Raw genomic sequence first — 57,671 nt, 5'->3', positions numbered from 1 at the left:
ACTTTTGTGTCTTAAGAGAGAAAAATTTGTTTACAATATGGAAAATACCCAAAATATAATCCTTTATACCACCCCTAATGGAGATGTCAGATTAGATGTTTTGCTTCAGAATGAAACTTTATGGCTTACACAAAAAGCTATTGCAGAACTTTTTGGAGTGCAAAGACCCGCTATTACCAAACATTTGAATAACATCTTCGAAAGTGGAGAACTAGAGGAAAATTCAGTTAGTTCCATTTTGGAACATACTGCAAATGACGGAAAAAAGTACAATACCAAATTTTATAACCTAGATGCCATAATATCTGTAGGTTATAGGGTTAATTCATCAAAAGCTACACAATTTAGGATATGGGCAACCAACACTTTGAAAGAATATATTGTTAAAGGCTTTGTTTTAGATAATGAAAGATTAAAACAAGGACAAAAGGTTTTCGGCAAAGATTACTTTAGAGAGCTTTTACAAAGAATTCGTTCCATAAGAGCCAGTGAAAGAAGGATTTATCAACAAGTTACGGATATTTTTGCAGAATGTAGTATTGATTACGACTCCAATTCCGAAATCACGAAGAATTTTTATGCAATGGTTCAGAATAAATTTCACTACGCCATTACAGGGAAAACAGCCCCAGAGATTATATATTCTCAAGCAGATAAGACCAAAGAGAATATGGGGTTAAGTACTTGGAAAAATGCTCCTGACGGTAGGATTTTAAAACAAGATGTAGTTATTGCTAAAAATTATCTTCAAGAAAAAGAAATTCAGCAATTAGAAAGAACTGTTACAGGCTACTTTGATTATATTGAAGGACTTATAGAAAGGAAAAACACATTTACGATGGAGCAATTAGCCGAGAGTGTAAATAGGTTTTTGAGCTTTAATGAATATAAAATTTTGGAAGGAAAGGGTAAAATTTCCAAAGTTCAAGCCGACAGAAAAGCTATTGCAGAATATGAGGAGTTTAACAAAACCCAAAAAATAATCTCTGATTTTGATAAAGAAATTAAAAAATTGAAAGAATGACTTTTTTGTCAAATAATAATCAATAAATACCTATTCATTTTTACAAATGAAATAAAAAATCCCCCTACCTTACTTGGCAGGGGAATTTAACTAACTCAAAAACCAATGGTACTTATCACCATTTAGTGCCGATTGCAACGTTTTTGAAAAATCAAAAGCATTGAGTGTTCTGTCTAAAAAAGTGTCGATATAACTACTTTTATTCGCCTGAGTAAAAAGATTATACACCTTCCATAAACTAATGGAGCCATCTTCATTTCTGCAAAAATTATCATCTTCATAATAATCTTTAACTATAGTATTGATGTGACTATCATTAAAGTTTAATGATGGAATGTCTTGCTTTTCAGTTTTCGGCAAATGTTGATATAATCTTGTCCTTCCTATGAGTTGAGCAAACTGATGTTCCGTAAGATGATAATTTTCAAATTCTTGCATTGCTTCTAAATGCTGAACTGCATTGTAATTTTGGAGGGTTTCAATAATCCTTTGTTGTAAATCCTGAGCATTAGAAACCCGTAAATCTTCCAAAAATCCATCTGTAGAAACACACATATTGCAGCACACTTTATTCTGAAAACCAATAAAAAACTTGAACTTTTCTAAAGATTTCCTGCTGTAAAGATTTTCCAAATTATAACTTCTTACCCCACCTATCGTCAAAGTGAGTTCATTACCACCTATCATCTCTTTAATTGCAGGAATTTTAACGATAAAAGCCATTCTTTCATAATAAATGGTCTTTTCGTGGTCTAGTAGCTCTTTAACACTTTTATGAATAGCTTCTGGAGTTCTGCCTTTAATCTGGTGAGAAACCCGAATTTCAGGATTTGAAATAGCGTGATGTGGAAACCGACATAATTAAATCTTTGTCTTTTTTCTGCGTTGTAGTAGCACGATTATTTTGCTCATAAAGTTTCTTCAACTCTCTGTAATCTAATTGAATATCTGTTACATCCAAACTTTTTAGCAAAAATACTATATAGCCTGCCAACTTCTTAAAAAAATTAAAGATGTAAGGATACTCAACAAGGAAAGGGGCTCTATTATTGATTATAAGTTGAATAAAAGAAAACTGAATTTTTAAATATTTAATTGCTTTTTCAGTGGAGTTTTCTAACGTATAAGTCTGAATGAAATCTCTACTTTTTGTAAGTTCGTTATTCAGTTTATTCTCTACAAAAAAACTGATGTGAACGTCTTCTTCTTCCCATATGCCGTCCTCTTCATAAGTAATTCGCAAAGTGGTAGAGTTCACAAAGGAATAAGGAATTCTATTATATTCAAGAGTCTCCAGCAAAAGATTTTTGAAAACTCCTTCCTTAGTAATAGAAATAAAAAAATTTAAGGGGTTATGTAAGTTACCTTCTTTTACCATAATGCAAATGTATCAAATGTTTCAGTTATGTTTCAGTCGATAAATAAAAAAAGCACCTACATTTCTGTAAGTGCTTGATTTTCTTTGCTCCCCCTACTGGACTTGAACCAGTGACCCTCTGATTAACAGTCAGATGCTCTAACCAACTGAGCTAAGGAGGAATGTTTTATTCTCTTTTGCGATTGCAAATATACCACTTTTTTTTATCCTAACAACAATTTAAGGTAAAATATATATGTTAAATAAAGTTAATAATTGTTTTTAACTGAATAACAATACATTACATTCTATTTGAAAGTACAAAATTTAGAAATTTCTCTGTAGCTCCGCTGCTTTTTTGGATAAAATCCTTGTTGATTCCACCCATTTCTGATCTTTTATTAGGGTTTTGAATAAGTAAATGTAGTTTCTCTTGCAACTCTTTTTCGGTCGAAACAGAGATTACCCCTCCCCTTTCCACCAATGCTTTGGCTTCGGCAAACTTATCATAATTCTTACCAATCATCACAGGAATTCCAAAAACAGCTGGTTCCAACACATTGTGTAACCCACTGTTGCCCATTCCACCGCCTACATAAGCAATATCAGCATAGCTGTACACCTTGGTTAAAATCCCGATTGTATCCAACATCAGAACATCGTATTCGGATAAGTTCTTTCCTTCTTTTTGTGAAAAAAATACGGTTTTCAAAGCTATTTTTCGTCGGAAACTCTCAATTTTCTCGGGTTTTATATCGTGAGGAGCAATAACAAACTTTACATTTTGACTATTGGAATAATTTATCGCTTTCAAATAAATTTCCTCGTCGCTTTCCCAAGAGCTTCCGAAAACCACACAAAGCGAATCTCCTTTGAATGCCTCCATAAAATCCAAAACATTATCTCGTTTTACAATCTCGGAAACGCGGTCAAAACGCGTATCACCACTCACCGTTACATTTTCAAAACCAATGGATTGAAGTAATTTTTTAGACGTTTCATTCTGAACAAAAAAATGATTAAAACATCGTAGTGCATCGCGCATCATTACTCCGTAAGGTTTGAAAAAAATCTGATTTTCTCGAAAAATACCAGATAGTAAATAGGTTTTTATTCCTCTATTTTTAAGCTGATTAAGGTAATGATACCAAAATTCATACTTTACAAAAACTGCCATTTCGGGCTGAACGATTTCCAGAAATTTTCGGGCATTTTTCGGAGTATCCAAAGGCAGATAAACCACCATATCAGCATCGGGGCTATTCTTACGAACCTCGTACCCCGAAGGCGAAAAAAATGTAACCAAGATCTTTTTCCCTTTGTTTTTCAAAGCTTTAATCACAGGAAGACCTTGCTCAAACTCGCCTAGCGAAGCCGTATGTACCCAAACATATCGCTCTCCTTTTTGAATGTTTTCCTTTAAATAAGGAAATACATTCTTGCGCCCCTGAACAAAAAGCTTGATTTTTTTATTGAATAAAGCTATGATTTTCAGTATAAAACCAACCACATAAATAGACAATGTATACAGCGTTTTCATCAAGGAATTATTTTTTTGCTAAGGTACAGTTTTTGCGTAAAAGTATATCAAACTCTAAATTTGATTTTGTAAAAAGAATATCTGTTCACCTAATCTTTCCAAAATAAAAAACAGTACAAATTTAAAAACTTGTACTGCTTAATAGAATCTATTATTTTCAAAAATATTAGTCCATACTCACGATAATAAACTCGCTTCTTCGGTTGGCTTGATGTTCCTCCTTGCTACAATCCACCCCATTGCTGCAATGGTTAGTAAGCTGACTCTCCCCATAGCCTCTTCCTGTTAATCGATCCGCACTGACGCCATTGGCAATCAACCATTTAATCGTAGATTTAACACGTCTGTCCGAAAGCGCCATATTGTAACTGTCCGAACCACGGCTATCCGTATGCGAGCGTACATCTATCTTCATCTTAGGATACTCCTGCATCACCTCCAATATCTTAGCTAACTGTACCGAAGCATCGTAACGAATATTCGACTTGTCAAAATCAAAATAAATGTTCTCTATCTTGAATACCTTAGCCAAATCATCCCCTTGCGTTACCTGAATCACCCGCGGTGTAAGCAATACCTCACAATAAAAATCCTTGTCCGTCTGCGATAACACCTTAACCTCTGCCGTTTCATAGCCCTCCTTAGCCCCTTTCACGTAGTAGTAAGGTTTGTAGCAATCCACTTCCTTAGCAAAGGCGAATGTTCCGTCTTGAGCACTTTGGATGCTGTCCAATGCCTCAAAATCAACCCCTGAAAGCGTCAATGAAGCATCCGACAATACCGCCTGTGTATGCGCATCCTTAACCACACCACGCATCAACTTCGTACAAGAAAAATATAACGGTACACGCTCATAAAAACTATAAATATCATCTTTACCCACACCTCCCGAACGATTCGAGGTTAAAAAGCCCACACGCGTGTCGCTGTCTATCACATAACAAAAATCGTCATCCGGACTGTTGGCAGGGCGACCAACATTCACCGCCTTACCTAAACTTCCGTCAGGGTGTATCTGTGCCGCAAAAATGTCCAAACCGCCCAAGCCCGGAAATCCATCCGAGGCAAAATAAAGGACATTATTCTTCGAGATAAATGGAAAAGACTCTCTACCATCCGTATTTACATTCTCACCTAAATTCTCCGGTTTACCATATCCTCCGCCTGATAAAATCTCCACACGGAAAATATCAGAAGCCCCACGGCTGCCTCGCATATTCGATGCAAAATACAAATACTTCTCATCCGGACTCAAAGCAGGGTGTGCCACACTATACACATTGCTGTTAAATGGCAATTCCACCGGTTTGCTCCAACGACCATTAGCGTCCTTGGTAGATTTCAATATCTTTAAAAGAATGGCATTATCACTATCCATTCCTACCTTCTTGTTGATGTAGTTATTACGCGTAAAATAAACCGTATTGCCATCAGCGGTAAAAACCGCCGTCGATTCGTTAAACTTCGTGCTTAACACCGAAGAAAACTCTGATTTTTTACTCAAAGCGATGCTATCGCGACGTGCCTCATACAAGTTGTAAAACGTCTCTCCCGTCCAATACGAAGTCGGTTTGAAAAGACTGTTGTTACTCGCAGCAAAAACCACCTTATCCCCATAAAATGCCGTACCATATTCCGAGTACTCCGTATTGATATCCACCAAATGCAAATCCATACGACCCGAATTCTTAGCAATCACCTGCTGATAATTGCGGTTCTCCTCGAATATCGTTCCGCGATTGTCTTCCTCCGTAAGGGCAATAAAGCGGTTCATCATCGCATCCGATTCCTCATAACGCTCTGCCGATTTAAGCGATTGCGCATAACGATAATAATACTCCGGCTTACTAATCTCATACTGCGAATTACCAAAAAGCTTTTCATACCAAACCAAAGCATTGCGATAATCCGCATTGAAATAATACGAGTTGCCCAAACGTTCCAACAACTCCTGATTCTCAAAACCCTTACGTGCTATACGCTCATAAATGCTAATGGCATCAACATAAGCAAAACTGTTGTAAAGCTTGTTGGCCTTTTCCAAATCCTTGTTCTGGGCATAAGAACCACTAAAGCACAACAGCCCAAAAAACAATACACTATATAATCTGTAACTTAATTTCATATCCTAACCTTTTATTACCCTTAGAAGAAACGAGGTGATACCACCTTCTTGTACGTCTTTATAAATTCATATCTTAAGAAGATTTCGTGAGAACCCGAATTATACTTCGACAATTCCGTAGTCTCAAAATCATAGCCATAACCAATAAACCAGCGGTCACTAATCTGAAAACCTGCCATAGCACTCACCGCTGCCGACCAGCGCCAAGCAGCGCCCAAGACAAATCTTTCATTAAACATAAAGTTCGCCGACAAATCCAACTGCAAAGGAGTACCATAAGCCAATTTAGACAAAGCCGCAGGCTTGAACTTTACAGAATCTGACAAATCAAAGACATAACCCCCTATCAAATAATAATGCTGTGTGTTCTTAAGTACAGAAATCGAACGATCATTACGAGAGTAAACATCCGTCTCCAATAGCGTCGGAACAGACAATCCCAAATACCAATTGTCCGAGTACCAGTACAATCCCGCCCCCACATTCGGAGAAAAAATACGATTATCACCTCCCGTGAATATATAATCCCCAGAATCCTGCAAACGCAACTTATTGTAATCAATATGGAAAAAACCTGCCGTACCCTTTATCCCAAAAGCCAACTTGCTGTTCTCCAAATTCAACGTGTACGAAAAATCAACCATCAAATTCGTGTCCGTCTGAGGACCTATCGTCTCGTGGTGAATCGACAAACCCAAACCAACATTCTTGTTCTTTATCGGCGTATGAAAACTCAAATTACTCGTCTTAGGAGCTCCGTCCAAACCTACCCATTGCGTACGATAAAGTCCAAACAAACTACCCACACCACGAGAACCCGTATAACCCGGATTAAACTGCATCGTGTTGTACATATACTGCGTGTATTGCGACTCCTGTTGTGAATATCCAAATACACTAAACATAAGCATTAAAATGAGTACAAATCTATTACTTCCCTTCATAACTGAATCTTTATTTCTTTTTTCCTTGTTCGATTTTTTTTCCTTTTCGTTTAGTTAAGCAAAGCCGAATGAAAAAACATCCGGCTTATGCTTATATATAAAAACTATCGCTTAATGTACAACCAACCCGCCTCACTATGCGTTTGATTTGAAGCATCGGTGTATTCCAATACATAGTAGTACGTGCCTTGCGGAAGTTTTTTATCCACATCTACCGTTACTCGTCCGTTAGAAATCCCTCTAAACAAGCGTTCCTTGTTGTTGTAACCTTCCGTTTCGAAGACTTTAACCCCCCAACGATTATAAATACGTACCTTATTTTTAGGATAACACTCAATACCGTCTATTACAAAACCGTCGTTAGTACCGTCTTCATTATTAGATAATCCGTTGTAGAAGTTCAGCGGACAACCCTTTATGATACGTACATAAATCTCAGCCGTAGCACAGCTACCCTTGCTCTTTTCACAGACCTCATAAGTTAGCGTATAAGTACCTTCCGTAGCTCCTTGTGGAATCGTCAAATGACCCGAACCATCTAAAGTCACTCCCGTAAGACCTCCATCAGATAACAGCGTAACACCACTCACCTGTCCTGAACTAATCGGTACTCCCAAATACGTATCATTGGTAAGTACACTACCCAATACACCTCCCACCATATTGCGAATTGGGGTGTTTGTAAAGTCATCATTATTAGCCACAATGCTCTCCGATTCATTTACCGTCAAATACACTGTAGCAACAGCGCAAGCCTCTGGTGTGCCATCATCACACAACTTATAAGTGAAACTATCTGGACCTACATAACCCATATTAGGCTTATAGCTAAAGGTTCCGTCGGCATTTAACACTACCACTCCTTTAGTAGCGCCCGACAATAATGTTGTCGTTTGACCATTTCCTTCAAGATCCACATCATTACTCAATACATTACCAGAAATCACTCTGTTTTTATCTCCGTTATAAGCATCATCATTAGCAAAGGTCGTATTGCTTGACGTATCGGATAAAATCAATACCCTTACCGTAGCTGTAGAACAAGCCTTATCCGTAGTGCGATTATCACATATCGTGTAAGTGAAACTATCTACCCCTACATAACCCGCATTAGGCGTGTAAATAAATTTACCATTGGACAACGACAAGCTACCATAAGACGTATGGCTCGGATGGCTCGTAATCTCAAAGGTATCCCCTTCCACGTCAATATCATTTGCCAATACCGAAATCAACACAGGAGTTCCTACCTTAGTGCGTACCGCATCATCATTGGCAAATACCGTATTAGCACTCGCATTAAGTTGCGCAAATACCCCTATCGTTAACGTTGCCGTAGCACAAGCTCGAGGCATCCCCTTATCGCAAACCTCATACTCATAAACCACAACTCCCGTAAAACCTTCCTTAGGCGTGAACACGTATGTACCATCCGAATTAAACACCAAACTATGACCCTGATGATTCGAAGCCGTTAGCAAACTAAATTCCAATGCATCCCCTTGAGGATCTTCATCATTAGTAGATACATTACCACTCACAGAAGTATTCAAATACGTATTGTTAATGTCAGAAATCGCCAATACCGTGTTTGATGATAATACCGTGATTGTTACCGTAGCTGCATCACAGTTCAACGGATTAGAGCCGTTCTCACAAATAGTATACGTCAATGTATATTCACCACTCGGTACATTATTAGCAACACTAACTTTACCATTCGTAGTATCTATGGTAATGCCCGTTGGGGTAATAAGCGGAGTAAGCGTTACCTGACCTACTCCTGTACCTATAACCACAGGCGTACCGTTGAGCTTGTCATTACTAATAACCGTCTGCGTAGTCGTGCCTCCCGATACTACCGGTCCTAAATCATCGTTATCAGCTACGATGCTGTTTTCAACCGTGATCGTTACCGTAGCTTCATCACAATTATCAGGGGTCGCTCCATTCTCACAAATCTTATACGTCAACGTATAAACTCCACTCGAAACATTCGTTCCTACCGTTACTTTCCCGTTAGTAGCATCTATCGTAATGCCCGTTGGGGTAACTATTGGAGTAAGCGTTACCTCACCCGTACCTGTGCCTATAACCACAGGCGTACCGTTGAGCTTGTCATTACTAATAACCGTCTGCGTAGTCGTGCCTCCCGATACTACCGGTCCTAAATCATCGTTATCAGCTACGATGCTGTTTTGAACCGTTACCGTTACCGTAGCATCATCACAATTATCAGGGGTCGCTCCATTCTCACAAATTTTATAGGTCAACGTATAAACTCCACTCGAAACATTCGTTCCTACCGTTACTTTTCCGTCGCCATTGAACGTAATGCCCGTTGGGGTAATGATTGGTGTAAGGGTCACCTCACCCGTACCTGTGCCTATAACCACAGGCGTACCATTAAGCTTATCATTACTAATAACCGTTTGTGTAGTCGTACCACCCGATACTACCGGTCCTAAATCATCATCTTCGGCGACTATGCCGTTTTGAACCGTGATCGTTACCGTAGCTTCATCACAATTATCAGGGGTCGCTCCATTCTCACAAATCTTATAGGTCAACGTATAAACTCCACTCGAAACATTCGTTCCTACCGTTACTTTTCCGTCGCCATTCAACGTAATACCCGTTGGGGTAATAAGCGGTGTAAGTGTTACCTGACCTACTCCTGTGCCTATAACCACAGACGTACCATTAAGCTTATCATTACTAATAACCGTTTGCGTAGTCGTACCTCCCGATACTACCGGTCCTAAATCATCATCATCAGCTACGATGCCGTTTTCAACCGTTACCGTTACCGTAGCATCATCACAATTCAACGGATTCGAGCCGTTCTCACAAATCTTATACGTCAACGTATAAACTCCGCTCGAAACATTCGTTCCTACCGTTACTTTTCCGTTAGTAGCATCTATCGTAATGCCCGTTGGGGTAATGATTGGTGTAAGGGTTACCTGACCTACTCCTGTGCCTATAACCACAGGCGTACCATTAAGCTTATCGTTACTAATAACCGTTTGCGTAGTCGTACCTCCCGATACTACCGTTCCTAAATCATCATCATCAGCTACGATGCCGTTTTCAACCGTTACCGTTACCGTAGCATCATCACAATTCAACGGATTCGAGCCGTTCTCACAAATTTTATAGGTCAACGTATAAACTCCGCTCGAAACATTCGTTCCTACCGTTACTTTTCCGTTAGTAGCATCTATCGTAATGCCTGTTGGGGTAATGATTGGTGTAAGGGTTACCTGACCTACTCCTGTGCCTATAACCACAGGCGTACCATTAAGCTTATCGTTACTAATAACCGTTTGCGTAGTGGTACCTCCCGATACTACCGGTCCTAAATCATCATCTTCGGCGACTATGCCGTTTTCAACCGTTACCGTTACCGTAGCTTCATCGCAAGGGGTACCATTTACTCTTGCACAAATGGTATACGTCAGCGTATAGGTTCCTGATGGGACATCATTAGCAATACTCACTTTACCATCTGTTGTAGCAATGGTTATTCCGGCGTGCGGACTAACCACATTTTTAATCTCTACATTGGCAGTGGTTGCCGAAGCTGTTCCTAATTTATCATTATCCAAAACGCTTCCCGTAGTGGTTGTATTTGCTTGTACTACCCCGAAATTGTCATTAACAGCATCTATAGTTACCAATTTAATAAACACTGTTTTAGTAGCCGTATTGCCAAAAGTGTCTGTTGATGTAACGGTTACTGTTACCGTATTACCCGATACATTACACCAATCAGTCGGTTTAACCGCCTGGTAATTATTTGTCGTAGTAGCTACCGATCCACAAGCATCTGTAATAGCAATTGTTGACAACCAATTATTTACCTGATTATCAATATCAGTAGCTTGACAACTAATGGTCAAATCTGCTAAATTATCAATTACAGGATCTTGGGTATCATCAATAGTGATGGTTACAGGTACTTTATCACTTTCACAACCCTCTGCATTTACCTGACTTACATATTTGGTAAACGTTGTTTTGGTAGTCACGCTTAACGAAACATTTGGTGCAGTGGTTTCAAAAGTAGTTGAAGTTACCGTATCGTACCAACGTAAGGTATGACCTGCCGTTGGCGTAGCTATAAAGGTTGCCATTGCTGTTGACGGGCAGAACATTTGGTCTGTAACTGTTGGAGATACAGATGCGGGCAATGCTGCTTTGGCGCTAAAATTCGCAGAAGTTGCCAAGCAGTTACCTCTTTTAACCGTCAGCGTATAATCGATGCCAATTTGCAAACCTGTTATCTGGTTACCACTTACAGTTGCCGTATTAGGAGTTAATTCATATGTTAAACTTGCGTCATAATTGGTTATAGTAGCAGTTGTTACGGCTACTCCACATTTTTCAACAACCTGAACAACAGGAATACTTGGTGTAGATAAAACATTTACCTGTACGTTAGCTTTAGTACTTTCGCATTGCCCTGCGGGAGTTTGGGTAACCTGATAGGTTGTGGCGTGTGTCAAGGTCGTGGCATTGTCTAACAACAAACTTCCATTATATACTTTTACAACATTCGGATTTGATGGGTTGATACGTGATTTCAAATCCAACACTGTAGCCGTATCACAAAAGTCCTGTGGACTTGTAACAGTTATAGCTGATGAAGGCTTAATGGTTACTGTTACCGATTGGGTAGATTCGCAGCCATTGGTTCGTGTTACTTTCAATCCATAAGTAATGGTTCTTGTATTTGTACTTGACACTCCTGTATAGGTAAACACAGGGTCTTTTATATTTGATGAAGACAAATACGCCAAATCAGCAATGTTGGTAGCCGTCCATTGATAGCTTTGATAGTTAGGTGCTGTTGCTACATAGACAAACGAAACCTGTTCTCCTACACAAGCAGTTAAATCCGTTACCAAGCCCGAAATCGGGTTGGGTATAGGTGCTTGTAAAACAGGGGAATCACACAAACAATGGTTCGATTGCCCTGAAATTTTTACATACAATCGACAAATCTGATTTTCAGGGAATGAAACCGTACCGGTTAAATTTTGAACAACATCGTTGGCATTAAATGTTTTTCCAGAAATAACAATTTCTTTACCGACAATTTTTTCAGGCTCTTCAATGATTCCATTATTATCGGTATCATCATAAAACGAAATTTTTAAATCACCGGTATAACCAATCGTTGCACTATTATTTCTTATATCAAAAGCGAAGTTCAACTGTTCCTGACCGCCAGTAACCGCTGAATTTATACTCAGATTTTCAATGCTAAGTTTAGCCCTATCGGTTTCAATAGCAACAGTTTTCTCTGGCGAAGTTAATGCTATGATAGATGGACAAGCTGTTCCATTACACGACACATTATTAGCCACATCAACCGTATAATAATCTATTTTGGCTAATTGTGCACAATCCACCGCAGGAGAATTTTCTTGTTTAATGGTTATTTCATATTTAAAATAGTTAAGGTTTTGCATACCCGAAGGTATTTTTATAACCAATTCCTGATGGTCAGTATTTTGTGTTGTTGATTCCAAAACAGGATCAGCAAAAGTTCCGTTCTTTCCGGTAACGGTAAACGTTCCTGTAACGTACTGGAATCCATCAGGTATTTTAACGATTACTTTTCCGTCAGCTCCACTAGAATTTCCTCCAGAGGCTTGAATTTGATGCATACCTTCGTATACAGCTCCGACTCCAGTTGCACAATAATTAGCATTACCCGATTTTCTGACAAGGGTATTATTTACCGTATAGTTCGCAGAATTCACCCCATCAACTCCCGCAGTAATAGCGTTATCACGCGTACCTTCAAGAGCTCCGCCACAAACGTTTTTACCTAAAACCTCAACACTGAACGTTGATCCTACACGGAAATCACACTTTGGTTTCACATTTACGCGAACACGTATTTTACGTTCAGGCGAATTAGTTCCTGATGCAGCTGCCGTACCTTTAAGGATTTCACCAGCATTCAATAAGTTGTATTCCAAATTATTCCCCACTGTAACGGCTGTAAGGGTACGAGTTACTGTGCTGTTTGACGGATAAAACGCCTGTACCTCGTGGATGTCGATACCCGTTGCTTTGGCAATAGACATTTTAATATCTACCACGTTACCCGGTTTTCCGTTATTAATTTCGTACTCATACCAGTTGTCTTCACACATATGCAAACGACCTATTTGGCTTCCAGGTGTTTCTGGATAAGGCGTTACGGTACGTTCAAGTTGTGTTTCACTAGCTGCGGATTTCAGTGTAAACGAAGTTTTTGCATTATCCAATCCTGTCGTATTAGCACTGCTACACGTTTCAGGATCATTATATCCTTTTGAGAACGAAGTACAATTCCAACCTGCATACAAACTTAATGTCGCATCTTGGCAATTCGTCAAGCGAACCAAAACCCGGTATTCTTTTGAGGTATTAGGGGCTAACCCTTGCTTTGAAAGATGATACATTTTTTGTCCTGTAATAGTAGGTGAATGCGTAATGGCGTCCGCCCCATCATAAAACCCTAAGATTTCAACTCCTTGCACATCGGGGATAGAAATCCAAGTGTAAGGCGCTTTTGATATCGTACCTAAATTTGTGAGTTTTACTTTTAGTTCTGTTACTGCCTCTGTAAGTACTACTTCATTGTTACCCGATGATTCTAATTTTATGGTAGGCTTGTTAATCATATCCAAATCATACGAGATCGTTTTTAGTTGATCCACAGGTGGATTAGAAACCGAGGGGTCAAGATTAATTCCTGCATAATGGTAAAAATCATCATAATAAGTAGGATATATTATTACATCATCAGGGGTGTTGTTTTTACCTGTGGTAAACCCTGACTGGGTAGAACGACACGAACCAATAACTGTTACCCTTATGTAGGTAGCATAGTCATTCGTTTTTGAAATTAAACCTGGTGGCAATTTATAGGTTTTGGTTACAGGATCGTATTCATTATGAATTTCGTAAGTAACAAAATCAGCCGTTTCACTTTTAATAAAGTCAGAATACTCAAAATATTTAGTTATGAATTTTTCCCCGCTATCACTGGGTTGTGCTATTCTATATTGATAGCGTACCCTTTCGGTTACTGAATAAGTTTTGGGTAGGGTAAATTTAAAACTCTTTATCAAACGATCAGGACGAAACTCGTGTTTAGTAAGCGATATATTCGACCCCTTATGACGTTTACCTATATGTAATAGATTCCCATCAACATCCTTAGGAATACAAGCATTGGTTCTTTGGTTCCCATTAGTGCCATCAAAGGGATACAACAAAATAATTTTCATATTTTCAGGCGTACGAGGTGCTCCACAATACAATTCGGTTCCTGCTCTTTTCATATAAAAATGAGAAGACTCTCCTACGTAACGTTGTGTTGTATAATTGTCAAAAGATATATCATAACCTACGACCCAATCGTATTTAGTTACTTGATAGGTAGCCGTTACCTCAAAGGTTTCGCCTTGTAACAAAGGTTGCCCACCTAACGCTTGGGTCAAATTCCAATCAAAGGTCATTTGCCGATTAATTCCTGAACCACTGTTTATTTGAGTTAGCGTAGATGGATCGGCATTAATGGTGTACTGAGTACCTGCACGAGTTCCGTTTGTGAATTTTACTAAAACCGATTTAGGCTTCAGCGCTACGTTTTTACCCGTTTTAAAACGATAATATAGATTGTCGGCGTTGCCCCGATTTTGCTTTCCTTTAGCAAACACCTCTACATCATCGTGTTCAAGGGCATATTCCAATAGCTCTGGAGCTATAGGTCGTAAGGTTGCTTTGGTATGTCGAATTTGCATCGTATGGTCAGTCCACCCTAATGAATTTTCAGCCCTTTCAGCATATGTTGCATCTATTTGAGGTCCATCATTATCACAATCATCTCCACAAATAATTCTTATAGGCTTGCTATCGCATATCAACCTGACGGCACATTGTTGGGGCTTACCATAATGATCCAAGTGCGAAATTTCATAATCGATAGTAGTATTAGAACTTGCTCCGCAATTGGCAGCAAGATCCATCGTTATATATCCTCTGACATTATCTTCAAGAGCCTCAAAGGTATATACATTCCCTGAAATAGTGGGTATTACGGTCTGCCCCGATGTAGGGGGAAGAACTTCATATCCATTGGATTTATACCATTTAAAATTGGAAGCCGTTACGTTAGAAGGCAGGGTGATTTTGTAGCGTATGCGCCATCTAGCTTCTTCCTGACCCGTAGAGCCTACCTCTCTTATCCAATAATTGGGAGCCTGTCCTATGGCAAAATGCACCTGTTTTGCGGCTTCTCCTTCAAACAAAGTAGGCACCACAAACGAGGCGTCTGGGGCTTGGTAATTTCTATAAAAAGTCCAATCTCGTAAGTAACGTGCTCCTTGAAGTGGATCAGCCCCTTGCCCACCCATCTTATTACCACACAAGGTTTGATAGGTTATGTACGGATCATATCGGTAATATAAATATGAATAATAATTAGTGGAGCCACATTTATTGGACGAGTCTTCAACTTTTATTAAGTCGTATTCCAAAACAAAAGTCGCCATTGATGGTAAATCGTCATAAACGCCGTCACCATCAAGGTCATCTAAACCTCCCGATCCATCGGGGTCGGCATTCAACGAACTGAAATCTACTTTATTGGTAAGCCCCGAAGTGTCTACTGGGGTTGTGGTAAGTACTTTTGTTCCTACCTTCACGTTATCTGGTTTAAAAAGGACTGGAAAGTAACTCGAACTCTCTTGTTTTATGTAAATAGCTACCTTATATATTGCAGAGCTCAAAGAGGTATTTGATCCGTAGTTGGTAAATGAAAGCCTTACCTTTCCTACCGATTCCCCCACAGTAGCACAAAGCCCTTTATCTATGATGAAATAGGTCTTGGTATAATCTATATTATCATAACCATTATTTACATTAGGACTTGTCGGATCTTTTCGTGTGTATTCAAGTCTGGGTTCTCCCTCAGGGGTAGCTACACGACGTAATTTTCTATTTGCAGTGTCATCCGCTTGATACCAATCGTTTACATCACCAGTTTTTCCCCAATTGGCTGTATAGGTGATATTTTTATCTAAACAGTTAACCGTAACGGTATATTTATCAAAAACCGTAACAGAAGTAGCAGGAACCAAGCCGTTAGCTCCAGCAAACTGCGTTTTTGCTATCTTGAAAAATTTTTTGTTGCCTTCTGTACGGTAAGATGTGAGTATCGTCCCCGTTGCTGAATTTAGGCGTACCTCCCCTCCACTAATGCCTTCGGGATACTCAATAGTAAAATACACATCTTCTGCGGTTGCAGTACCTCCGTTGAGTATAACGAAACTACCTGTGTACTCCGTATTTTTTACAACAGTAGTATTAGCGTCCATTTGTTGTAAATTCATAATGGGGTACTTATAGAAGTAATGGTCGTTAGAGACTTTTTCATCAGAGGTTGTTCCGTTCTGAATTTTTACCTTATCTTTCAACTGTTGCCCGTTGCGAACAGCAAAATGTGCTTGCGGAGACATTTCCTTAACGATGGAAAATTTAACAGCACCAGCAGAAGTTACTCCAAGATTAAAGGTAAGTTGATTGCCCGAAGCACTTACCGATGAAGCCGTAGGATTACCAGCCGCCCCTGATATGGAAGTATCAAAAACAAGCGAATTATTTTTGTAAGTTACCCCATCAGGTAAGGTAATGGTCACCAGCGAAGTACCATTAGGTATATTGGCCTCCACAGTGAGCTTCCCCGCCTCGAAGTTATTCGTACCCAAAGAATAGTCCGTTTCAATAGAAACATTAATAATTGATTGTGCAGTTGCCAACCCAACAAACAACACAAAAACAAATAAAAAAATTAATCTTCTCATCGTGAATAAAGTTTTTTTGAAAGTAATCTGCACATAAAATGCATGCCGCAAAATTACTCTTTTTAAACTCCTTTTCTATACACATTTAAAATTTTATGATTTTATTAAAACTAACACATCTTTCAAAAATCTAAAATATATATTTAAAAAATTGAAAATCAATAATAAAATACATAAAATAGAATTATTCGGTATTTTTTAATTAACATAAAAGATACTGAAATACACATTATATTTGTTAAAAATAGTATAAAAAAACAAAGCCTAAAAAACAAAATTTGATGTTTTTTAGGCTTACCACACAAGATGTTTTTGATTTTTTACTCTATAGACGGTTTTTTATCAACAATTTTATCAACAATCACTTGAGCTAATTTAGTTTTGCTTTGAATAGTCCAACCAGCAATGTGAGGTGTTAAAATAACATTTTGGGCTTGCAATAAATATTGAAAATCGAGAGGTAATTCTGTTGTGAAAAAATCTTCAAAGGAGCTTTTTTCGTACTCCAACACGTCCAGACCAGCTCCTAAAACTTTATTTTGTTTTAGGGCTTCAACCAAATCGGCAGTAACTACGCTTTTGCCCCGCGCTGTGTTTAAAAACCAAAAAGGCTTTTGAAATTTGGAAATAAACTCCGCATTAACCATTCGGGTGGTTTGAGGAGTTTGTGGGGTATGCAGACTCACCACATCTACAATTTTAAAAAATTCTTCCAAAGAAACTTGCTTTGCATTAGCATCTGCTACATCAGGTAAGATGTCGTAACAAACCACCTTGCAATCAAATCCGCGAAGTTTCTTAGCAAAAGATTTTCCCATATTTCCGTATCCGATAATCCCTACGGTCATATCATCAAGTTCCAATCCGCGATTTTCCTCACGAAGCCACTTGCCGTTTTTAATTTCATTGTCCGATTTCTTCAATTTATTTAAAAGAGCCAACAGCATCGCCAAAGTATGCTCCCCCACAGCATTACGATTCCCTTCTGGAGAAGAAATTAGGCAAATACCTTTATTTTGTGCATATTCCACATCAATGTTTTCAAGCCCTGCACCTACTCGGGCAATAAATTTCAAACGTGTGGCTTTATCAATGAAATGTTTATCAATAGTAAACCGGCTTCTTAGTACAATACCTTCGTATTGGTGTATTTTTTGCTCGATTTCAGATTTAGAGCTGTGATAATCTTCATCATTTTGAAATCCGTGCTGATTTAGTTGAGTTATCATCAGCGGATGGTTGGTATCCAGATGTAATATTTTCATTTTATTTATTTTCAGATTTTTCATCAATTACCTTAACCCTTACCTCATCACCCGATTTGAGGATTCGGCTTACCAAATTGTAAGGACCTACGATGATTTGCTCTCCAGCCTCTACCCCTGAGAGGATTTCAATATCAGTATTATCCTGTATTCCAGTAGAAACCGCTTTAAGCAGTGCTTTTCCGTCTTTTACCACAAAGACCGCTTCTTGGCGTTTGTCATCCTTTTCTTTGATTAAACTATCTTTACTGATTTCTTTTATTGATTTCATTACAATGGCACTTACTGGAACCGTTACCACATCATCACGCTCGGTAGTTAAAATATCCACCGTTGCTGTCATTCCAGGGCGAAAGGGAGAATATCCTTGTTTCTTACCCGTTAGAAGTGCCTGATAAGATGCCTCATCAATATGTATTTTTACTTTGAAATTGGTTACTTGCTCAACACTTGCTGTGGCATTTGCCGTATTGGCAATGTTAGTTACCCTTCCTTCAAAATTCTTTTTCGGATAAGCATCTACTTCAATGGTAGCTCTGTCATTTATGTTTACCTTTACAATATCGCTTTCATTAACATCTACCTCAACTTCCATACTACTCAAATTGGCAACACGCATAATTTCGGTTCCTGTCATTTGTACCGTACCTACCACGCGCTCACCAAGTTCCACATTTAATTTGGATATCGTTCCCGATGCAGGAGCATAAATACTAGTACGCTTAAGGTTATCTTGAGCTTCGGAAACACTCGCCATAGCACTTTGTACGCTATATTTGGCAGACTCTTTATTGGCTTTAGCTATATCGTAAGCCGATACGGCTTTGTCCCATTCAGCTCTGGAAATAACTCCCTTTTCAAACAATTTTTGGTTTCGCTCAAAACTAGCTTCATTTTCTTTGAAATTAGCTTCGGCTTGGCGTAATGACGATTTTATGTTTTCAAGACTAGCGACACTTCGGTTCAATACCGACTGATAAATATCGGGGTTGATACGCACCAACAAATCGCCTTTTTTTACCATTTGCCCTTCAACTACAGGCAGTTCTATAATTTCCCCCGAAACCTCCGAAGAAATTTTGATTTCCAATTCCGGTTGAATTTTTCCAGTAGCCGATACTTTTTGTGTTAGAGAATTACGTGTAATTTGCTTGACTTCTACTTCTTTGCCCTTGGGCTGATTGCCCCACCAACCTGACTTTTTACCCACGATGAGCAGTATCAATACCAAAACTATACCTACGATGATAATTACTTTCTTTTTCATATTGCCTTTCTCTATTTTTTGACTTTGATGTTTTTTATGAAAAATTATCTTGTGTTAAATCTATCCCAAAATAATATTGGAGTACTTTGAGCTTAAATATATACTGATATTTTGTCCTGATATATTCATTCTGAGCATTTTCATACTGATTTTTTACTTGATTGAAATCAAAAATACTCATCAACCCTACCTCATAGCGCTCTTGTGCATAACGAAAAGCTTGTTCTTTGGATTCAGCCGTTTTTTGGGTAGCCTCATACAATTTACGAGCATTCACAGCATCATTATATGCCTGATAAACTGTTCGCTCGGCAGTAAGTTCCGTTTGCTCTCTGCTCAATTGAGCTTTCAACAGATTCATTTTTTGTCGTTTAACATTTGCCGATGTGGAAAACCCATTAAAAATAGGTATAGAAAGCGACAAGCCCGATGACAAGCCCTTGTTAGCATTAACTTGCGACCAAAAATCATCAGGGAAATTCTTCGACCATTGAGAGTTATATCCCATAAAAGCTGATAAGCGAGGAGCTTGTGCCGAACGAGCCAATTGGTAATTGGTTTGTGCCAACTCCACTTGGGCTTGTGCCAACTTCAAGTCTTGTATTACCTCTTTTGATTTGTTAAAAATTTCAGCAGGTGATTTTGATAAGATGTCGGTATTGGGCACTTCAAAAGAGCTATCTGCCACTTCAAAATTATGATAATCCTTGAGTAAAAGCAGTTGTGCGAGTCCCATTTTGGAGATAAATAACGCATTTTCAGCAAGAATGATTTGTTGTTCGTTAAGCATCAGCTGGGCTTCTACTTCAAAAATATCGCCTTTGGGTAACGCCCCAGCTTCAATCAAATCAGAAGTGCGCTGGAAATTTTGCTTGGTAATTTCGTGTTGAGCTCGTAAGGTTTTGATTTGCTCTTTATTAGAGATGATTTCCAGATATGAATTGACAATCATCAACAAAATATCGTCTTTCATTTTATCTAAACTATATTGAGCAGCCAACGCATTTATTTGAGCAAGACGCAACCTACGCCAATTCTGCAAACCCGAAAACAAGTTTACACTAAGATTTACACCCCCCGAAGCCGATTGAAAAAACGCATTCTGAAACTGATTGGTTACCGGATTGATGTTTTTCCCCTCGTTAAGCTGATACGATAAGTTACTATTTACTGAAGGGAAAAAGGCTCCTCGTGCTTGTAACTGCTCAATATCACTCATTTTCAAATCCACTTCCGATTGTTTTACGGAAATATTGTTTTTCAGTGCATAATCAATACACTGCTCCAAACTCCATCGGTTTTGTGCCTGAGTAAAACTCACTACTACAAAGGCAATGAGTAAAGTAATTTTTATTGGCATAACAATCCTTTTGCTTTGATTGGTTAAAAAATATCGGTCAATGTATGATTTTTTTTTCATAAAAAACACACAAAAACCGATTTTTTATTTTTTATTAAAATAAAATCTTGTAAATTAACGATTTGTACTTTACTATCGTTTCAATTTCTTACCTAAATAGCTTCCGAAACGATACGCAAAATACACCCCAAAAACCAATAATAATACGTTGAAGTAAACGAATAATACATAAACCCACCGATTATCATACGAATTGAAGCAAATATCTTGGGTAAAACAAATGGCTACTTTTTTTTGTGTAAAAAAAGTAAGCAAATAACTCATTAGCAAAAGTATCAAAAGTACCGAAAGCACATACCTCCAATCATTTTTTTTGACAGTTTTACCCGTAGGCTGAAACATACTTCGCTGACTTTCCGTGCGCTTGTCTTGCTGTAATGACCACGTTTTTTTACTCTTACAGTCCATAAATAAAGGATAAAGTTTAAAGGATAAAGAATAAGGTTTAAGCTGAACAAGAACCAAGTAACAAAAGTCAAGTAGGGAAGGATTTTCTTCCTAACTCATCTCTACCGCCTATTGCCTAACCTCTATTGCCTAATCCTTATATTTTTTAACGACATCAAGCCAAGTGAATTTTAATATGACTGTGGTCAGTGCAAAAACAGCCAATGTCCACCACATTTTAGGATAATCACGCACCATCAAATAGATAGGCAACAGAATCATACTTGATTGCCATACAATCCCTATGGCACAATTTCCCATATCTTTCCAAAAATCGTGATTTTTACGAGCAGTAGGCTCTTTTTCACGCAACTGCATATATACAGGATGCCACCAACCCCACGGACGTATGTTTTTGTAAAACTGAACCAGTACATTCATATCGGTAGGTTTGGTCAAATAAGTTCCTAAAAAACAACCCAAAAGCGAAAAGCCAAAAATTAGTGGAAACAAATAAATCGCAGGAATGTGAGCCAGTTCATACAACCAACTTCCAGGGGTGAAATGCTCTTTATAGCTATCCATCAAAAATTGAAGAGTTGCAATGACCAATCCGGCAAGCATTCCCCAGAAATATCCCCAACCGTTAAAACGCCACCAAACCCATTTCAAATAATTTGCCGCTACATATCCACCGTAAAGGGCACTGGTAATCCAAAGGGTAATGGCATTGATAGATTCGGCAAAGAAGCCCATAATCACCCCAAGGGTAACTACCCCAAAAGAAGCCAAATGCGAAGCGCGTATGTAATGACTAACGGAGGCTTCGGGTTTGAAGTATTTTTTATAAATATCATTAACTATATAAGCAGGACCCGAATTTACAAAAGCCGAAAATGTGGACATAAATGCTGCCAACAACCCTGCAAGTAACAAGCCTTTTATCCCTACCGGAACGTGAAAATTCACCACCTTGGGCAAAATCACCTCCAAATCATTATTACTTAATTGTGTCAGAGTTCCCATTTGAGGAGCAATTGCCACCAAAGCAATTACCACAATACCACCAATGAGTAAATATCTAGGGATAAACAAAATCAAATTCGTAAAACCACTCATATAAGCAGCTTCCTTCACGTTGCGTGTGGAAAGAATGCGTTGCATATCATAACTTGGAGTAGGTCCAGCAATGCTGGCAAAAAAACCTTTCATTAGCGTCATACCAATAAAAGCTCCGAACATTTTATACCCTTCCGAATCTATAAAATCATTAAATACCTTATATTTTTCGTCCCAAAAAGGAGTCAATTCTGTACCAAAAAATACATTTTTCCATTCCTGAGGAATAATACTTTGAATTTGGGCATCGCTGATAGTAAAAAAAGCATATCCTGCCACTAAAATACCTGCCAAAACCATAATTCCGTATTGAAGCACTTCGGTAGCTACCACCGAAAACATCCCCCCTTTAATGGTATAAATAGTGGTTAGGAAAATCACCAATAAGGCATAGGATTGCTTTGAGGTGAGTAAAAGCGTATCACCAACGGAAAGAGTCATATCCCAAGGGAGAATAATTTCCATAAATTTACCAACACCCTCAAAGAAATAAGCAATGAAACCTACCGAAGCAATCACGGCGAAAATAGCAACGATTAAGTGCGATGCGCGTCCGGCTCGGTCATCACCAAATCGGGTAAGAATCCACTCCGAACCCGTCATAATATTCGAGCGCCGAATCCAAGCTGCCAAAAACACCATCACGAAAATTTGGTTCCAAATAGGCCACATCCACATAAACATAAAGCTCTTTACCCCATAAAGAAACAGAATGCCCACCATCCAAGCCGTTCCAGAAACGTCAAACATTCCTGAACCATTACTCAGCCCCAGATAGTACCATTTGATGCTATTGCCTCCTAAAAAGTAAGAGTCCAATCCTTTAGATGCACGTTTGGAAATCCAAACCCCTACAGCTACAGTTAATACAATATAAAGTACAATAATTAGAATATCTATTTTACTCATAGGTGTACGTTTTGGTTGTTAATTTATTTGCATTGCCAAAATTTGTTGCGTGGGCAAAGGTACTATTTTTTTAGTATTTTAAGATGTTTAAGTATTTTGTTTTTTAGGTGAGCGACACAAAATTATTTTTTAGCTCAGTCTATACAAAAAATTATATTTTCTCATCACTTCGAATGCTTTATGCCTTGCCATAAAACAACTCGTGTGTTTGTTCTAATTTTATTTTAAAGAAAGTAGAAACGTAAAAATCTGCTTTTAGAGCTGTTACTTATTTTTAGAACAAGAATTGATTTATAACTATTTGTACAGATGTTTCATAGCTACTTCCTCCTGATAAATACGTACCGACAAAATAATCATATAAATAGGAAAAAGAAAACAAAAGGTGTAATATGCTTTACATAAAAGTGCCATACCCACAAGTTCAGGCAGAATATTTAAAAAATAGTTCGGATGTTTTATCCATTTGAATAAAAAGGACGTATTTACTTTATGCTCAGGAAGAATATATATTTTAAGGGTCCAAACTTCTCGCAATTGGTAGATGACGTAAAACAGCATTGCATAGGCAAAAACAAGCAACGCCACACCCAGTTTTGAGGTATTGTCCAACAACAGATTATCATTTTTAATGGCTTCGTACAAGCACAAAAAGTAAAATGAAATATGAGCCAACGTAAGCAACATTGAATTTATTTTTCCGTATTGAACACCGCCTAAGGCTTGGATTCGCTTTTCATTTTTTAAGGAAATTGCCAGTGAAATAAGTCGTAATCCGAAAAAACAAACGAATAAAATAATTACTTCTTGCATCTGATTATAATTTTAAAAATGAATATTCCAATTTTCTGCCTTATTAAAAAATGATAATTTCTTAAAACCAAAAACACATCTTTTTCAAAATAAGGGCGACAAAATTAACAAAACACAAGCGTTTTACATAATAAATTTTCATTTTAAAAATATTTTTTTGCTTACTTACACATTTATAACCCTAATCCTGATGATAATTTGACACTAAAATCATTTAGTTATTAACTCCTTTGTAATAATTTGACTAAAATCTATTTAGTCATTGCTTCTTTTACGATAATTGAAATGAAAAGTATTTAGTCATTTGTTCCTTATAGTGATTTGATGAAAAATCATTTAGTCATTGGTTTAGTGATGATGATTGAAGTAAAAAGTGTTTAGTTATTAGTTTCTTTATGGAGATTTCATTAAAAATTATTTAATTGTTACTTTCTTAAAATAATTACAAAAAATATTTAATCATTATCTGTTTTATAATGACTTAACTTTTATTAAATGCTATTCCTTTCGGTAAGGCAAACTAGCGTTGATTGGCAATGAAGAATGCGAAATTTTAATATGAGTAAAATCTTTCATCTGGTATCTGAATATTTCTACTTTTCTTTTCTGGTTAGTTTTTTCGTAGTTTGTTCCTAAAATTACCTCATCTACCATATTAGTTATATCTGAATAAGGCACATAAATAGAATTCGATTCTTTGCAATATTTTATTTTGTCAGAATCCATTTTTTCTATTTGCATTAATCGGAATTCCTCTTCATCACGAAAGGCAAAATCTTTAAACAAATAACGAATGTACTCCAATTTATTTCTATCTTCTTCTGATACACTTTCTGCTTTGAAATATTCCATTAGGTTAACTAAGGCTTTCTCCAATTTTTTCTTGCGTACCTCGTGCCATTTTTTATTATCACTAATGTTATTCAATAGTACTCCAAACTTTGGATTGTCAATGGGTAATTTAATCTCACATTTACTCTCTTTAATGTATTCATCTAAATACGCAATATAAGCTACTTGATAAAGAGGCTTCTTTTTGAGAGACTCATCTGATTTGTCTTCCTCATTTGGTGTAGGTAATTCTTTTTCTCCATTTACCAACGGTCGGTAGGAGGAAGCAATATCCGTATCTTGTAACCAATTTCCTTTCTTGTTAAATACTAAACAACAACCTGATGCTTCCACACCATCTTCCTTGCCATACAATCGGAATTGATTCAAATCATTAATTCTTATAGATAAACAAGTAAAGAAAGCATTGTAAGGGGATAATTCACGTTTATTATCTAACTCTAAATCTTGCTGGTTTAACAATTCTAATAAAACACCACCCTCCGTCGGGTCATTCATATAAGTGGAACTTCCCATACGCATATTGCTTCTTTCTTTGCCTTTCAAACCAAACAAATTTTCACAAACAACTGGACTTGTGTAATGTGCTAAGGGAGTATTTCTTAATTCTACCTGATGAATGTTTAGCACAGCAAGAATAGTAGCTATCTGCTCTTCTAATTCATTACTTTGAGTATTGTGTTCAAACAAATTATTAAAAATAGATTTCTTTTTTCTCTCAAAATACTCGAAGTATAAATCGTAAATAAATAAAAGTCTTTTTAGCTCCTTTCCTAAAAATTCTTTTGTTTCTTTTTCTAATGTACTAAATAGACTTTCAAGTTTATTACATTCTTCTTCGTATTTATCTTTATTTTCTTTTTTTTGTGTTGATATTCTTTTCATTTCTTTTAAAAAACGACAAATACCAAGCCAGCACTGAGGAATTAATTCTGTACCAAGATTTCGTTCTTCCTCTTTTAATTTTAGTTGTTCGTAAAAGTGAATAGCGTTGTCAATTCTCTTATCCTCAAGATGGCAAATTCCAAGCCAGAATAAAGAATTTAGTTGTTCCATATGGTCCCTCCCTTCTGAGAGAGCCTGTTGTTTCGAAAAAAAACTAATTGCCTTATCAAAATTTTTCTGTTCAAAATAACATCGCCCAAGCCAATAAAGAGAGTCTAATTGTACATCTATGATTTTCTTTTCCTTTGTAAGACGTAATCGTTTCGAAAAAAAATCAATACTTTTGTTAAAGTCTTTTAGTTCAAAATAACATCGTCCAAGCCAACATAGAGGGGTTAATTGTTTTTCCACACTATCTGTAAAATCCAATTGCTTCGAAAAAAATTTAATTGCCTTGTTAAAATCTTTTTCTTCAAAAAAATATTCTCCAAGTAAATCTAATACCTCTAACGTTTTTGCCTGATTCATTCCTTGGTCTAATGCTTTATGAAAGTTATCAATAGCCTCTCGAACTTTTTTATGTTCAAGTAGGTTAATCCCCTCTCCTATTAGTTTGTCTATTTCCTCCTCATTCATAAAATTATAAATTATTTAAAAAGCTAAGGGCGAAAAAATCTTTTCGCCCTTACATTGTCAATTAGTTGTTTGTTGGTGCTACCGACCCCATTATGAATTTCAACTCTCCGCCGTTTTTAAGTTCTTCATCAGTGATAAAAGTGCGGTCGAGTGGTTTGCCGTTAAGCGTTGCCGACTGAATGTACATATTTTCCGCAGACACATTTTCAGCAATGATGGTAAAGGTTTCTCCGTTAGGCAGATTTATTTTCGCTTTCGGGAACAACGGACGCCCAATTTCGTACTCACCCGAAACAGGATTCATCGGATACAAACCAATGGAACTCCACACATACCAAGCCGACATTTGTCCGCAGTCTTCATTCCCTGAATATCCGTTCGGCGTGGTGTTATATTGCGTTTTCAAAATTTCATTTACCCAATATTGTGTGCGATGTGGCTCTCCCGCTTTGTTAAACAGATACGCAATATGGTGGCTCGGTTCGTTGCCGTGAGCGTACTGCCCAATCAGTCCCGTAATGTCCGCCGAAACGTTATCGCCCGTAATTTCAGAACTTTCGGTAAATAGTTTTTCCAAATGTGTTGTGAATTTCTCTTTTCCGCCGAAAGCCTCAATAAGTCCTTGCGGATTTTGCGGAACAAACCACGAATGTTGCCAAGCATTTCCTTCGGTGTAATCGGTAGCTTCGCGGTGGTTGGAGTGTTTCGGGTCGAAAGGCTCACGCCATTTACCACTTGCCGATTTGCCTCGCATAAAGCCCGTTGTGGGGTCAAACAAATGTTTGTACGCCTCACTTCGCTTCATAAAGAACTCGTAATCATCGGTTTTTCCTAAGGCTTTTGCCATTTGTGCTACACACCAATCATCGTAAGCATATTCCAACGTAATGGTTACCGATTCGTCCCATTTGTCGTACGGAATGTAGCCATATTGTTTGTAGAATTTCAGTCCGCGTTCGTCTCCCATCATCGTTTTTTTCATCATTTCGAAGGCTTTTTCAGCATCGAACGAACGAACTCCTTTCAAATACGCCTCAACAATCACAGGAATAGAATGATAGCCCGTCATACAATCGGTTTCGTTTCCGTAGAGCGTCCAAACGGGAAGTTTATTGATAACGTCGGAATACGCTAACATTGAGCTAATAATATCCGAAGATTTTTTAGGTTGAAGCAAAGTAATTAGCGGATTTTCAGCACGGAATGTGTCCCACAATGACAAAGTAGAATAGGCTGTAAAATCCTTGGTGGAATAAATTTCATCGTTTTGCTGACGGAATTGTCCGTTCTTGTCAGAAAACGTCACGGGAGCTACTTGCGTGTGATACAAAGCCGTATAGAAAATCGTTTTAAGCGAATCGACAGGCGTTTCAATTTCGATAGAAGAAAGATGTTTTTCCCAAGTGTCGTGAGCTTTTTGGCGTACTTCGGCAAAGGTGCGTTTGTTGTACAAATCCAAATTCGCCAACGCATTCTCTTCACTTACAGAAGAAACCGCTACACGCACGACCAATTCCTCCCCTGTGGAATTATCAAAGAAGAATTGCCCTGATGAGATTTGTTTTCCACTATTTTGAAGTTGTAAATCTTTAATAGGTTTGGAAAATGCAATAGCGAAGAACACTTTTTGATTTTTCGCCCATCCCGTACTGAATCGATGTCCTGTGATGATGTTTCCGTCGTTTTGTCCGTCCAATTTTCGATTGGATTGTTGGATAAACATTTCCGTAGGGCTATCCCAATTGATGGCAAATCCTAAATTCAAAATAACGGATTGTGTATCGCCTTTTTGGTAGGTATATTTGTGGTAAGCAACGTATTGGTCTGCTGTAAGTTCTGCATTTACTTTGGGGTCTTCAAGGAAAACTTGATAGTAACCAGGTTCCGCTTTTTCGTTTTGGTGCGAATAACGCGATTTGTACGAAACTTGATTGCGGAAATCCAAAGCAGCCTTCGGATATTGGTCTTTTTTTCCAGTAGAAAGCTGTGATAAATCGTACTCTTTATTGACAGGCATCAGTAAAATATCGTTCAAATCACCAATACCTGTTCCACTGAGCGACAAATGCCCAAAACCGATGAGCAACGTATCGCTGTGGTGGTAACCCGAACACCAATCCCAACCGCTGATGCCATTCACAGGACTCACTTGCAACATTCCGAACGGAACGGTAGCTCCGGGGTAGGTATGTCCGTGTCCGCCCGTACCGATGAAAGAGTCAACGTACGTGGTGAGTGGTTTTTGCTGTGTTTCTTGCTCTGTTATAGGATGTTTTACTTCTTGGCACGAAGTCACCATCAGCCCTAAAAGCGCCAATGATGAAATGTATTTTCTTATCATTGTTTAAAATTTTTATAGACTCTTTTTTAATCCGTCGAAAATACGAAAAAAATAAGAATAAAATACAAATTGTAGAAATAAAGTCAAGAGACAAAAATACAAATTGCCAAGTCTATTCATCTAAAACTTTCTTTTTGTAACTCTATTCACTTCCGAATTGTAAAAATTGTATTATTTATGCCCCCAATGAGCTAAAAGATATCCGCCAAAACAAGCTACTACTCCTAAAAAAACACTTCCTAAAACGTAAATAATGGCTTTGTAACATTCTTTCTGTTCAATCAATTGCAGTGTTTCCAGAGAAAAAGCTGAAAACGTAGTAAATCCGCCGAGCACTCCCGTAAGTAGAAATATTTGTAAATCGGCACTAAAATTTCGCTTATGAAAAAAAGCAAACAAAAAACCAATCAGAAAACTTCCTATCCCATTGATTATAAAGGTTCCTATCGGAAAATTTTTCCCAAATTTCAATGTGATTAGAAAATAACACAAAAACCGAAATACACCGCCAAGGGCACTGCCTAAACCTACATACAATAAAAATTTTAACATCTGTCATTTTTTAAAATAAAGCCTTCAAAAATACCAATTTTATAATAGATTATCATCTACCTAAAAAATGAATAGTTTTAGATGTTGTTAAAATTGTTACACACTCTTTATTTGGCATAATTTTAGCTTATTTTTGTAGAAAAATCATTTTAATTATGAGGACAATTCTATTATTTTTTCTGACTTTAGTAGTTGCCTATGGGCAAGAATACGAATTGAGCGGTATCGTAACCGATGAATCAAAAACTCCTTTGGTAGGTGCTTTTGTGATAGTTAAAGGAACAACTAAGGGCACACAAACGGATTTCGAGGGAAAGTATCTTATCCGTGTAAAGCCTAATGATGTACTGATTTTTAGCTATATTGGTTTTGAAAGCCAAGAAATCACCATCAAAAAACAAAAAACACTCAATGTAGTTTTAAAAGAAGACCAACAAATACTTCAAGATGTAGTTATAGTTGGGTATGGCAATCCAAATAAATCGTATAAAGCAGGAGCAACCATACGAGGAATAGCGTCTTATCAAGAGAGAGAAACCTACAAAAACATTCAGGAAAACAAGTTCAAGAAGACAACTACCGACCCTGTTTCTACGTTTTCAGCAGATGTGGACAGAGCCTCGTACAGCAACATTCGGCGTATGATCAATAATGGTAGTTTGCCCGACAGAGATGCAGTTCGCATTGAGGAAATGATTAACTACTTTGACTATGACTATCCACAACCCGATGCAAATAGCAAAACTCCTTTTAAAGTTACTACCGAACTAAGTGAAGCTCCTTGGAATTCAAAAAATTACTTACTTCAAATTGGAGTACAAGCTGAAAAAATCAATTTGGAAAAAACACCTCCTTCCAACATCGTTTTCTTGATAGATGTTTCGGGGTCAATGGATTATCCTAACAAATTACCACTACTGAAATCGTCTTTCAAATTGCTTCTTAACTCATTAAAATCTACTGATAAAGTGGCGATTGTGGTTTATGCAGGTAGGTCTGGATTGGTCTTGCCTTCCACCTCAGCAAAAGAAAAAGCAAAAATCGAAGCTGCTTTAGACAATTTAAATGCAGGTGGAAGCACCGCAGGTGGAGAAGGCTTGAAATTAGCCTACAAAGTAGCCCGTGAGAACTTTATTCCAAGCGGAAACAATCGCATCATTTTGGCTACCGATGGCGATTTTAACGTCGGTATAAATAACTATGGCGATTTGCAACGATTGGTGGAAGAGGAACGAAAAAGCGGTATATATATCAGTGTTTTAGGATTCGGAATGGGAAATTATCGTGATGATATGACCGAAACTATCGCCAATAAAGGCAACGGAAACTATGCTTATATTGACAATATTATTGAAGCTAAAAAAGTGTTGGTAAACGAGTTTGGTGGAACATTTTACACAGTGGCTAAAGATGTGAAATTTCAATTGGAATTTAATCCCAAACACGTTAAAGAGTACCGATTGGTAGGCTACGAAAACCGAATGTTAAACACGGAAGATTTTGAAGATGACCAAAAAGATGCTGGTGAAGTAGGTTCAGGGCATACCGTAACTGTTTTCTACGAAATTGTTCCTACCAAAGGCAAAAATGAAAATACCCTACGCTATCAAAAACAAGAACTCAACGAAAAAGGAAAAAAAGGAAATGAAATTGCTTTCTTGAAAATTCGATATAAAAATCCGGATTCCAAAACCAATAAAAGCATTGAAGTTTCACAGCCTATTGATTTTCAGTTAAAAGAACTTTTAAAAACCTCTGACAATTTCCGATTTGCTGCCGCCGTTGCAGAGTTTGGTATGTTACTACGTAATTCTGAATTTAAAGCCAATTCTTCTTACGAACAAGTCATCAACCTTGCCCAAAACGCATTGGCAGATGACAAAGAAGGCTATCGAAAAGAATTTATCCGATTGGTGGAGAGTGCAAAGCTATTAAAAAACGAATAATTTGATTATCTTTTAAAAAAAACGGAACGTTGATAATTTTTTATCAACGTTCCGTTTTTTATATCTTCTTGGTTGAAATAATTTTAACGGGACACGCTTTTTGGGCGGCTTCACAAGGCTCTAAAATGTTATCATCGTGCGATTTGAGTGTGAAAAAACCCTTCTTCTCTGTAGAGCGAAGCAAAACACTTTTTCCGTCTTTCTTCGACATTTGGAACTGCTCCGGAGCTACTTCCACACAATAATTACACCCAATGCATTTATCACGCTGTAAGGTTACTACTACCATTTCTTCATCTTTTGTTTCTTTATTTTATAAATTCTTTTTATGTTTTAGTGTCTCCCGTTGTTATTTTAATACTTCGGAGGGCTTTTTAGTTGTACATTTGTTTATTTTAGTCCGCATCGACTTATTAAAATGCTTCGGAATGTTTTTTAGTGGTGCATTAGCTCATTTAAACGCTCCGAAGGGTGTTTTTGATGTTTATTATCTATTCGGTTATGATTTTGCAAACTCCGTAGCTACAATCTTATATAATTTATCTGACAGACGAATTCTGAAATCGGTTTTAATGGTGCAAGAATCGCCTTTCGTTGCTGTTTGTGCAGGAGCGTCATTTACCATCATATTTTCCAAAACGAACTCCTGTACGCCTGTGGTAGGTCCTGTAATGAGGAGTTTGTCGCCCACTTTAATATCGTAGGCTTCGATGAGAAATTCCGCAATCCCCGATTTTGGAAAATAGTGCTTTCCTTGCCCCACGTACACCTTTTTCTGTGTAGCGTTCGACCCCGGATTCTCGCTCCATTCTCCCAATTTCTGTCCCAAATAATATCCACTCCAAAATCCTCTGTTGTAAACAGTTGAAAGGGCTTCCATCCATTTTTCAACCTTTTCTTTTGAATATGTCCCCTCGTAATACGCATCAATGGCTTCACGATAGGTTTTTATGACAGTCGCCACGTATTCGGGAGCTCTTCCGCGTCCTTCAATTTTGAGTACTTTGGCTCCTGCGTCAATCACTTGGTCGAGAAAGTCAATCGTACACAAATCTTTGGGCGACATCATATATTCATTATCGATTTCGATTTCAAAACCGCTTTCTTGGTCGATTACGGTGTATTTTTTTCGGCAATTTTGCTTACACGCCCCTCGATTTGCCGACGAATTATGCGAATGCAAACTCAGATAGCATTTTCCTGAAACTGCCATACACAACGCTCCGTGACCGAAGATTTCTATCTCGACCAAATTCCCTGACGGACCTTTAATCTGCTCCCTTTGGATTTGCTCAGCGATTTTCTTTACCTGCCTAAGGCTCAATTCACGACTCATTACCATTGTATCGGCAAACATTGCATAAAAACGCACCGTTTCGATGTTTGTAATATTGATTTGGGTGGAAATATGCACTTCCATACCAATTTGACGAGCATAGGCAATAACTGCTTGATCCATAGCAATAACTGCGGTTAAGTTTGCCTTCTTTGCAGCGTCGAGCAAGGTTTTTATGATGGATAAATCGTGGTCGTATATGATTGTATTTAAGGTAAGATAGGTACGGATACCTTTTGGGTGGCAACGTTTTGCGATTTCGTCCAAATCGTCAATGGTGAAATTGATACTTGCTCTTGCCCTCATATTCAGCTGGTCAACTCCAAAATATACCGAATCAGCACCATTGTCAATAGCTGCTTGTAACGATTCGAAGTTTCCTGCGGGAGCCATCAGCTCTATTTTTCCTGAATTTGTCATAAATGTGATTGAAAGTTAGCGGGTGCAAAGATATGAAAAAAGACAACGATATTCGTAAATGATTATGTATTAGCAAGTCAAATGTACGAAAAATTATCGTATCTGTCTTTAATAAACTAAAAAGTTGGGATAATCATATCCCAACTTCTACATGTTTTCAAAATCGTTAAGTGTTACCTATACGATTTTTAGCTTATATGTCTGTTTTTACAGAAAGTATATTTTGAAAAACTACTCTTTAATCAATCTTACATACATTCTGAATTTATCCCCTTTTTGGTCTCGTTCAATGGCTTTTCTTCTGTAAGAAAAGGCACGATACCAATACACTTCTTTGTTGAGCAAATCGGTTTGTTTTGTTCCCGTCCAAACATAAACATATTCATTAGCCCCTTTAAAACTAAATGAAGTTTCTCTTGACGATTTTCCAAAATATCCACCGTATGTGAATCCGGTTTTCATTTCATTGGTAGGTTTTATAGCTGGGGAAGAAAATCTTTGAGTTAAACTGATAAATTTGTGCATCATTTCTCCACGATTTCTGTATCCGGTTGTATTGATTTCAGTTTGTGCCATTCCGCTGAGCAATTCTATGGTTTTCCAATCCTCATCGGTGGCAACACGCCAACCTTGTGGGGCAATGGTGGGTAACATCTCCATAGCATATAAAACACCATATTTGTTGTAATTTTCAGTTGTTTTTAGCTCATTGGCTGTTTTACCTTCGCCCTGAACTCCGTAAACTGAACAAAATTCAACCTGATTTTCAGGAATGTATGCGTAATTTTCAGCCAACCAAGTAACTCCGTTGATGGTTACTGTTTTGTAGGTTTTTCCGTCTCTTGAATCAGTCCAAGTGCCTTCAACAATGGTAAGTTCATCTTTTATAGGAGCTTGTTGGGTAGTTTTTGAAACGATATTACTACTAACAACGCCTCCGTTTTCGTCTTTGGTAACCACCTTAGCCCAGTATGTTTTGGAGAAATCAAGCCCTATGACAGTATATGAAAGTTCACTTTCCGAGGTCATTTTAATTTCATCTTGGGTGAAGTTTTCATCTTCACTTAAATAAAACTCATAAGTAAGCACCTCGGGGCGGAGCTTTCCGTTTTCAAAAATTCGGTCTTCATCGGTAGATTTTTCCCATTTGAATTTTAAAGCTACGCTATTTTTATCATCGGCAAGTAATTCTTCTACACGATTGCTCAATCGGGCTGGAGTTGGCAAAGTATTGGGAGTGGTAAAGGTGAAAACATCACTACGTAACACTTCTGTGCCTTTAGCGTTTACAGCTGCAATTGCCCAATAATATGTAGCATTTCCCTTTAAGTCATTCAATGTGATTTCTTCTTCTTTAATTCCCTTTTTGAAAGGAGTTGAAAAAGAAGCTGAACCATTTCTTAAATAAACCGAAAAAGTCAAATCTTCGTTGTAAACTTCATTTCTAAGGGCTTTCCATTTTATTGTGGTTTGATTTGTAGTGAGTGCCGTTTTATCCTTAGGTTCTAACAAATTCACTCTTAAATCAACATCAATTGTTGTAAAAGAAAATATTTCGGATTCGGACAAATTATTTTTGTCGTCAGAAGCAATTACTTTCCAAAAATATTTAGACAAAGGCTGGAGTTGTTTGCTTTCAAAAGTATAAAAAGTATCCTCAATATCAATGGCTTTGAAAGTTTTTTCTGAAGTAAAATGCTCATCGGAAGAAACCCAAACTTGATAGAAAATCTCAGGACGAGTTGCCTGTACTTTATTCCAACGGAAAGTAGGAATACGCGATATGGCTTTTGCTTCCTTTTGAGGAGAGGTAAGCTCTGCTTTGCTGATAGTATCTGCAACTAGCTTACTTTCTCCATCTTGCTTTTCGCACGATAGCAAAACCGACAGACACAAAATACTTGTTATTAGGTATTGTATTTTTTTCATTAGATGTTTTTTTATTTAATTCGGGTATAGAAATAATCCTCTGTAGGATTGGCAATGGATACAAAATCCCAGTCAATTTGCCCAGACTCAACAGTTCGTTTAATGTACCACCCCGTTGGATTACATAGATAATCAATTAAATCATTAAAAGCAGGATTATCCTTAATTTCATTGGCTATAGCAACAGCATCTTCTCCTTCTTTAGGCAAACACAATTCTTCGGATTTGGGTTTACGTTTGAAACGAAGACGATCTTCTTGCAATTTTTCAATTTCCAAAGGAACGAAATAGAAATAGAATTGATTGCCTTCCTCAAAAGAAAAGAGCAAACCATTTCCTAATTTCTCTCCTTTTTCATAATCGTGGTTGAATGCACTATCATAAATAGGGTTTCCTTTTTCATCAAAAAGCGGTATTCTTCGGTTGTAGTCGGTAACAAAAACCATTCCTTTGATAACAGGCAATTGCCTTCTCATTTGAGCGTATTTGGTATTAGGCTGCCCAAAACTTGCTTTAAACCAAAGGCTGTAATCATCTAAGAATTCATTAACAACACCAGGCACATAATACACTGGCAAATTAGAGGTATAAATATATCCCTTTAAGTCAGAACGATCAATCTCGTAACGTTGTTTCTCTCTGTTATAAACAAAATACTGTATTTGATGTCCATCTATTTCGATAGGCGAACTCAGACCCATACCTGTATGGCTGAAATAAAGCATTTTACGTCCGTTACGGAAAATATTTTTATAATTGTAAGCATAATCAGCAGCCTTGGCTATGGAACTTAAGTCTAATCCTATGGAAACGGGTTTTTCTTCCGAAGCCCCTTCAAGACCGTGAGTCACCGCCAAATTCATATAACGAACTCCGCCACGTTGCTCCGCCAGATATTTTACAAAATCTTTAAGCCTATCGAAGTCTTTGTACTCCTCTTTGGCTTTTCGTAAAATGAGTTTACCTTTATATTTTTTTCCTTCTAAAACAACTTCATTTTTTCGAGCATTTACCGATTTAAAATTAAATTCAATATCTCCTCCGTAGCCTTTCGGAACTCTTTCACTAGGATAACTGAAAATGGTTAAATTTTCATTAAATGTGCTAAACATCAACTCAATATCATCTTTGGCTATGAGTTTGTATTCGCTGGTTATAGGCTTTGACAAATCAGGAGAATGCAAAGTAACCGTATTATCAGCCGAAAAAGTAGCTATTTGGTATGACAAATACTCAATATTCGACCCTAAGGAATAAAACATTTGCCAACCAAAAGGAGCTTGAGTTAAAACTTGTTTGTATTCTGCCATTTTAGCTTGTACTCTTTGGTCGGGTAGTTGACTGAACTTTGTTTCATCATCTTTTTGACAAGAAGTCGTGCCCAAAGCTACAAACAACAAAGCAACGATATTGTAAATATATTTTTTCATCTTTTTAAGGTGTATTTTGAAGAATTAATTCGTTGGTAGCCTGTTCAATTTTTCCTTGAAGTCGGAAAAGGTCAATTCCCCAAACTTCTTTATAATAATCGGAAACCATATCAATTTTCTTAAGCATCGTGTTCAACCCTTGTGGCGCAGTTTGCTCTTGAACGATTCTGAGACTTCCATTACTTTGCTGTTGAATAGAGATACCAAACATATATAGTTTAAGTTGAAAATCTGTCAAATTCATACGTACCAGATTTCCAGTAACATTTCCTGTATCGTCTTTTTCTGGAACGATGCGTTGTATGGGTGAATTACTGTTTTGCACTGTAGATAAAATAGTAGCTGCCACTTCAACAAAATCTTCATTCTCGTTGGACATACTATAAGGGGTAATGAACCCTCGAGCATTGGCTCTTACCTCTGATACATTAAACCAAGCTCCGGTGTACTGCCCCTTGGTCAAATCCTTATATGTGGTGGAGAAAGCAATTTTTTGATGCAAGATATGTGCAAACTCGTGATGCATTGTATGAAATGCTTTTGTCATCTTATCTAAATCTTGATTGTCAAAGCTATCTACATCGAATAGTGTTATTTTTCGTCCGCCCTCAGCAAGGCCTAAGGTTTTCGTTCCGTCTTGATTAAATTGAGGAGTTCCTACCAAATAAATGAGTTTAGGAACATAAGTTTTGATAAATTCGGTTCCAGCTTCTTCCTCATAAGGCTTGATCCAGATGGCGTGTAGTGCTTCCATAATTTGCCTTGCCTTCTGTTTTTGCGGAGGTGTAACGTGGAAGGAATTATCAATCTCGGTATCGTCCCACTTCCATTTTACCTCAATGTTATAAGGTTTTGTGAAGGTTTCATACAACCATTGGTCAAAATCGCTTTGGTGTTCGTCTTCCAAATAAATTACAGAGTCTTTGCTTACAGCATCTTTTTGGTTACAAGTAACGAATAAAAAAGCAAGTAATAGTAAGGAAATGTATTTCTTTTTCATTATTATCTTGGATTAGGGGTTATTCCGTTTGATATTGCATTAGAGGGTATTTGTAGTTCTCTTCGGTTATCGTCAGGTTCTAAAAATACAGGCTTTGACTGACGTGCAAAAAAGTGACGTACTCTTACATTAAATCGTTTTAAATCGAACCAACGCATTCCTGTGTAATAGAATTCTTTTCTTCTTAAATCGAACAAACAGTTTAAGTACGGACGTTGTTCTTTTGATATGGCATAAAACGGATTTAGTCCGTAGATTTCTGATTCTCTGTATTCTAATTCCATTTTTTCATAAGAAAAAGCGTGGGTATCAAACTGATAATTTTTTAAACGTTTACTCAAGTAGGCATTCATATCTTGTTCAAAGGCGGCAAAATTATTGAGCATCACGTTAGCTTCCATTCTCAAAAATAAGGCTTCCTCCATTTGAATTAAAGGATTCATTATCATATAATACCCTTCTGAAGCGTTTATTCCACTTCTCTCTCTATGGAATTGCCATTTAGGAATGAAAATATTAGGGTCTTGTCCGTACAAATCCCAAATCCACTGCCCTCCAACGAAAGGGTTTCGGAAGATATAACGATACGCATCGTAGCTCATCCCGAAGATATCTCTTCCATAGGTGTATGAAAACCAGTTACTATATTGAGGAACAACCAATAAGTTTGCATTTTCGGAAGTTTTTGACCATTGGGCGAGCATTTCCAAGACATCCATTTTGGTATATTTATCGTTCAAATCGCGTATTTGCTGTGCAGGGTTTGCCGAAAGTACCTTATTGGTATAAGCTAATACTTTTTCAAAATCTCCAAGAACGCTATAAACTCTTGCTGCAAAAACGTTTGCTGCATCTTTATTCCAATGTAATTTTTTGTTCTTATACTTGGTATCATCAATATAAGCAATTCCTTCAATTAGGTCAGCCTCAATGTTTTTATAAACATCTTGTACTGTTCCTCTATGGTATTGTTTAAGGACCTGTTTTTCAGGTTCTTTCACGTAAGGAATTCCCATATTGGAAGCCGCCGTTTGCGGATTATAAGATTTGCTCCATAAACTTACCAACATAAAATGAGCATAAGCTCTGGCTACCAATGCTTCTCCGTAATACGCAGTAAGTTCAGAAGGAATTTGCCCGTTTACTCTGAAGTTATCAATCCCTTCCAAAGCGTGATTGATTTGCTTTATGGCGCTATAGCAAGCTGTCCAATAGGCTTCAGGAGTATCTTGTGAGGTTAAGTGATGTTCACGCCAATGATAAGCATCTGCCATAATAATATTTTTAGTTGCACCGTTTACTTTTTCGGTAGCGTTATCACTCATCGCGTAACAAAACATTTGATGATTTTGGTCAGGATAAGCATACGTGAGAAGCTCCCCTATCTTATCATAGGAATCCAACACGGCTCTATCGTCGGGGTTTTTGCTCAAAAAATCGTCGCAAGCCGAAAATAAAGCGATTGCAAAAACCAAGTATGTGTATTTTATATATTTCATATTCAATAATGTAATTACAGATTGATGTTTAAACTCCAAGAGTATTGACGTGCAATGGGTAGGGCTACACCTCCAGAGCCAAAAAATTCGGGGTCTTGTCCTTTAAGTGCTTTATCTGAGTAAAGCAGGAACAAATTAGTTCCAGAAACTTTGAAACTTGCCCCAGCTACGCCCAATTTTTTAGCAAAATCGTTAGGCACTTTGTAAGTCAATGATACCTCTTTGAGCCTTACAAAATCGCCTTTTGCCACTCTTTCAGTTGAAAAGTTATAAGCATTATAAGTAGATAAAATGTTATTTCCGTACTTGTCATAAAGCGGTTTACTCAAGATAGTAGGAACGTTAGTATGTGCCTCATCACCAGAGTGTAACCAACGGTCTTTCAAATCAGAAGGCATCGCATTCAAATCACTATATCTGGCTTGGAAGCTGGGGTATAGGCGCACCACATTTCCGAGTTGATAGGTAAAGAACAAATTTAGTGAAAAATTATCAAAGGTAAATCGGTTTGATACTCCACCAGTTATCTTAGGGTCGATACTTCCTTCGTATTTCAAATGATTGACATTTCTGTCTTGAAAGAAAATATCATAGGAAGCCTTTCCTTCTTTGTCATAAAAAGTAGGAATTCCTTCATTGCTAAGTCCAGCAAATGGAATGGAATAAAGCCCTCTGACAGGTCCACCCAACTTGGCTGCTCCTTCACTTCTTGTTAACGAAAATACGTTAGGCTCACTATACAAACGCGTGATTTCATTTTCGTTATAAGCAAAAGTTACATCGGTTGTCCATTTAAAAGACGGAGTGTCTATGTTACGCGAGTTCAGGCTAAATTCAACCCCCTTGGAAACCATATCAGCATAATTTGCCAATTTAATAAGTTCCCCTCCGATACCACTGGTTCTGATGGCAGCAATAAGGTCAAATCCTTTTCGGTGATAAAAATCTGCACTGATACTGAATCTATTATTGAAAACTCCGATATCAAAACCAGCATTGGCTTCATATTGTTTTTCCCAAGTCAGTTCAGAGTTCTGTAAACTACGTACCAACAATCCGTTTTGTATTTCATCAGGATATGGTGCAATGGTGAGGGTACTTCGTAATACGGCTCGGCTGTTGGTAGCTGGTCCCATACTTGCAGTGAGCCCATAGGTTGCTCGAATATTCAAATTGGAAAGCCAATCCACGTTCTGTAAAAAGCTTTCGTCTTTGGCATTCCATCTTCCACTTACGTTCCAAGTAGGTAGCCAACGCGCATCGGTAGAGCTTCCTAATCGGTTACTTCCGTCCAAACGAGCTGTAGCGTTAAAAATGTATTTGCTGTTGAAACTATACGCTCCGTTGGCGAAAAACGCCACAAATCGGTCATAAGAATTGGAAACGGCAAAATAAGGAAATCCTGCCTGAGTCAATTTTTTGATTATGTTAGGGTCGGTAAAAACGGTATTCCCTTTGTCGTATTGAATTCCATATCCGTCAAAGGAAGCCCCCTTTCGGTCAGAGGCACGTACTTCTTGCCCCAATATGGCGTTGAAACGATGGTCTTCCAAAGCAATATTTTTATACTCAATAATATTTCTTAAATAGAAGTTTTTAAGAAGATTATCCTCGCGATTGTAAAAACCTCCTTTAGGCAGCACCACAATGGGGCGACTGCTTGGGTTTTCGGGGTCTTTCCACAAATAATTGTTTTGGTCTTCAATGGTTGCATCATCATTGGCACGATATGCTTTGGCTACGTTAGCATCTGCCTTGATTTTATGCTCTGTTGTATTTTTTACATATCTGATATTTCCTACGAAAGAATAGCTCCAATTCGGATTGATTTTGTAATCAAGATTTGCTTGAATATTCAAGTCAAGTACATCTAAATCAATATAGTTGTTGTTATATTCATTTAATATGTTAAATGGAGCATAGTTCATACGATGATAGCGATAGGTTTTTGCATCGGTTTCATAAGGACTGATGGTTCTACTGGTATTGAGTGCATACGAGAACGGATTGATATCAAACTCACGAGTATATCCTCCATTAACTTGACTGGGTTGGCGAGAGAAAGTACCAGGTGCTCTTTGCTCACGGTAACTCCCTTTGGTTGAAATACCTAAAGTGAATTTGTCAGAAATATCAAAAGTTCCTTTAGCGTTAATGGTGTATCGATTCACTTTATCGGAAATCGTCCAGCCCGTATCGTGTAAGAAACTCGTAGAGGCGTAAAATTGTGACTTTTGCGAACCTCCTTTAAAACTTACGGAATGATTTTGTTGTAAATTATTCTGAAATAGCAATTTAAACCAATCCGTATTGATTTTTTCATAAGTTTTAAGATACTCGGCACGTGCTTGTGGAGTATTGAGAAGTCCGTAAGAACCATTTTGATAAGTGTTTATAGCGTTATACATTTGAAAATAAACACCTCCATCTCGGCTACTCATCATATCGGCGTGCGAGAGCCAACCTTTGCGTTCCATCTCTCTGAAAACGGACATTTGATCTTGTGAATTCAAAATGTCATAATCGTTATAAGAAGGTTTGCTTCGCATCGTATATTCGGATTTAACATCAATCGAAACTCGGTCACGACTTCCGTTTTTGGTAGTAATCACAATAACACCATTCATTGCACGAGCTCCGTAAAGCGCTGTTGCCGATGCGTCTTTCAAAATTTGAAAACTATCAATATCCTCTGCATTTAATCCAGCTACTGAGCTACTTATGAGGGTTGAAATATCTCCTGAGGAAAGTTGGTCAGGATTTACATCTACAACATCTTCAAGAACAACACCATCAACCACCCACAAAGGTTTAGTATCCCCGTAGATTGATGAAGCTCCACGAATACGAATTTTAGGAGCCGCCCCAAAAGACCCCGATACGTTCTGTACGCTCACTCCCGATACACGCCCTTCAATCATCTTTCCAACATCAACAATACCGTCAATTTTTGTGTCTTCTGCACTTACTTTGGTCGCAGCACCTGCAAATAATTTTCGGTCAGTTTTTTGATATCCGGTAACCACAACCTCTTTGAGTTCTTGAGTATCTTCACTCAATACCACATCCAAATGTTTCTTTTTTCCGATCAGAACTTCCTTTTGAGCGTATCCGATATAATTGAACACCAAAATATCCGATGCATTGGCTACGATTTCAAAATTTCCGTCAAAGTCAGTTGTTGTACCTTTGTTTGTGTTTTTAATAATAATACTGACCCCAAGCATAGGCTCACCTTCGGTATCTTTAACCGTTCCTGATATTTTCTCTTGAGCCAACATAACAACTGGCATCAAGAAGAGCAAACCCTTGAGCAAAAGTTTTTTCATACGAAATGCTTAATTTATTAATACAATTATAATTTATTCCTTTTGAAAACCAATGATTTACATTTAAAAAACTACTTTTGAATATTCTTCAGTTTTCAAAATAAAATCATCAGTAAATAGTTTCATATTTTTTTATCAACAAAAGGGCGCAAATATAAAAAAGAAATCATAAAAAACCATTTTTTACCTTTACAATTTAAGATTTAATCTGTCTTTTTTTGATTTATTCGCAGTTAACTCTATCAATATTTGAATTGATTATATCAGTTTACAAAACAACTATTTTATTCTAACAAGCGAAAACTAACTCTATTTTTGATATATTTATTTTATCAATCTTTCAAAAAGAAAGTCTAAAATTTCACTTACGTTAAATATTATATAAAAATAGCGTTTTATGTTTGATTTATCTGTAAAATAATTTACCTTTATAGTGCTTTTAAAAGAGCTTTTTTTCGGATGTGAAAATTTTAGTTTAGTTAGTAACCAACTCAAGTGAAATTGGGTTAAAAATAGTAGTATTATGAATTTTTTAAGAAGCATTGCGTTAATGGTGTTGTTATCAACATCTGTAGTTGTTTTCGGGCAAAAACCGAAAGTTCGTATTATTGCCACGGGTGGAACCATCGCTGGGGTGAGCAAATCATCTACTGAAAGTAGTTACAAAGCAGGGGAATTGGGCGTTTACCAACTCTTACAAGCCGTTCCAGAGGTGAAAAACATTGCCGAGGTTAGCGGGGAGCAATTGGTAAAAATCGGTTCTCAGGATATGAACGATGATGTGTGGCTCAAACTAGCCAAACGCATCAATGAACTGTTAAACAAAGAAGGATATGATGGTGTGGTCATCACTCACGGTACAGACACTATGGAGGAAACCGCTTATTTTCTAAACCTAACGGTACATAGCAATAAACCCGTTGTAATGGTTGGGGCTATGCGTCCTGCTACGGGTATGAGCGCTGACGGACCTCTAAATCTATACAATGCCGTTGCCGTTGCTGCCAATAAAGATGCTATGGGAAAAGGCGTTATGGTTTGTATGAACGACATCGTTTTAGATGCAAAAGACGTAATTAAAACCAGTACTACCGCTGTGGAAACTTTCCAAGGGGCTAATCACGGAAAATTGGCTTACATTCATAACGGAAAACCCTATTTCAATCGCATACCTCAAAACAAGCATACGGCTCAATCCGTATTCAATGTTGATAATATGAAATCATTACCCAAAGTAGGCATCGTTTATGGTTACTCCAATATGTCCGAACTTCCTATGAAAGCCTTTATGGATGCTAAATTCGATGGAATTGTATATGCTGGGGTAGGAAACGGTAATTTCTATCACACCCTATTTGATTTGGCACAAAAAGCGCAAAAACAAGGAATCCAAATTGTTCGTTCTTCACGTGTAGCCACAGGAGCGACAACTTTGGATGCCGAAGTGGACGATGCTAAATATCATTTCGTGGCAGCTCAAAATCTTAATCCGCAAAAGGCACGTGTACTTTTAATGCTCGCTCTTACCAAAACCAAAGATTGGAAGCAAATTCAGAAGTATTTCAATGAATATTAAAAATCAATAAGCATTGAAAGCTTTAATAAATCTGTTTTTTTATTAGTTTTCAATGCCTTAAAAAAATCAGAAGATATGAAAAATTTGTATCTAGCAATGGCTTTCCTACTGGGAGGCGTTGCATTGGCACAACAAGGCTTTCAAGAGCAAATAGATGAACTTAAACAAAAATCAGATAAATTTAATGTCTTTTTAAATTTTCAATCCAGTTTTGATGTTATAAACACTCAAGACGTTGGCACTGAAACTTATTTCAAAGCGCGTCAGTTACGTTTGGAATTTCGAGGAAATATCAACGAGCGAATTTTTTACAGACTGCGCCATCGGTTAAACAAATCAAACGCAGGTGCGGACTTGGATAATCTTGCCCGAGCCACCGATTTGATGTATGCCGGTTTCCGATTGAATGAAAAATGGACGCTCACAGCAGGAAAAATGTGCCAAGCGTGGGGTGGTTTTGAGTTTGACCTCAACCCAATGAACATTTATGAATATTCCGATTTTATTGAAAATATGGATAACTTTGTGGTAGGCGGTATGCTCACCTATGCCCCCGATGCCAATCACGAAATCAATTTCCAAATTACCGATGTAAGAAACAATCCGTTAGATAAAGTTTATGAAGGAAAATTGCCTGCAGGAGTTGAAAAAAGTAAATCTCCGCTAACCTACATCATCAATTGGAATGGAAACCTTTGGGACGGAAAATTCCAAACTCGTTGGGCAATAGGCTTGGAAAATGAAGCAAAAAATCACAATTCAATGATGGTTACCTTAGGTAATCGATTGAATTTGGATAATTTTCAGGTGTTTTTTGACTATATGATGGCAAAACAAGATTTGGATCGTTTGGGTTATGCTTCAGTATATTCCTCTGGTTTGAGCCACGATATGGCTTTGCAAAATACCACTTACAATACTTTCATTTTAAAAGCGGAATATCAGCCTGACCCAAAATGGAATTTATTTGCTAAAGGAATGTACGAAACGGCACGTGTAGATAAAAGCAAAATGCCCACAGGATTTGTTGACAATGAACGAAATTCAATGGGCTACTACCTTGGTGTAGAATACTTGCCTTTCAGCGACCAAGATTTGCGTTTTTTCCTTACCTACGTAGGGCGTCAGTATGATTATAAACACGGACAATCACCCGATACCAATCGCGTTAGTTTGGGTATGATGTATCGTATAAAAGCTTTTTAATCCATTTGATAAGAACAATAAAAAACGGCAGATTATCAAAAAGTAATCTGCCGTTTTTTTATTTTAAAGTTTAAAACAAATCTCGTACTTCTTGCCAAGAACCGCCATTGTAACAATCAAGCCCTTGGTTTCGAAAATACGTTGTTGCCTGTTCGCTTCTTGCCCCAGAGCGACAACAAAAAATAACCAGCTTTTGAGAGTTTTTAATTTCATCGGCACGTTGGGCTATTTCTTGTAAAGGAATATTTATCGACCCTTGAAAATGACCTTGATTAAATTCCTCAGGTGTGCGTACGTCCACAATCAGTGCATCTGTAGCTATTTCTTTCAAATTCATCGTATCTTTCTTTTTATTTTTAAACATACTAAATAGTAATCCACCTAAAACGGCACCGTAAAGTGTGCTATTGATGGGTTTTGAGGTTATAGCGCAAGTTCCTGATAAACAACCTACATAGTGGTAATACAAATACCCAGCCATTGCCCCCAAAATAATACCTAATAAAATCCATTTATTTTTTGCAATGATATACTTCATAACTATTGTAATCTATACGAGAGCAAAGCTAAGGACTACTTTTTACTTAAAAAGCAACCAATGTTACAGATTGACCAAATTACTTGTTATTAAACAAATTCATTGTATTGGTTAGCCCTGCCATAGCAAACGAAATGACAGCCTCAGCAGCTTTTTCTAAACGCTCAGGGAGTAATTCTTGCTCTTGTTCATTCCATTGCCCCAATACGTAATCCACTTGCTTTCCTTTGGAAAAATCACTGCTTATTCCGAAACGAAATCGTGCATAATTTATGGTACTAAGCTGTGCTTGAATATCTTTCAATCCGTTATGCCCTCCGTCGCTTCCTTTGGCTTTAATGCGTATGGTACCAAATGGTAAATTCAAGTCATCGGTAATAACGAGTAAATTTTCCAACGGAATATTCTCTTTTTCAAGCCAATATCGGACAGCCTTTCCGCTGAGATTCATATAGGTAGAGGGTTTGAGAAAAACAAGTGTTCGCCCTTTGTGTTTGTACCAAGCCACATCACCCAATTTTTGAGTTTCAAACTTTAAATCGTGACAATGAGCCATATAATCGAGTACTTTAAACCCAATATTATGCCTTGTATTTGCATACTCAAGACCAATATTGCCCAAACCCACAATCAGGAATTTTTTCATTGTTATAGTTTTATCTGCAAATTTTATTCACTCGGTTGGTATGTCTGCCTCCTTCAAAATCAGTCTCTAAAAAGGTTTTGACAATTTCAACAGCTTGTTCAATGGCAGTAAAACGCGCTGGAATGCTAACCACATTAGCATCATTATGTTGCCGTGCTAGGGCAGCTATTTCTTTGGTCCAACAAAGTGCAGCACGTATGCCTTTATGTTTATTTGCTGTCATTGCAATACCGTTTCCGCTACCGCAAATAACGATACCCAAATGAGCTTTTTGAGTTTCTACGGCTTCTGCTACGGCGTGTCCAAAATCAGGATAATCAACGCTTTGATGTGTATCTACTCCGAAATTAAGAACTTCAATTCCTTTACTTTCTAAAAAAGCAACAATGGCTTTTTTATAGTCTGGACCAGCGTGGTCATTACCTATGGCTATTTTCATATGCTGTATAAATTTCTTTAAGTTGCGAAATTATGAAAAAAATAAAATCATCATTTATCTTTTACTGTTTTTATAGCCCTTTTAAAGACTATTTGTCTTTTTTTCCTGAAAATTGATACAGCAAATACCTTAATCCATAAGCCGACCTGACCACCACGGACCACATAAAAACACAAAACCACCAATGGCAACGCATAAAAGGGCATAATTTTCTTTACCAAACCAAAAAAGTGTATAACTTTGAGGTGGAGAATTAGCATAACTATTTTGTGGGGCTGTGGGCGTTGTTGGTGCATAATGCCTGTGAGATGTAGCAGGAGGAAAAGCCGATGCCATAACAGGTTTAGGAAATAGCCGAGTAAACTCTTCCATAGGTTCGCAGTGGGGAAAAGGACGAGCGGTTTCCATAGAAAATCAAATAAAACAAGCCTATGGAATTCCACCTAAAACAATTGATGACATACCTGTTACAGATATGATGAATGTGAAATTATTATAAATATGGAAACAATACAAAAATTTATAGACCGAAACAAGGATAGTTATATCAAACACGCTGATGTTCCGCAAGAATTAATAGATAAATACAAAAATATTTTACCTGATGAACTGATTTGGCTTTGGGAAAATATGGGTTTTGGCATTTACGAAAATGGTTATTTACAATTGGTAAACCCCGAAGAATGGGATTTTGTGTTTGAATATATTGATAAACTCTATGATCCTACTATTGTATGGGGTATGACAGCTATGGGAGATTTGCTTTTTTGGGAAGAAGATAAACCTAAAAATGTAAATAGAGTTTTCTTGATTAACAACAATAAGGGGACATCAGAGGTCATTACTCAAATTACAGGATTTCTAAATATTTTCATAGGAAGTGATTTTTTTATAACATCAAAAGATTATTTCAATGACAAACCTTACTTGGAAATGAAAGATAAACTCCCTAAATTAGAATATGGGCAATGTTATGGCTATGTTCCTGCTTTGGCGTTGGGCGGTAGTCGTAGTAATAAAAATCTGCAAGTGGTCAATGCCAAAGCCTACATTCATATTATCGGTCAAGCGGTTGGGAAAATTTATGATTTAAGTTAGGTTTGTAATGGTTAATTATTAATTGTTAATTGTAAAACGTGAAAAATATGTCAGAAAAATTAACCAAATTAGAACAAAAGGATATTCAGCCTTTCTTTGATAGAAATCAAGATTACATCAAATACGCTGATGTTCCACAGGAATTGATAGATAAATATACAGGGGTATTGCCTGAACCTATTTTGGAAGTATGGCGAAGAACGGGTTTTGGTATTTACGAACGCGGCTTTGTGCAGTTTGTAAATCCTGATGAATGGGAATTCTTTTTTGATTATATTGATAATATTTATCAGAGAAGTATAGTTGTTGGTATAACAGCCTTGGGAGATATTTTACTTTGGGATATTAAAAATCAAGGTAATATGAATGGGGATCATATAAAAATTGTTTTTGTCAATGATTGTGATGATGATGTAATGAGCGATGAAGATACTGCCTATTGGTTGGGTAGTCTAAACATAAACAGAACTGATGAAAGTGATGAGGATTTTGGTTTTTATGTCGAAGAATATCGCTCAAAAAATTATCAAAAAATCAAACGTGTTTTACCTCCGTTAAAATACGGTGAGTGTTACGGTTATACACCTATTCCTGCTTTGGGAGGTAAAAAATCATACAAAACCTTGCAAATTGTAGATGCCAAAACTTATGTCGATATGATAGGTCAAGCCACAGGTAAAATCATTGATTTAAGTTAAAGATTTACTACCATTAAATTAAAACTCATTTTGAAATATAAAAAAACCGAGTGAAAGTTCACTCGGTTTATTTTTGTTATTTACTTTTTCTCTATCTTTTTAAAAAGTAACGCAACCCAAACTCAAGGGCAGAAATAAAAATTTGGTTACGCCTTCTTGCCAAAGTAAAACCCAATCCTCCTAAAAAATTAGCCATCATTGCTTTAAATGACAATGATTGTTTAGTTGAAGAGATGCTGTTTTTTAAAAAAAGTAAATCTACTTGTTTTTTAAGTTTAAGAACCCTTAGGTCAGCCTCTATTTGCTGAAACGATCGGTAATTATGCATCTGTTTCATCTTCATCATCATCTTTAAAATATATATCGGACAACTTTTCTAGAAGTGGTTTTTCTATGAAAATCTTTCTGAAAAGAAAGATAATCAAAGCGACTAAAACAAAAAAGAAACCTACAATCAAGAAGCCCAATCCAGTATCATTCACCCATTTACCCACTGCAAAGGCAGCTGCAAATGACAAGAAAAACAATACCAAAAGACATAGTAGCCCAAATATAAAAATATTCAACAACCCGTAGGAAGACTTGGCTATAAAATGAAACGCAAATAACCTATAATATTCTACCTGCGATTTAAAAGCCTCCTCTGCCCTTAAAGGAACTTCCTTAGCGGTTTCCTTAATGGATTTGATTGCCATAATTATTTTTGAAGTTTAGCGTTGGCTTGTTTCAATTGAGCTAATTTCTTCTCTAAAACGGTAATTACGTCTTCGGCTTTGTAGCTTGATTTTGATAAAATGTTTTCCATTTTATCTTCCAAAGAACCCTTCAATTCAGAAGTTTTATCTTTTACTTGATCCGCCAAATCATCTAATTTATGTTTCAAACTAGCCGTTGAATCATCAAACGATTTTTTAATTTTTTTACGAGTTTCTTTCCCTTTATCCGGAGCAAACAAAATTCCTGCTCCCACACCTACGGCAACTCCTGTTACCAACGCCAATAAAGTATTTCCTGTTTTTGACATAATAAATTGATTTTTATTGTTAATAATTATTTTTTACAAAGATAACACTTTTAAAATAAAAAGTTTTTAATTTAATGTTAAATTTTTGATTTTTTATTGATAAACTAAAGCAAACTATCAAAAAACAACATCATACGTGTTACTGCAAATTTGATGCCAAAACCAAAATTTACCGCAAAGAAAATTTCTTCCGTAAAATTTTAACATTTGAAAACCAAAAATAACTACTCAAAAAATCATTTTTGGAACAATTTTAGCTGTAATAAAAATGGTAATAAATATTATTTTTTAACTATTTTTTATGAAACACTTTATATTTGGAGTTCTTATTGTCTTTTGTTGTTTGTCGTGTGATTTTACCAAAGAGAAGAAACAATATCTCCCCCAATCTAACGGACAAATAAACTCTTTAGCCGTGGTGGTGGACAATACCCTATGGAAAGGCTCCGTTGGTGATACCATTCGCAAATATTTTGCGGCTCCTTTGGAAGGAATTGCTGTGGAAGAACCCCTATTTTCCATACACCAAATACCACCAAAAGTTTTCGAAGGAAATACCCGAAACAGCCGTAATATTCTCATCATACAAAAAGATAGCATAAACGGACTTGCCCTAAAAGATACGCTTTTTGCTAAACCTCAGAAAGTGGGCATCATACGTGGGGAAACCGAAAAAGACATCGTTTGTCAAATTCAGGAACACGCCGAAAAATTCATAACTGCCTTTAAAGAAAATGAAATCTTAGAAAGCCAAAAACGATTCCGTAGTTCGTTAAACAAAACCACCGATATTGAAAAAACTTTAGGATTTAAACTTACCCTTCCTTCCATATACAGAATTGCTAAACACGAAAATAATTTCTTTTGGATTGAACGCCAAATCAAAGGCGGAACAGCAAACATTATCATTTATGAAATGCCTTTGCAGCGTATGCCACAAAATAACCAATTGGCTGAAAGCATCGTAAAAATGCGCGATTCCATTGGTAAAAAATATGTACCCGGACCCAAAGATGGTATGTATATGATTACCGAAAAAGCTTTTGCTCCAAGCATTTATCAAACACAAGTGAAAGATAGAAAAACCATTGAAAGTCGTGGTTTATGGGAAGTAAAGGATTTTTTACTCGGAGGACCTTTTGTGAACTATATCATTGAAGATGCTCCTAATGCACGTTTGGTAGTTTTAGAAGGCTTCGTTTCTGCACCGATGACCAGCAAACGCGATTATCTGTTCGAGTTGGAGTCCATCATCAAATCTATTGAATTTACTAAATAATTTTTATTGGATTTTTTATGAAAATCGTGAAAAACATTTGGGTATATTATATGCTAATTCTTTTTCCATTAGCAGGTTTATTTATTGGACTAAAATATTTAGGTATGAGTAGCATTCTATTTGCTGTGGGGATTATCTTATACACCACCGTTTATCGCTCATTTATTGACCGTAAACGATTGTATTATAAAAATATCCTTCCTGAAAAAGGAAATTACAACCGAGTTATCCCTGCTGGTTTTTATGCCAGATATTTTAAAGAACTGTATTTGAAGCCATAAAATATGTCATAAAAATTTGCTCCTCACCCCCTACTCCAACCTTTGAATCATTGTTTGGAATTTTGACCTAAAAAACTATAAAATTAAAGGTAAAAAATACAGACTAAATACACGAAAATCACCAACCGTTGATTGGAGTCGTTTTTTGACCTTGGAGAAATTAGTAAAAACAAAAAACGTAAAGCAAATTTTAAACCACATAGAAACATAGCATTTATTGTATGTTTCTATGTGGTTTTAATTATAATATTTTGTGCATTTGATGACTAAACTGTAAAATTAGTCCATTACAAATAAAAAGCCCTAACGAATTGTTACGGTTTTTCGCTTATAAAATCCGAAAAAGGCAATGTAAACGTAACAAATGGTTAACAATAAAAATGCTATTTTGAACCCAAGTGAGTCGGCAAAAAATCCGCACAAAGGTGGAATAACAGCCCCTCCAACAATCATTGTACACAAAATTCCAGAAGCTTGAGGTTTGGATTCGTTCAGCCCGTCTAACGACAAAGTGAAAATGGTCGGGAACATAATGGAATTGAATAACCCCACGGCCAAAATACTCCACATTGCTAGTAATCCGTCGGTATTTACTGAAACCAGTATCAGTAAAATTGCTCCTGATGCAAAGAATATCAGTACTTTGGAGGGTGCCATAACTTTGGTCAAATAAGCTCCTATGAAACGCCCTACCATAGCACCTGTCCAATAGAAAGTTACAAATGCCCCAACGATGGCTTTGGAATCTTTACCCGAAAGGTCTTTATCGCCAAAAATAAAACCTAAAATATTGCGCATCAAATCATTTTCAAGAATATTCTTTGACAGGTTCATTTCTGAAAAATAGCTTACCAAATAACTCCCGATAGCTACCTCAGCCCCAACATAAAGGAATATACCAATCGCCCCAAGTAACAACCCTTTTTTAGAAAGTAAACTCAAATAACCGCCACTTTTTGCGCCTTCGCCAATCACATCAGGAAGTTTTATAAAGATAAATAGCACTGCCAAAACAACAATGAAAGCAGCTATAGACAAAAACGGCATCTGTACTGCCGAGGCTTCACTAATGAAATAAGCATTTCTATCAACTTCATTAAGTGCTTCGATTTCTGACTTTTGCAATACTTTATCACTTAGAATAAACAACGCACCCACCATCGGAGCAATGGCTGTTCCTAAGGAATTAAAAGCCTGAGACAAATTCAAACGACTCGAAGCCCCCGACTCATCTCCTAAAACCGAAACATACGGATTGGCTGCCACTTGCAAAATGGTTATCCCTCCGGCTAAGATAAATATTGCCAACATAAATACAAACAAAATACGTTCGGAGGCGGCAGGATAAAACAGCAAACAGCCCAAAGCCATCGTGAAAAGCCCCAAAATAATTCCTCTTTTGTATCCTATTTTAGAGAGAATAAATCCTGCAGGAATGGATAGGATAAAATAAGCAATAAAAAATGAAAATTGAATTAAGCCCGCCTCGTAATAACTAAGCGTAAAAACATCTCTGAGACGCGGAATTAAAGAATCAACAAGCACCGTAATAAATCCCCACAAAAAGAATAGTACGGTAACGAAGATAAACGCACTTTTATAATTTTTCTGCATTGGTAAACCTGTTTAAAATAGCACGCTAATTTACGGATAAAATCATTATATGCTAAAAATTTTAACATTTTTGCTATCTAATTTTTATTATTCAGCACTAAATCACTGAATAACAAATTTTTAAAATGTGTTAAGAATTACCACTCTTAGCAGCTGTAGTATGGAATGGTTTGAGGTAATCAGGCTCAAAATAGGCAATATCTTCAAAGGCTTGATTTTTAAATTTCTCAAAAGCCAAAGCACACATATCCGAAGCCTTTGGAAAAGCATCGGATATAAAAATTGCATTAGGATGTTGACAAATTTTGGAGAACTTTTCAGCTCCATCACCCAAAAAAACTACCTTGCCTTGTTCCAACCAATGTTGATAGCTATCGGCTTGAAGAATTACTGCCTTAGTGGGCTCTTGCTGTAAATGCTGCTGATTAAAAACCGCGCTATACACTTCCATTCGGCGAGCGTCAAGCATCGGGATAATGATGCAACTATCAACCTGTTTTGCCAAAATTTGTAATGTAGGAAGTACAATAAGCGGTTTTCTTTTAGCAAAACAAAGCCCCTTAGCTGCCGAAACTCCTATACGTAAACCGGTGTACGAACCCGGTCCACCACTTACAGCTATGGCATCAAGGGTATCAAAAGTAATATTTGCCTCTTTAAGAGCTTGTTCAATAAAAATGTGTAATTTTTCGGAATGTGTAAATTGCCCTATATTTTCACCTTTTTCCACAAAAGAAATTCCATTTTTAGCAATTGCTACCGAACAACTTACCCCTGAGGTTTCTATACAAAGTAAATAAATATCTTTCATTATGCGTTTCGTTTGCCTTCAACAATCATTACTATTTCGCCTTTTACAGGTTTGTTTTGATAATATTGTAACAAACTTTGGAGCGTTGCGCGTTGGGTTTCTTCGTGTAATTTAGTGATTTCTCGAGAGATACTCGCATTTCGCTCAGCACCAAAAATTTCTATGAACTCCGAAATGGTTTTGAGTAGCTTATGTGGCGATACGTAAAAAATCATTGTTTTTTGTTCCTCAACAAGGCTTTTTAGGCGGGTTTGTCTTCCTTTTTTGTCGGGTAAAAATCCTTCAAAAACAAAGCGATCATTAGGCAAAGCACTATTTACCAAAGCAGGAACAAAAGCTGTGGCACCTGGTAAACATTCCACAGAAACCCCTGCCTGAACACAAGCACGTACTAACAAAAATCCGGGATCGGAAATTGCAGGAGTACCTGCATCGGTAATCAGAGCCACTACCTGTCCTGCCTGAATGCGCTTTACAAATCCCTCAACGATTTTATGCTCATTATGCATATGATAGCTTTGCATTGGGGTATCAATCTGATAATGTTTTAAGAGCTTTCCACTGGTACGGGTATCTTCGGCCAAAATAAGATCAGCTTCTTTCAAAACACGAAGCGCCCGAAGGGTGATATCCTCTAAATTACCAATAGGAGTAGGAACAAGATACAGCTTCATTACACATCAAATCGTTTCATTACCAAAGTAAGAAAACGCTCTTCATATTCTTCCTTACCTTTCCAATAATTGTAAATAGGTTTGACCTCTTGCTCCAAATAGATGGCAACTTCGGCAATGCTTTCCTTTTCTTCAATGGCTTTTAGCACTTTATTGTACTCGCTTTCACTACCTAAAAACAGATATTTAATGAAAGCCAAACGATTATTCAAATCAATGGCGTTAGACTTGCCCAAGTGATCATTAAGCGATTTTTGCTTAGGCTCAACCACCTCTTGTTTGAGTTCAAAACCTGGGTGCTCCACCACATCAGAAAAAACAGTGGTTACATCAGGATTTTTCTGTACTAATTCAACCTCTTTTTGTGGTTCTTGAATTGTGGTTTGTTGAATGGGTTGTTGCTCAAAAGTTTCTTCACTGACGAAAGCCTCCATTTCGGTAAAGGGTTCCTCTAAATAATCGGGTGTGTGTTTATCTTTATGGATCACTTCATCGACAAACTCGGAGGTTTTTCCTAAGGAGTATTGTATTCTGTTTTCGGAAGAACCATTATGCCTGTAAAACTGCTCGACGAAATTTAAAATGGTTACTTTTTCGCTAAGCAAATTTACTTGTTGTTGAAGGGTCTTCAAATCCCAATTATCTTGACTTTCAATAATTTGATTTGCTATAGTGATAATTTCTTTGCCTAAAAGTTTTTTCATATTGCTCCAAAATTGTATGGTTAAATACACAAAATCCGTACGAACCCCAAATATACAACCAAATGCTGAAAATGTAATCATATTTTGCAATATTTTAGAATTTCAGCGTCAAAATGCTGTCTTTAAATCGTGTTTCTGGTATAAATATCATCTTTTTTTTTGTAGTTTTGTATTGGGTTATTTTAAAGGCAAAACTCAAGTGAAACCACTACTTTCAATTCAAAATTTATCTGTTTCTTTCGGAAAAAATGAAATACTTCACGGTATATCATTTGATATTTGTCCGAATGAAATTGTAGGTATTGTAGGAGAATCAGGAAGTGGAAAGTCAATTACCTCACTGGCTTTGATGCGTTTGTTACCAAAAAATGCATCGGTTGGTGGAGCTATTCATTTTCAAGAAAGAGAGATACTCTCCATTACTGACCAAAAAGAACTACGAAAAATTCGTGGAAACCAAATCGCTATGATTTTTCAAGAGCCGATGAGTAGCTTAAATCCGTCTTTAAAATGCGGTTATCAAATTGGTGAAGTACTAAAAAGCCATACCCAATTCTCTAAAAAAGCCATCAAAACCGAAGTGCTTTCTTTACTAAAAAAAGTGAAATTTCCTGAGCCAGAGCGCATTTACGAAAGTTATCCGCATCAAATTTCAGGCGGACAAAAACAACGCGTGATGATTGCAATGGCAATTGCCTGTGAACCCAAATTACTCATTGCCGATGAACCCACTACCGCACTCGATGCTACCATACAACAAGAAATTCTATCCCTTTTAAAAGAATTACAACAAGAAAATCAAATGGCTATTCTTTTAATCAGCCACGATTTGAATGTGGTTGGGCAAGTAGCCGATAAAGTTCTGGTGATGCACCAAGGCAATATCATTGAAAGCGGAACCACTGAACAAATTTTTTCTTCACCACAACAGACTTATACCAAAGCTTTATTAGCCGCTAAACCCAATTTGAAAAACCGCCCCAAAAGGTTACCTACCCTTTCGGATTTTCAGCTTGGAAATCCACAACAAATTTTAGAAACGCGTGAAGAACGATTTCTAAGACACACCCAATTGTATGCAAAACCTCCGCTATTGCGTATTGAAAACTTGGAAAAAACATATTTTTCCCAATCCTCATTTTTTGGAAAAACAACAGAATTTAAAGCCATTAACGGAATTTCTTTAGATATTTTTGAGGGCGAAACCTTAGGCTTGGTGGGCGAAAGCGGTTGCGGAAAAACCACTTTAGGAAAAACCATTTTACAACTGGAAAAAGCTGAAAAAGGACAGATTTTTTATCGTGGGAAAGATATTACCTCACTTAAAGGAAATCAGTTAAAAAAATTACGTAAAGATATACAAATCATCTTTCAAGACCCATACTCCTCTTTAAATCCAAAAATGAAAGTAGGTCAAGCCATTATGGAGCCTATGGAAGTACATCAGTTGTATGACAATAGCAAAAACAGAAAAGAAAAAGCATTAGAACTTTTTGAAAAAGTGGGATTAGATGCTTCCCATTTTGAACGATATCCGCACCAATTTTCGGGAGGACAACGCCAACGCATCGGCATTGCCAGAGCCATTGCTCTATCACCAAAAATCATTATTTGTGACGAATCGGTATCTGCCTTAGATATCTCTCTCCAAGCGCAAATTATCAATCTTTTAAATGAACTTAAAGAAAAACAAGGGTTTACCTATCTTTTCATCTCACACGATTTGGCAGTGGTAAAACACATCAGCGACCGTATTGCAGTTATGCAAAAAGGCATCATTGAAGAACTCAACGAAGCCGATGCCCTATACCAAAATCCGCAATCAGCATATACACAGAAACTTATACGTTCCTTTGAGGTTTAGTTTTGTATTTGCTCGTTTAAGTCGATAACTCTCAAAATATTGATATTTTTATGTTGGAAATTTTTAATTGATCAAACAAATAATATTTCATCTTCACTCAGTAGTGTCTCACCTCGAAATCTCAAAAAAATTTGAGCTACGGTAACAGTGTCCTTCTCACAATAGGTAATAATACGATCGATATCTTTTTCTTGATAGAACACATCACGAACTTGGCTGCCGTCAATGTCATCTTTTGGAGAAGGAATTCCTAAAACATTTGCCAATAATTTGAGCGAAGTAAAGTGCTTAAAATCACCAAATTTCCAAAGTTCTAATGTGTCAAGATGTGGCACTTCCCAAGGTTTTTTGCCAAACATTTGTAACTTGTAAGGAATTTTCATATTATTGATAATGAGCCGTCTGGCAATGTATGGAAAATCAAATTCTTTACCATTATGTGCACAAAGCAATTTGTTTGGGTAAGAAAAATGGTTTTCAATAAGTGCGGTAAAATCTGCTAAAATCTGCTTTTCTTCCCCAAAAAAAGAGGTTACCCTAAGGGTACGTTGCTGATTTCTGAAAGAAAAATAACCTACCGAAATGCAAATAATTTTTCCAAATTCTGCCCATATTCCTGCTTTTTGATAAAAATCTTCCGCCGAAATTTCACCTTTACGCATATATTCGGTTTTATCTTCCCAAAGTAACTGACTTTCAGTAGTAAGTGAAGAAAAATTTTCAGCTATTGGTACGGTTTCGATATCCAAAAACAAGATGTCCTCCAAATTGATTTTTGTAAGCATCAGTTCATCAGTTTGTAGGTTTCATCAATATATCCATAAATATCCGCTCCGAAGATGTTTTGGGAATCATCTGCATCCAAATGCCCTAAACGCACAATAATTACATTATTTTTAGGGTCAACAATCACATACTGACCCAAATGCCCTCGCATCATAAAAAAAGATTTGTTTTTGTAGTTGAGTAGCCACATTCCGTAGCCATACTGAGGACTGTCAGAAAATCGGGGTTGAATGGAT

Annotated in this window: 44 protein-coding genes, 1 tRNA gene and 1 pseudogene (1 of these 46 running past the window's edge); 10 read left to right on the top strand and 36 right to left on the bottom strand. The window is 37.1% G+C overall.

Translation table 11 applies throughout. The features are described 5' to 3' along the window. Nucleotides 1–37: 37 nt before the first annotated feature. Nucleotides 38–1,024 (top strand): virulence RhuM family protein, encoded by a 987-nt coding sequence (locus CGC47_RS07445; RefSeq protein ID WP_095900195.1) that lies wholly within the window; start codon nt 38–40, stop codon nt 1,022–1,024. Between the two features lie 90 nt (nt 1,025–1,114). On the opposite strand, the pseudogene CGC47_RS07440 reads toward CGC47_RS07445, so the two are convergent. The 16 genes and pseudogenes from CGC47_RS07440 to crcB form a co-directional block, all read right to left on the bottom strand. After that, nucleotides 1,115–1,876 (bottom strand): annotated as a pseudogene (locus CGC47_RS07440) (DUF3871 family protein); the annotation flags it as partial. Then, the gene (locus CGC47_RS07435; RefSeq protein ID WP_042000140.1) at nt 1,848–2,402 is read right to left on the bottom strand and encodes a hypothetical protein; all 555 of its coding nucleotides are present in this window, start codon (nt 2,400–2,402) and stop codon (nt 1,848–1,850) included. The pseudogene CGC47_RS07440 and the gene CGC47_RS07435, both read right to left, overlap by 29 nt. 87 nt (nt 2,403–2,489) lie before the next feature. Beyond that, nucleotides 2,490–2,563 (bottom strand) — tRNA-Asn (locus CGC47_RS07430). A 119-nt stretch (nt 2,564–2,682) separates the two neighbouring features. Continuing rightward, nucleotides 2,683–3,912, bottom strand: a complete 1,230-nt coding sequence (locus CGC47_RS07425; protein ID WP_042000159.1) for a 3-deoxy-D-manno-octulosonic acid transferase — start codon at nt 3,910–3,912, stop codon at nt 2,683–2,685. Nucleotides 3,913–4,087: 175 nt separating this feature from the next. Beyond that, nucleotides 4,088–6,046 carry an OmpA family protein gene (locus CGC47_RS07420; RefSeq protein ID WP_172458714.1) on the bottom strand — a complete coding sequence of 653 codons (1,959 nt, stop codon included), beginning with the start codon at nt 6,044–6,046 and terminating at the stop codon, nt 4,088–4,090. Nucleotides 6,047–6,066: 20 nt separating this feature from the next. Then, a complete protein-coding gene (locus CGC47_RS07415) occupies nt 6,067–6,990 on the bottom strand; it encodes a PorP/SprF family type IX secretion system membrane protein (protein ID WP_095900194.1) in 924 nt (307 codons plus the stop codon). Between the two features lie 104 nt (nt 6,991–7,094). Next, entirely contained in the window at nt 7,095–16,862 is a 9,768-nt protein-coding gene (locus CGC47_RS07410) for an Ig-like domain-containing protein (protein WP_095900193.1), read from the bottom strand. Nucleotides 16,863–17,182: 320 nt separating this feature from the next. Continuing rightward, nucleotides 17,183–18,127, bottom strand: coding sequence for a 2-hydroxyacid dehydrogenase (locus CGC47_RS07405; RefSeq protein ID WP_042001207.1), 945 nt, complete (start codon nt 18,125–18,127; stop codon nt 17,183–17,185). A gap of 1 nt (nt 18,128) precedes the next feature. Then, nucleotides 18,129–19,394 (bottom strand): efflux RND transporter periplasmic adaptor subunit, encoded by a 1,266-nt coding sequence (locus CGC47_RS07400; RefSeq protein WP_042001211.1) that lies wholly within the window; start codon nt 19,392–19,394, stop codon nt 18,129–18,131. Between the two features lie 34 nt (nt 19,395–19,428). Then, nucleotides 19,429–20,754 (bottom strand): TolC family protein, encoded by a 1,326-nt coding sequence (locus CGC47_RS07395; protein WP_095900388.1) that lies wholly within the window; start codon nt 20,752–20,754, stop codon nt 19,429–19,431. A gap of 132 nt (nt 20,755–20,886) precedes the next feature. Next, nucleotides 20,887–21,222 (bottom strand): hypothetical protein, encoded by a 336-nt coding sequence (locus CGC47_RS07390; protein ID WP_095919429.1) that lies wholly within the window; start codon nt 21,220–21,222, stop codon nt 20,887–20,889. A 129-nt stretch (nt 21,223–21,351) separates the two neighbouring features. Beyond that, the gene (locus CGC47_RS07385; RefSeq protein ID WP_042001142.1) at nt 21,352–23,229 is read right to left on the bottom strand and encodes a sodium:solute symporter family protein; all 1,878 of its coding nucleotides are present in this window, start codon (nt 23,227–23,229) and stop codon (nt 21,352–21,354) included. Nucleotides 23,230–23,526: 297 nt separating this feature from the next. After that, nucleotides 23,527–24,042 (bottom strand): isoprenylcysteine carboxyl methyltransferase family protein, encoded by a 516-nt coding sequence (locus CGC47_RS07380; protein WP_042001145.1) that lies wholly within the window; start codon nt 24,040–24,042, stop codon nt 23,527–23,529. A 498-nt stretch (nt 24,043–24,540) separates the two neighbouring features. Then, a complete protein-coding gene (locus CGC47_RS07375; protein ID WP_095900191.1) occupies nt 24,541–26,415 on the bottom strand; it encodes a tetratricopeptide repeat protein in 1,875 nt (624 codons plus the stop codon). A gap of 61 nt (nt 26,416–26,476) precedes the next feature. After that, the gene (locus tag CGC47_RS07370; protein WP_370444597.1) at nt 26,477–28,714 is read right to left on the bottom strand and encodes a GH92 family glycosyl hydrolase; all 2,238 of its coding nucleotides are present in this window, start codon (nt 28,712–28,714) and stop codon (nt 26,477–26,479) included. 213 nt (nt 28,715–28,927) lie between these two features. Next, nucleotides 28,928–29,308 (bottom strand): fluoride efflux transporter CrcB, encoded by a 381-nt coding sequence (gene crcB, locus CGC47_RS07365; protein ID WP_095900189.1) that lies wholly within the window; start codon nt 29,306–29,308, stop codon nt 28,928–28,930. A 155-nt stretch (nt 29,309–29,463) separates the two neighbouring features. On the opposite strand from crcB, the gene CGC47_RS07360 reads away from it, so the two are divergent. Then, nucleotides 29,464–31,254: a vWA domain-containing protein gene (locus tag CGC47_RS07360; protein WP_052456152.1), complete on the top strand. Its 1,791-nt coding sequence runs from the start codon at nt 29,464–29,466 to the stop codon at nt 31,252–31,254. 58 nt (nt 31,255–31,312) lie between these two features. Here CGC47_RS07360 and CGC47_RS07355 read toward each other — a convergent pair whose 3' ends face one another. The 7 genes from CGC47_RS07355 to CGC47_RS07325 form a co-directional block, all read right to left on the bottom strand. Further along, complete coding sequence (locus CGC47_RS07355) at nt 31,313–31,543, bottom strand: ferredoxin (RefSeq protein ID WP_018280400.1); 231 nt, start codon at nt 31,541–31,543, stop codon at nt 31,313–31,315. 210 nt (nt 31,544–31,753) lie between these two features. Next, the gene (locus CGC47_RS07350) at nt 31,754–33,010 is read right to left on the bottom strand and encodes a peptidase U32 family protein (protein WP_018280402.1); all 1,257 of its coding nucleotides are present in this window, start codon (nt 33,008–33,010) and stop codon (nt 31,754–31,756) included. A 231-nt stretch (nt 33,011–33,241) separates the two neighbouring features. Then, the gene (locus tag CGC47_RS07345; protein WP_095900188.1) at nt 33,242–34,939 is read right to left on the bottom strand and encodes a fibrobacter succinogenes major paralogous domain-containing protein; all 1,698 of its coding nucleotides are present in this window, start codon (nt 34,937–34,939) and stop codon (nt 33,242–33,244) included. Nucleotides 34,940–34,950: 11 nt separating this feature from the next. Beyond that, nucleotides 34,951–36,369: a DUF4302 domain-containing protein gene (locus tag CGC47_RS07340; protein ID WP_095900187.1), complete on the bottom strand. Its 1,419-nt coding sequence runs from the start codon at nt 36,367–36,369 to the stop codon at nt 34,951–34,953. Nucleotides 36,370–36,373: 4 nt separating this feature from the next. Beyond that, nucleotides 36,374–37,369 (bottom strand): putative zinc-binding metallopeptidase, encoded by a 996-nt coding sequence (locus CGC47_RS07335; protein ID WP_095900186.1) that lies wholly within the window; start codon nt 37,367–37,369, stop codon nt 36,374–36,376. A 2-nt stretch (nt 37,370–37,371) separates the two neighbouring features. Further along, the gene (locus CGC47_RS07330; protein WP_013996159.1) at nt 37,372–38,868 is read right to left on the bottom strand and encodes a RagB/SusD family nutrient uptake outer membrane protein; all 1,497 of its coding nucleotides are present in this window, start codon (nt 38,866–38,868) and stop codon (nt 37,372–37,374) included. A gap of 14 nt (nt 38,869–38,882) precedes the next feature. Then, nucleotides 38,883–42,197 (bottom strand): SusC/RagA family TonB-linked outer membrane protein, encoded by a 3,315-nt coding sequence (locus tag CGC47_RS07325; RefSeq protein ID WP_095900185.1) that lies wholly within the window; start codon nt 42,195–42,197, stop codon nt 38,883–38,885. Between the two features lie 523 nt (nt 42,198–42,720). Between CGC47_RS07325 and ansB the strand changes: the two genes are divergently transcribed. Beyond that, on the top strand, nt 42,721–43,773 hold the full coding sequence (gene ansB / locus CGC47_RS07315) for an L-asparaginase 2 (RefSeq protein WP_370444580.1): 1,053 nt from the start codon (nt 42,721–42,723) through the stop codon (nt 43,771–43,773). 75 nt (nt 43,774–43,848) lie between these two features. Continuing rightward, on the top strand, nt 43,849–44,979 hold the full coding sequence (locus CGC47_RS07310; protein WP_095900183.1) for a porin: 1,131 nt from the start codon (nt 43,849–43,851) through the stop codon (nt 44,977–44,979). A gap of 70 nt (nt 44,980–45,049) precedes the next feature. Here the strand turns inward: CGC47_RS07310 and CGC47_RS07305 are convergent, their stop codons facing one another. The 4 genes from CGC47_RS07305 to CGC47_RS10795 form a co-directional block, all read right to left on the bottom strand. Continuing rightward, complete coding sequence (locus CGC47_RS07305; RefSeq protein ID WP_042001169.1) at nt 45,050–45,517, bottom strand: DUF6132 family protein; 468 nt, start codon at nt 45,515–45,517, stop codon at nt 45,050–45,052. Nucleotides 45,518–45,596: 79 nt separating this feature from the next. Beyond that, nucleotides 45,597–46,163: an aminoacyl-tRNA hydrolase gene (pth, locus tag CGC47_RS07300; protein ID WP_042001172.1), complete on the bottom strand. Its 567-nt coding sequence runs from the start codon at nt 46,161–46,163 to the stop codon at nt 45,597–45,599. A gap of 10 nt (nt 46,164–46,173) precedes the next feature. Further along, nucleotides 46,174–46,602, bottom strand: a complete 429-nt coding sequence (gene rpiB, locus CGC47_RS07295) for a ribose 5-phosphate isomerase B (RefSeq protein ID WP_041988639.1) — start codon at nt 46,600–46,602, stop codon at nt 46,174–46,176. A 129-nt stretch (nt 46,603–46,731) separates the two neighbouring features. Beyond that, nucleotides 46,732–47,010 carry a hypothetical protein gene (locus CGC47_RS10795; protein ID WP_147269757.1) on the bottom strand — a complete coding sequence of 93 codons (279 nt, stop codon included), beginning with the start codon at nt 47,008–47,010 and terminating at the stop codon, nt 46,732–46,734. Between CGC47_RS10795 and CGC47_RS10985 the strand changes: the two genes are divergently transcribed. From CGC47_RS10985 to CGC47_RS07280, 3 genes are read left to right on the top strand one after another with little or no spacing between them, the layout of a single operon-like run. Continuing rightward, nucleotides 46,937–47,101 carry a polymorphic toxin type 15 domain-containing protein gene (locus tag CGC47_RS10985; RefSeq protein WP_095900387.1) on the top strand — a complete coding sequence of 55 codons (165 nt, stop codon included), beginning with the start codon at nt 46,937–46,939 and terminating at the stop codon, nt 47,099–47,101. The genes CGC47_RS10795 and CGC47_RS10985 overlap by 74 nt on opposite strands. A 2-nt stretch (nt 47,102–47,103) precedes the next feature. Then, complete coding sequence (locus tag CGC47_RS07285) at nt 47,104–47,700, top strand: GAD-like domain-containing protein (protein ID WP_095900182.1); 597 nt, start codon at nt 47,104–47,106, stop codon at nt 47,698–47,700. A 47-nt stretch (nt 47,701–47,747) separates the two neighbouring features. Then, entirely contained in the window at nt 47,748–48,398 is a 651-nt protein-coding gene (locus CGC47_RS07280; protein ID WP_095900181.1) for a GAD-like domain-containing protein, read from the top strand. A gap of 91 nt (nt 48,399–48,489) precedes the next feature. On the opposite strand, the gene CGC47_RS07275 is transcribed toward CGC47_RS07280, so the two are convergent. From CGC47_RS07275 to CGC47_RS07265, 3 genes are read right to left on the bottom strand one after another with little or no spacing between them, the layout of a single operon-like run. Then, on the bottom strand, nt 48,490–48,726 hold the full coding sequence (locus CGC47_RS07275) for a DUF6327 family protein (RefSeq protein WP_013996144.1): 237 nt from the start codon (nt 48,724–48,726) through the stop codon (nt 48,490–48,492). Then, nucleotides 48,719–49,093, bottom strand: a complete 375-nt coding sequence (locus CGC47_RS07270) for a hypothetical protein (RefSeq protein WP_042001182.1) — start codon at nt 49,091–49,093, stop codon at nt 48,719–48,721. Before CGC47_RS07270 ends, CGC47_RS07275 begins: the two co-directional genes overlap by 8 nt. Before the next feature lie 2 nt (nt 49,094–49,095). Next, nucleotides 49,096–49,422 carry a YtxH domain-containing protein gene (locus CGC47_RS07265; protein ID WP_013996142.1) on the bottom strand — a complete coding sequence of 109 codons (327 nt, stop codon included), beginning with the start codon at nt 49,420–49,422 and terminating at the stop codon, nt 49,096–49,098. 301 nt (nt 49,423–49,723) lie between these two features. On the opposite strand from CGC47_RS07265, the gene CGC47_RS07260 reads away from it, so the two are divergent. Both CGC47_RS07260 and CGC47_RS07255 read left to right on the top strand, forming a co-directional pair. Further along, on the top strand, nt 49,724–50,701 hold the full coding sequence (locus CGC47_RS07260) for a DUF4837 family protein (protein WP_095900180.1): 978 nt from the start codon (nt 49,724–49,726) through the stop codon (nt 50,699–50,701). Nucleotides 50,702–50,751: 50 nt separating this feature from the next. After that, the gene (locus CGC47_RS07255; RefSeq protein ID WP_147269756.1) at nt 50,752–50,982 is read left to right on the top strand and encodes a hypothetical protein; all 231 of its coding nucleotides are present in this window, start codon (nt 50,752–50,754) and stop codon (nt 50,980–50,982) included. 303 nt (nt 50,983–51,285) lie between these two features. On the opposite strand, the gene CGC47_RS07250 is transcribed toward CGC47_RS07255, so the two are convergent. The 4 genes from CGC47_RS07250 to CGC47_RS07235 all read right to left on the bottom strand — a co-directional run bounded on the left by CGC47_RS07250 (nt 51,286) and on the right by CGC47_RS07235 (nt 54,866). Next, entirely contained in the window at nt 51,286–52,596 is a 1,311-nt protein-coding gene (locus CGC47_RS07250) for a sugar MFS transporter (protein WP_042001189.1), read from the bottom strand. A 130-nt stretch (nt 52,597–52,726) separates the two neighbouring features. Then, nucleotides 52,727–53,398, bottom strand: coding sequence for a tRNA (adenosine(37)-N6)-threonylcarbamoyltransferase complex dimerization subunit type 1 TsaB (tsaB, locus tag CGC47_RS07245; RefSeq protein WP_042001217.1), 672 nt, complete (start codon nt 53,396–53,398; stop codon nt 52,727–52,729). Nucleotides 53,399–53,406: 8 nt separating this feature from the next. Continuing rightward, nucleotides 53,407–54,081 (bottom strand): 16S rRNA (cytidine(1402)-2'-O)-methyltransferase, encoded by a 675-nt coding sequence (gene rsmI / locus CGC47_RS07240; protein ID WP_042001192.1) that lies wholly within the window; start codon nt 54,079–54,081, stop codon nt 53,407–53,409. Further along, nucleotides 54,081–54,866 (bottom strand): hypothetical protein, encoded by a 786-nt coding sequence (locus tag CGC47_RS07235; RefSeq protein WP_052456158.1) that lies wholly within the window; start codon nt 54,864–54,866, stop codon nt 54,081–54,083. Before CGC47_RS07235 ends, rsmI begins: the two co-directional genes overlap by 1 nt. A 118-nt stretch (nt 54,867–54,984) precedes the next feature. Between CGC47_RS07235 and CGC47_RS07230 the strand changes: the two genes are divergently transcribed. Further along, on the top strand, nt 54,985–56,649 hold the full coding sequence (locus CGC47_RS07230; RefSeq protein ID WP_231552348.1) for an ABC transporter ATP-binding protein: 1,665 nt from the start codon (nt 54,985–54,987) through the stop codon (nt 56,647–56,649). A 71-nt stretch (nt 56,650–56,720) separates the two neighbouring features. Here the strand turns inward: CGC47_RS07230 and CGC47_RS07225 are convergent, their stop codons facing one another. Both CGC47_RS07225 and CGC47_RS07220 read right to left on the bottom strand, forming a co-directional pair. Beyond that, entirely contained in the window at nt 56,721–57,434 is a 714-nt protein-coding gene (locus CGC47_RS07225; RefSeq protein ID WP_042001198.1) for a 3'-5' exonuclease, read from the bottom strand. Continuing rightward, nucleotides 57,434–57,671 carry the final stretch of a serine hydrolase domain-containing protein gene (locus tag CGC47_RS07220; RefSeq protein ID WP_095900386.1) on the bottom strand. Its footprint extends 899 nt past the window's final position, so the window shows 238 of its 1,137 coding nt (coding positions 900–1,137); its start codon lies beyond the right edge, outside the window — the gene reads right to left on this strand; the stop codon is at nt 57,434–57,436. The genes CGC47_RS07225 and CGC47_RS07220 overlap by 1 nt, the downstream gene beginning before the upstream one ends.

The organism is Capnocytophaga canimorsus (assembly GCF_002302565.1).
GTDB classification, from domain to species: domain Bacteria; phylum Bacteroidota; class Bacteroidia; order Flavobacteriales; family Flavobacteriaceae; genus Capnocytophaga; species Capnocytophaga canimorsus.
The sequence above is the reverse complement of the archived record's forward strand: the minus strand, read 5'-3'. Positions and strand labels throughout refer to the sequence as shown.

Coding starts and splice junctions, on each gene's coding strand:
- pth (WP_042001172.1), bottom strand. CDS start 46,163: ATGAAAAAATTCCTGATTGTGGGTTTGGGCAATATTGGTCTTGAGTAT.
- crcB (WP_095900189.1), bottom strand. CDS start 29,308: ATGTTAAAATTTTTATTGTATGTAGGTTTAGGCAGTGCCCTTGGCGGT.
- CGC47_RS07275 (WP_013996144.1), bottom strand. CDS start 48,726: ATGCATAATTACCGATCGTTTCAGCAAATAGAGGCTGACCTAAGGGTT.
- CGC47_RS07360 (WP_052456152.1), top strand. CDS start 29,464: ATGAGGACAATTCTATTATTTTTTCTGACTTTAGTAGTTGCCTATGGG.
- CGC47_RS07330 (WP_013996159.1), bottom strand. CDS start 38,868: ATGAAATATATAAAATACACATACTTGGTTTTTGCAATCGCTTTATTT.
- CGC47_RS07250 (WP_042001189.1), bottom strand. CDS start 52,596: ATGCAGAAAAATTATAAAAGTGCGTTTATCTTCGTTACCGTACTATTC.
- rsmI (WP_042001192.1), bottom strand. CDS start 54,081: ATGAAGCTGTATCTTGTTCCTACTCCTATTGGTAATTTAGAGGATATC.
- CGC47_RS07345 (WP_095900188.1), bottom strand. CDS start 34,939: ATGAAAAAAATACAATACCTAATAACAAGTATTTTGTGTCTGTCGGTT.
- CGC47_RS07415 (WP_095900194.1), bottom strand. CDS start 6,990: ATGAAGGGAAGTAATAGATTTGTACTCATTTTAATGCTTATGTTTAGT.
- ansB (WP_370444580.1), top strand. CDS start 42,721: ATGAATTTTTTAAGAAGCATTGCGTTAATGGTGTTGTTATCAACATCT.
- CGC47_RS07260 (WP_095900180.1), top strand. CDS start 49,724: ATGAAACACTTTATATTTGGAGTTCTTATTGTCTTTTGTTGTTTGTCG.
- CGC47_RS07285 (WP_095900182.1), top strand. CDS start 47,104: ATGGAAACAATACAAAAATTTATAGACCGAAACAAGGATAGTTATATC.
- CGC47_RS07265 (WP_013996142.1), bottom strand. CDS start 49,422: ATGTCAAAAACAGGAAATACTTTATTGGCGTTGGTAACAGGAGTTGCC.
- CGC47_RS07280 (WP_095900181.1), top strand. CDS start 47,748: ATGTCAGAAAAATTAACCAAATTAGAACAAAAGGATATTCAGCCTTTC.
- CGC47_RS07385 (WP_042001142.1), bottom strand. CDS start 23,229: ATGAGTAAAATAGATATTCTAATTATTGTACTTTATATTGTATTAACT.
- CGC47_RS07395 (WP_095900388.1), bottom strand. CDS start 20,754: ATGCCAATAAAAATTACTTTACTCATTGCCTTTGTAGTAGTGAGTTTT.
- CGC47_RS07375 (WP_095900191.1), bottom strand. CDS start 26,415: ATGAATGAGGAGGAAATAGACAAACTAATAGGAGAGGGGATTAACCTA.
- CGC47_RS10795 (WP_147269757.1), bottom strand. CDS start 47,010: ATGGAAACCGCTCGTCCTTTTCCCCACTGCGAACCTATGGAAGAGTTT.
- CGC47_RS07370 (WP_370444597.1), bottom strand. CDS start 28,714: ATGGTGACTTCGTGCCAAGAAGTAAAACATCCTATAACAGAGCAAGAA.
- CGC47_RS07400 (WP_042001211.1), bottom strand. CDS start 19,394: ATGAAAAAGAAAGTAATTATCATCGTAGGTATAGTTTTGGTATTGATA.
- CGC47_RS07310 (WP_095900183.1), top strand. CDS start 43,849: ATGAAAAATTTGTATCTAGCAATGGCTTTCCTACTGGGAGGCGTTGCA.
- rpiB (WP_041988639.1), bottom strand. CDS start 46,602: ATGAAAATAGCCATAGGTAATGACCACGCTGGTCCAGACTATAAAAAA.
- CGC47_RS07225 (WP_042001198.1), bottom strand. CDS start 57,434: ATGCTTACAAAAATCAATTTGGAGGACATCTTGTTTTTGGATATCGAA.
- CGC47_RS07350 (WP_018280402.1), bottom strand. CDS start 33,010: ATGACAAATTCAGGAAAAATAGAGCTGATGGCTCCCGCAGGAAACTTC.
- CGC47_RS07255 (WP_147269756.1), top strand. CDS start 50,752: ATGCTAATTCTTTTTCCATTAGCAGGTTTATTTATTGGACTAAAATAT.
- CGC47_RS07355 (WP_018280400.1), bottom strand. CDS start 31,543: ATGGTAGTAGTAACCTTACAGCGTGATAAATGCATTGGGTGTAATTAT.
- CGC47_RS07335 (WP_095900186.1), bottom strand. CDS start 37,369: ATGAAAAAGAAATACATTTCCTTACTATTACTTGCTTTTTTATTCGTT.
- CGC47_RS07445 (WP_095900195.1), top strand. CDS start 38: ATGGAAAATACCCAAAATATAATCCTTTATACCACCCCTAATGGAGAT.
- CGC47_RS07435 (WP_042000140.1), bottom strand. CDS start 2,402: ATGGTAAAAGAAGGTAACTTACATAACCCCTTAAATTTTTTTATTTCT.
- CGC47_RS07325 (WP_095900185.1), bottom strand. CDS start 42,197: ATGAAAAAACTTTTGCTCAAGGGTTTGCTCTTCTTGATGCCAGTTGTT.
- CGC47_RS07405 (WP_042001207.1), bottom strand. CDS start 18,127: ATGAAAATATTACATCTGGATACCAACCATCCGCTGATGATAACTCAA.
- CGC47_RS07380 (WP_042001145.1), bottom strand. CDS start 24,042: ATGCAAGAAGTAATTATTTTATTCGTTTGTTTTTTCGGATTACGACTT.
- CGC47_RS07410 (WP_095900193.1), bottom strand. CDS start 16,862: ATGAGAAGATTAATTTTTTTATTTGTTTTTGTGTTGTTTGTTGGGTTG.
- CGC47_RS07340 (WP_095900187.1), bottom strand. CDS start 36,369: ATGAAAAAATATATTTACAATATCGTTGCTTTGTTGTTTGTAGCTTTG.
- CGC47_RS07305 (WP_042001169.1), bottom strand. CDS start 45,517: ATGAAGTATATCATTGCAAAAAATAAATGGATTTTATTAGGTATTATT.
- CGC47_RS07270 (WP_042001182.1), bottom strand. CDS start 49,093: ATGGCAATCAAATCCATTAAGGAAACCGCTAAGGAAGTTCCTTTAAGG.
- CGC47_RS07420 (WP_172458714.1), bottom strand. CDS start 6,046: ATGAAATTAAGTTACAGATTATATAGTGTATTGTTTTTTGGGCTGTTG.
- CGC47_RS07235 (WP_052456158.1), bottom strand. CDS start 54,866: ATGATTACATTTTCAGCATTTGGTTGTATATTTGGGGTTCGTACGGAT.
- CGC47_RS07390 (WP_095919429.1), bottom strand. CDS start 21,222: ATGGACTGTAAGAGTAAAAAAACGTGGTCATTACAGCAAGACAAGCGC.